Source organism: Pseudonocardia phyllosphaerae (assembly GCF_046546475.1).
GTDB classification, from domain to species: Bacteria; Actinomycetota; Actinomycetes; order Mycobacteriales; family Pseudonocardiaceae; genus Pseudonocardia; species Pseudonocardia phyllosphaerae.
Map to the genome: position 1 here is coordinate 1 of NZ_JBKGXS010000002.1, position 57,671 is coordinate 57,671.

Here is a 57,671-nt window from a genome sequence, read left to right on the forward strand (position 1 = left end):
CCCCCCCCCCCCCCCCCCCCCCCCCCCCCCCGCGCCCCCCCCCCCGCTGCCGAGGAGAGTGGGTCTCAGGCGGAGACGAGAGTCCCCACCGGCTCCCCCGCGAGCGCCTTCGGCAGGTTCCCGCGCACGGTCCCGTCGATCACCCGGAACGACCGGACGTGCTTGGCGCGCTGCAGGATCCGCAGCGCCTCGCGGTCCACCGGCGGCACGGCGGACTCGTCGTCGAGCAGCTCGGACGCGGTCACCGACCCGTCCGGGGTGTCGGCACCGTGCACGAAGGTCAGTGACGCGGCACCCCAGGCGTCGGCGAGCAGCAGCGACCCGGCGTCGGTGCGGTGCGGCGGCAGCTTGCCGACCTCGGCGGGGAACTCGTGCACGCCGAAGGGCGGGAAACCGTTGGTCACCGCGGCGTTCGACGCGGCCAGGTGCACCGGCAGCTGGTGCGCGGCGGTGTCGTGGCCGAGGTACGCGACACCTTCCTGGGCGAGCAGCGCGGCGACGAGGTGCCCGTTCTGCTCGGCCTCGCGGCCGGCGAGCTCGGCCAGCGCTCCGGTCGGAAGCCCCAGGTCGAGCGCGACGCCGATCGCGTGCCGGGCCCGGATTCCGGCCCCGGTGCAGATCAGCAGCGGGTCCCCGGCGAGTTCGGCGCGCAGCTCGTCGACCAGCGGCAGCAGCACGTCGCGACCCTTGTCGATCACCGAGCGGCCGCCGAGTACGACCACCCGCAGCGTCGGCAGCATCCGGATCACCGGTTGCTGCTGGTCGACCGGGCGGACCTGCTCGCGGTCGAGCAGGGTCTGACGGGCCAGGGCGGACTCGACGTCCTTGCTGTACGTGGTGCTCACTGCTGCTCACCTGCGGAGATGATCGTGCCGACGTGCTCGCCGGCGAGGGCGCGGGTCAGGTTGCCGGGCTTGAGCCCGTTGACGATCTGGACGCTGCGGACGTGCTGGGCCCGCTTCATCAGCTCCAGCACCGGGCGCTCGATGACGAGGTCGGGCAGGTCGCGCTCGATCAGCTCGTCGACGGTGATCTCCGGGATCAGTGTGGCCGACGGGTCGTTCTTGGGGTTCGCGGTGTAGAGGCCGTCCTCGTCCTTGACGAAGATCATGTTCTGGCAGCCGTAGGTCTCGGCGACCAGGTAGCAGCCCGCGTCGGTCCGGTAGGGCGGGATGACGCCCTCGGCCGGGGAGGGCTGCCACATCGCGTACGGCGGCATGCCGGCGAACACCGCGGCACGGACCTCGGAGAGCTGCAGCGGCAGCGCCTCGAACCCGCCGCCTGCGACGACCGGAATGCCGTGCCGGGCCAGCAGGTAGCCGAGCATGGTGGCGTTCTGCCCGGCGACGGCGCTGCCGAACGAGCTGAGCACACCGGTGGGCATGCCGAGCTCCGCGGCCAGGGAGTACGCGTGCCGGGCGCGGGTGCCACCGCCGGTGCCGATCAGCAGCCGGTGCGACCGCCGGGCCTCGAGCAGCTCGTCGACCAGCGGGAACACGGCCTCGCGGCCACGGTCGAGGAAGCTCTGGCCCCCGACCTTCACGACCGACACGTCCGGCAGGATCCGGGTGTCGGGGGTGTGCTCGGTGGCCGCGGCGAGCTCCGGGTCGCCGAGCGACCGGGACATCAGCAGCGACTCGAGCTCGGCCGCACTCGCGGCGTCGGGCATCTCGGTCTCCTGGGATCGGGTGGGTGCGCGAGGCGTCCGCGCTCGCCGTCGAACCTAGTGACTGCGGTACCGGCCCCGTCGCCGCTCGCGGACGGTGCCGGACACGGGGATGCGGGACGACGACCGCGCCTGGCACCGTGGCCGCGTCGCCACCCGCGCACCGGCACCGCAACCGCCGACCGCTGGTCCGATCAGGTGAACCTCAGAGGGCACGCAGCCGGAACGTGCCGACGGCCGGGTCGAACTCCAGCTCCGGGGTGTCGAAGGCGGCCCCGATCGCGCCGCGCGCGGCCAGCTCGTCCGGGGTCCCGGTGACGAACCCGCCGGAGCCGTCGAGCAGCCAGGCCGCGTCGGCGAGGCGCAGCGCGAGCTCCAGGTCGTGGGTGGACAGCAGCACGCACAACCCCTGCTCCCGGGCGAGGCGGCGCAGCAGCCCGAGCAGCGCGACCCGGGCGGCGACGTCGAGGAACGCGCTCGGCTCGTCGAGCAGCAGCAGCGACGGTCGCTGCGCCAGCGCACGGGCGACCATCAGGCGCTGCCGTTCGCCGTCGGACAGCTCCCCGACCCGGCGCTCGGCCAGCGGGGTCGCGCGGACGGCATCGATCGCGGCGTCGACGGCGTCGAGGTCGTCCGGGCCGAGCGCGCCGGAGGCGCCGGTGTGCGGCAGCCGCCCCAGCTCGACGACGTCGCGCCCGGTCAGCAGCCCCGGGTCGGCCCGGTCGGTGAGCACGACCCCGACCCGCCGCGCCCGCTCGGTCGCGGGCAGCGCGAGCAGGTCGTCCCCGTCGAGGGACGCGGTTCCGGACAACGCCGGGGCCAGCCCGGCCAGCGTCCGCAGCAGCGTCGACTTCCCGGCACCGTTCGGGCCGAGCAGCACCGTCAGCTCCCCGCGGCCGGCGACGGCGTCCACACCGGACAACACGGTCGTCGTGACCCGGCGGTGCCGGTGCCCGACCGCGAGGTCCCGCAGCGCGAGCCCGGTCACCAGGCCGACCCCAGCTTGCGGGACCGCAGCAGCACCGCGATCACCACCGGCGCTCCGACCAGCGAGGTCACGACGTTGAGCGGCAGCACCGTCTCCACCCCCGGCGGATGCCCGACTACCGCACACCCGAGCCCGACGACCGCGCCGGTCAGCGCGGTCGCGGACACCAGCACCCGGTGCCGCGACGTCCCGACCGAGATCCGGGCCAGGTGCGGTACGGCGATCCCGAGGAACCCGATCGGCCCGCAGAACGCGGTCACCACCCCGGCCAGCACCGCCGCGACCAGCAGCACCACCAACCGCACCCGGGCGACGTCGACACCGGCGGTGCGGGCGTAGTCGTCGCCCAGCAGCAGCCCGTCGAGCGGTTTGGCCAGCAGCGCCACCGCCACCAGGCCGACCGCGACGACCCCGCCGAACACCGGCAGCTCTCCGAGCGCGACGCCGTCGACGCTGCCCAGCCCCCAGGCCAGGAACTGCTGCGCCTGCCGCGGGTCGGTCCACACCAGCAACAGGCTGACCACGGCGGTCACCACCGACCCGAGCATGACGCCGACGACCAGCAGTGCCGTCGTCGAGCGGGCCGCGCGGGACAGCAGCAGCACCAGCGCGAGCACCGCGGCAGCGCCGGTGGCCGCGGCGAGCACCGTCCCGAGCCGGCTGCCCGCGCTCGGCAGCACGCCGAGCCCGCCTGCGGTGAACGCCGCTCCGGTGGCCCCCGCGGTCACGACCAGGGCGACACCCAGCGACGCCCCGGCGCTGACGCCGAGGACGTAGGGCTCGGCGAGCGGGTTGCGGAACAGCGTCTGGGTGAGCAGCCCTGCCGCACCGAGCGCGGCCCCGGCCAGCGCCGCGGTAGCGGCGCGCGGGACCCGGATGCCGGTCACCAGCACGTCCAGGCGCGGGTCGCCGGAGCCGAGCCCCAGCAGTGCGGTGACCGTGCGCAGCGGCGGGATCGGCACCGAGCCGGTGGCGACGGCGAGCGCGAACAACACGCACCCGGCGAGACCGAGCGCCACCAGGGCGAGCGGGGCGCGCCGTCCGGACCGTTGCGCCGCCCGCTCGGCGCCGCCGGTGCGCCGGTCCGGGCGGACGGCGGTCATCCGGTGGGGACCCGCTGGTAGTAGACCTGCTGGTGGCCGGGCATGAGCGCAGGATGCAGGATCGAGACGACGTCGGCGAGGATCTCGTCGGGGTGGGCGACGCCGCGTTCGTAGATCTGGTTACCGCCGGTGGGTCCGGTGAGCTTGTCGCGGGTCCACAGCTGCCCGCCCGGCTTCACCGCGGCGAACGCGCTGAGCCGCGGGTCGGACTTCGCGACGTCGGCGGTCGTGCGGAACGGGCCGTCGGTGAGCCAGAACTTCGCGCCCCCGTCGGCGGCGAGCACGTTCTCCAAGGTCGAGGGCACCGACCCGGACTGCTTCTTCGCCTTCCCCGACCAGGTCGCGCCGGCGTCGGCGAACAGCGCCCCCGCGGTCGAGCCGCCGGCCGGAACGTTCCACGATCCCTGGTAGGGCTGGCCCAGCGTCACCGGGACCGGCTTCTGCCCGCGGGCCTTCGCCGCGACGGCGGCGTAGCGCTGCTCGATGCCGCGGTAGGCCGCATCGGCCTCGGCGTCGCGGCCGGTCAGCGCCCCCATCACCTTGATCCACTCGGCCTGGCCGAGCGGGCTGGAGTCCAGGTAGTCGGCCCAGCCGAGCACCGGGATCCGGGCCTGGCGCAGCGCCGGGAACGCCGGGTCCTCGGTACCGCCGCTCAGCACCACCGACGGCCCGGCGGCGATCACCTTCTCGGCGTCGATCGCGCCGGACGGGGCGAACTGGGTGGCCGCGCCGGACTCGACGCGGGCCCGGGCGGCGCCGTCGCTGATGTAGTCCAGCGACGCGACGCCGGTGAGGTCGTCGAGGGCGTGCAGCTCGCCGAGGAACGGCAGCTGCGTCGTCGAGCCGGAGTAGATCGAGGTCACCGGGGTCCGGACGACCGGCGCCCCCGCCAGCTGCGGCGGCAGCGCCGGATCGGGCGTCCCGCAGCCGACGAGCACGACCGACTGCGGCGCCCCGCCCGGATACGGCTGCTTGAACGTCAGGACGCGGTAACCGTCGGCGCCGGTGATCGACACGTTGCGGGCGTGGTCGAAGGTGACCGTCCCGGTCGGCGACGGCGGCGCGTCGGGCGCGCACCCGGCGCGCGTCGCGTCCTGCTCCGGGGCGACGGCCGGGGCCGAACACCCCGCCACCAGCAGCAATAGCAGGAGACCGAGCACCCGTAACCGCGTCACCTGAACAGTTTCACATACGTCGTGCCGGTGGCCTCACACAGCGACGAACGCGCTCAGCGCTGTGACACGAACGCGCTCAGCGCTGTGACACGAACGCGCTCAGCGCTGTGACACGAACGCGCTCAGCGCGGGCGACACGAACGCGCTCAGCGCTCCGACACGAACGCGCTCAGCGCGGTGAGCAGCCGGTCGACGTCGGCGTCGTCGGTGTAGCAGGACAACCCGATCCGCAGCGAGCCCGTGTCCCCGAGCCCCAGGTGCCGCGACGCCTCGACCGCGTAGAACGACGCCGCGGGCGCCGCGATCCGCCGCTCGGCCAGGAACCGGTACGCCTGCGCCGGGTCCCGGTCGTCGAAGGTGACCAGCAGGGTCGGGGTGCGCTGCGCGGCCCGCGACCGCACGGTCACCCCGGGCAGGTCGCGCACGTGCGCCTCGATCCGCTCGCGCAGCGGCAGCTCGTGCGCGGCGACGGCGGTCATCGACGCGACCAGCCGGGCCCGCCGGTCACCGGTCGCGTCGCCGTCCAGCGCGGCCAGGAACTCCACGGCCGCGGTGGTCCCGGCCAGCAGCTCGTAGGGCAGGGTGCCCAGCTCGAAGCGCTCCGGCACGGCGTCGGAGGAGGGCAGCAGCTTCGCCGGGCGCAGCGTCTCCAGCAGCGCCGGGTCCGCGGCGAGCACCCCGCAGTGCGGTCCGAGGAACTTGTACGGCGAGCAGAGGTAGAAGTCCGCGCCGAGCGCGGTGACGTCGACCGGTTCGTGCGCGGTCAGGTGCACCCCGTCGACGACGAGCAGCGCCCCGGCCGCGTGCACGGCCTCGGCGATCGCGGGGACGTCCGGCCGGGTCCCGACCAGGTTCGACGCGCCGGTGACCGCGACCAGCCGGGTCCGCCCGGACAGCAGCGGGGTCACGTCGTCGAGCTCGGTGGTCTCCGGGTCGAAGCCGAGCCACCGCACGGTGACGCCGGCGGCCTCCGCGGCGAGCACCCACGGGCGGATGTTCGCGTCGTGGTCGAGCCGGGTCACGACGACCTCGTCCCCGGGCTCCCAGGTCGCGGCCAGCGTGCGGGCGAGGTCGAAGGTGAGCGCGGTCGCGCTGCGCCCGAACACGATCCCGCGCGGGTCGGCGCCGAGCAGGTCGGCCATCGCCGCCCGCGCCCCGGTGACGACCGCGTCCGCCGCCCGCTCCCCCGGGGTGACCGTGCCCCGGTTGGCCAGCGGCGAGGTCAGTGCGCCCGCGACCGCCCCGGCCACGGAGTCGGGTACCTGCGAGCCGCCCGGCCCGTCGAAGTGCGCGATCCCGGCCCGCAGTGCCGGGAACCGGCTCCGGATGGCCGCGACGTCGTATGCCATGGGTGCTCCTCAGGTTCCGCTCCGCCCGGTGTTGCGCCGAGCGTCGCACTTCGACTGGTCCATAAGCAGCAGGAGTGACACCGCCGAACAGGGCCGTGTCGCGTACGCCGAGTGGGTGATCTCGGTGCGATCATGTGTCACATGAGCCGGTTCCGGAACAGCACCCGTGTGCCCGGCCGGCGCCGTTCCGTGCACCGCCGCAGCGCCGGCGTACTGGTCACGGCCGTGGCCGCCGTCGCCGCGCTGGCCGGCGGGACGACCGCCGCGGTCGCCTCCGGTGGCCTGAACGGCGTCGCGGGCGGCATCGGCACGCTCGGCTCCGGGGTCGCCGGGGCCACCGGGGGCCTCACCGAGCAGCTGACCGGCGCGCTCGCGCGAGCGACGGCACCGGCCGCCCCCGCCGAGGCCGCCGCACCGACGGTCTCCCCCGCCGACGGCACGACCGATGTCGCGCCGCGCACCCCGGTCCGGGTCTCGGTCGGGTCCGGCCGGCTGCACGCGGTCGCCCTGACCCCGGACGCCCCCACCGGAAATGCCCCCGCTGGAAAGGCCCTCGCTGGAAAGGCCCCCGCTGGAAAGGCCGTGGCCGGGACGCTCGCGAAGGACGGCCGGTCCTGGACCGCGACCGGCCCGTTGGCCTTCGGCACCGGCTACCACCTGAGCGGCACCTGGACCCGCGACGACGGCACGGTCGTCCCGGTCGGCGGCCGGTTCGGCACGCTCGCCCCGGAGAACAAGGTCACCGCGGGCGTCAACATCGCCGACGGCGCCACCGTCGGCGTCGGCGCGCCGGTGATCCTGCAGTTCGACCGGAACCTCTCCGACGATGCGAAGGCCCGCGTCGAACGCGCGCTCACGGTGAAGACCTCGAAGAAGGCCGAGGGCGCCTGGGCGTGGCTGCCCGACGCGCAGGAGGGCTCGCGGGTGCACTACCGCACGAAGAGCTACTGGCCCGCGCACTCCACGGTGTCGGTGACCGCGCCGCTGCGCGGCCTCGACCTCGGCGACGGCAGCTGGGCCACCGACGACGTGTCGACCTCGTTCACGGTGGGGCGCAGCCAGATCGTGAAGGCCGACACGAACAGCCACGGGATGGTCGTCGTCCGGGACGGGAAGCGGTCGGCGAGCTACAACGCCTCCTACGGCAAGGAGTCCGACCCGAACCGGGTCACCCGCAGCGGCACCCACGTGGTCATGAGCAAGCAGCAGAAGGTGCTCATGAGCAACCCCGCCTACGGCTACGTCAACCAGCCCGAGTTCTGGGCGGTGCGGATGTCGAACAACGGCGAGTTCATCCACGCCAACCCGGCATCGGCCGCCGCACAGGGCAGCTCCAACGTCACGCACGGCTGCATCAACCTCTCCGTCGACGACGCCCGGGCGTACTTCTCGACCGCGCTGTTCGGCGACCCCGTCGAGGTCACCGGCAGCTCGGTCGCGCTGTCGGCCGCCGACGGCGACATCTACGACTGGGCAATCCCCTGGAACGAGTGGCGGTCGATGTCGGCACTGGCGAAGCGCTGAGCCGACCCGTCCGGCACTCAGCGGCCGGCTCCGCGGCGTCGGACGCGGCTCAGTTCCCGGTCCACCGCGGCTCCCGCTTCTCCAGGAACGCGGCGACGCCCTCGGCCGCGTCGGCGGAACGCGCCACCGCCGACGACGCGACGTCGGTGGCGTGCCAGCCGCGGTCGTCGGCCTCGGCGACGGTGCGCTCCAGCGCCCGCAGCGACAGCGACACCGCCAGCGGCGAGTTCCGGGCGACCTGCTCCGCCAGCGCGACCGCGGCGGCCTCGGCGCCGCCGGGCTCGGTGAGCTCGTTGACCAGCCCCAGCACGTACGCGCGCTCGGCACCGAGCGGGCGCCCGGTGACCAGCAGCTCCTTGGCCACGTTCAGCGGCAGCGGGCGCGGCGTGCGGAACAGCGCGCCGCAGTTGGCGACGAGCCCGCGGGCCACCTCGGGCAGCGCGAAGCGCGCGTCCCGCCCCGCGACGACGAGGTCGCAGGCCAGCACGATCTCGAACCCGCCGCCGTAGGCGACGCCCTCGACGGCGGCGATCAGCGGGGTGCGCCGGTCGCGGCGGCAGACGCCGTAGTTCCCGCCGCGCGGGGTGGGATCGCCGGCGCCGTCGGCCAGGTCGGTCCCGGCGCTGAACGCCGTCGCGTCGCCGGCCAGCACGCCGCACCACAGGTCCGGGTCGTCGTCGAGCAGGTTCAGGGCCTCGTCGAGGGCCGCGGTCATGGCCGCGTCGACGGCGTTGCGCTTGTCCGGGCGCCGCATCCGTACGACCAGCACGTGGCCCCGGCGCTCGGTCTCGACCCGTCCCGCTATCGCATCCGTCACGATCGACCAGCGTAGGTGGGGCGGGCGGGCCCGTGTTCGTACCGTGGAGATCGTGACCCGTCGCCTGCGTCCGTCCCGCCTCGCCGCCGCGGCCGCGCTCGTCCTGTCCGCCGGTGCCGCCGGGCTGGGTCTGTACGTGCGCCGGGAGATGGGCGCCTCGCGCGCCGAACTCGCCCGGATCGCGGCGGGGTCGCCGCACGCCCGCGACGGGGCGTTCGCGAACCTCGAGCCCGCCTCCCGCGACGCCGGGGTCGTGCTGCGGATGGTCGCGAACATGCTGCGCGGCACGCCCGCGGTGAGCGCGCCGCCGGAGTGGATCCCGCTGTCTCCGCTGGTCGTGCCGCCGTGTCCGTCCGCGCTGGCCGCGACGTGGCTGGGGCACGCCTGCGTGCTGCTGGAGGTCGACGGACGGCGGGTGCTCACCGACCCGGTGTGGTCGCGCTGCGCCTCGCCGGTGCCGTTCGCCGGGCCGAAACGGCTCCACCCGGTGGTCGCGCCGCTCGACGCGCTGCCCCCGTGCGAGGTCGTGCTGCTCTCCCACGACCACTACGACCATCTCGACCGGCGCACGGTGCTCGCGCTGGCCCGCACCACCGACGCCGTGTTCGTCGCGCCGCTCGGTGTCGGCGCGCACCTGCGGTCCTGGGGTGTGCCCGCCGAGCGGGTGGTCGAGCGCGACCACGACGGCGTCGCCGAGGTCGCCGGGCTCACGCTGACCTGCCTGCCCGCGCGGCACTTCTCCGGGCGCGGGCTACGCCCGGACACCACCCAGTGGGCGGCGTGGAAGGTCGCCGGGGGCGAGCACACGGTCTACGTCGGCGGCGACTCCGGGCCGTCGCGGGTGCACGCGGCGACCGGGGCCGCGCACGGCCCGTTCGACCTGACCGTGCTCCCGATCGGCGCCTACGACGAGGGCTGGGCCGGCCTGCACCTCGACCCGGAGCAGGCGGTGGCCGCGCACCGGGCGCTGCGCGGCCGGCTGATGCTGCCGATGCACTGGGCGACGTTCAACCTCGGTTTCCACCCGTGGGACGAGCCGGCCGAGCGCGCCCGCAAGGCCGCGGCCGCCGACGACGTGACGCTGCTGCTCCCCCGCCCCGGCGAGCGGGTCGACGCGACCGGCCCCGGCCCGTTCCCGGCCGAGCCGTGGTGGCCCGCACCGCGCTGAGCCCGCCCCGTCCTGCACCCCGCCGTCCCACCCCGGCCGCCGCTCGCTCCCGAGCGGCGACACGCTGTCGCATCCCGGATTGTCCTGCGCCTTTTCAGCGGATTCCGTCGTCGGCCGGACGCCGTATCCCGCCGGTGACTCCGCGTACCGGCCCGGACCGGGACCGTCGCCGTCACGGAGTCGGCACCGAGTCGGCACCGAGTCGGCACCGAGTCGTCGTCACAGAACTGTGTCCGGGAATGTCACCGCTGGGGTTCGACAGGACACATCGGGGTGCCCTATTCTTCCGGTCAATCGATTCGCTGCACGGTTCGCCCACGTCTTCCCCGCCGGTCCACGCCTGGTCCCGGCGCGTGCGCATACGGCTCCGCGGAGCGGTCGCTCGCCCTTTTCCATCCGTTCGGATGGTGCGATTCTTCGCGGAAGGAATGACGACGTGGCGCAGCAGACGACGATCACGCTGGTCGACGACCTGGACGGCGGCGAGGCCGACGAGCAGATCGAGTTCACCGTCGACGGCCGCGCCTACGAGATCGACCTGTCCACCGAGAATGCCGAGCGGCTGCGGGAATCGCTGGCGCCCTACATCTCCGCGGCCCGGCGGGCGGCGAGCACCTACCGCGCCGCCGGATCCGGCGCCGCCTCGTCGTCGAACGGATCGAGTGCCTCGGATCGCGCCGCGAACCGCGCGGTACGGGAATGGGCGATCGCCCAGGGCATGAAGATCTCCGAGCGCGGCCGGATCCCCACCTCGGTTCTCGAGGCGTACCAGAACGCTCACTGACGTCCCTCCGCGGACGTTCCCGGCCACGATTCCGGGCGGGACGCGCAGCGGGAACGGCAGGGTCGGCGGCGGCGCCGGAGTGCGCGAGCTGGTCGAGCGGGAGCTGCGGGACCGCTACGCCTGAGCCAGGCGCCTCGACCCGGTATCGACAACTGTTATCATCAAGCAATGGTCGACCGTCGTGTTCCCGTCACGATCCTGTCCGGGTTGGCGGGGTCGGCGACCACCGCACTGCTCGCCCGCCTGCTCGCGAACACCGACGGCCGGCGGATCGCCGCCGTGGTGCCGGGTGCCGGCCCGCCCGGCGCGGCTGCAGCACCCGGCTGCCTGTGCTGCGCCCACCGCGCGGACGTCCTCGCCGCCGTCGGCGAGCTGGCGGCGACCGGGCGCTACGACCACGTCGTCGTCGAGGCCGGGGCGACGACGGAGCCGGTGGCCGTCGCGGCGATGTTCGACTGGGCCGGCCCGCAGCACGACGTCGGGCCCGGCGCCAGGGCCCGCCTGGACGCGATGGTCACCGTCGTGGACGCGACGACCTTCGAGACCGACCTGACCAGCGCCGACACCCTGGCCGAGCGCGGCCTCGCCGGTGGCTCCGGCGCGCGCGGCCCCGTCGGCGGAGCCACCGAGGACGACCGGACCGTCGCGGACCTGCTCGCCGAGCAGGTCGAGTTCGCCGACGTCGTGGTCCTCGCCCGGACCGCCGACGTGCCCCCGACCCGGCCCGCGCGGCTCGAGGCGCTGCTGCGACGGCTGAACCCGCGCGCCCGGCTGCACCGCGACGACGCCCCGCTCACCGCGCTGCTCGACACCCCGGCACCGCAGCCGGTCCCGGCGGTTCCGGAGACCACGGAGCACGGCATCAGCAGCGTGACCTGGCGGGCACGGCGCCCGTTCCACCCGGCGCGCCTGCTCGCCGCCCTCGACGACTGGCCGGGCCTGCTCCGCAGCCGCGGCTACTGCTGGATCGCCTCGCGGCCGGAGCTCGCCGGACTCTGGTCGCAGACCGGGCCGCACATGGCACTCGATCCGATGACGGCGTGGTCGGCCTGGGACGGCCCCCGCGGCCACGAGATCGTCTTCATCGGGCTCGGGCTCACCCGCGACGGCGTCACCCGGAGGCTCGACCCGGCCCTGCTCACCGACGACGAGCTGCTCGCCGGACCGGACGCGTGGCGGTGCCTGCCCGACCCCCTGCCGTCGTGGGACCCGGGGCCGGACTCCCTGCCGCGCAGGGCCGCCCGGGACGTGGCCTGAGACCGGTATCGCTCACCTGATCGTGGATCCTCGGCACATGTGAGGCTAGCCTCGCCTCTGCCGGGCGCCGCACCGTGCGGGCCGGCGGAGAGGACGTACCGACATGCCCCGATCCCTGCTACGCACGCTGACCGCGTGCGTGGTCCTGCTCCTCGCGACGGCGGGCTGCTCCTCCGGTGGTGAGCAGTCCGGCGGGGCGGCGGCCCCGCCCGACGGCGCCTTCCCGGTGACCCTGAACCACGCGTTCGGGCAGACCACGATCCCCAAGCGCCCCGAGCGCGTCGTCGCGCTGGGCTACAACGAGGCCGACTTCGTCGAGGCCCTCGGCGTGCAGCCGATCGCCGAGCGCCAGGTCCTCGGCAAGTACCCGTTCCAGCAGCGGCCGTGGCAGCCGAACCCGCCGCTCGGCCCGGCGCCGCAGGTCCTCGGCGGCTCGACCGTGCCCGTCGAGCAGATCGCCGCGCTCAAGCCCGACCTGATCCTCGGCGTCTACTCCTACCTGGACAAGGGCACCTACGACCAGCTCGCGAAGATCGCCCCGACGGTCGCCCAGGGCACCCCGGACGGCAGCAACGCCGCCCGGTGGGACGAGCAGACCCGGATCACCGGCAAGGCGCTCGGCCTGGAGCAGAAGGCCGACGAGGTGATCGCGCAGACACAGAAGAAGTTCGACGAGGCCAAGGCCGCGCACCCCGGCTTCGCCGGCAAGGGCCTGTCGATGGACTTCGTGATCAGCGGCAAGCCGTACAACTTCGGCACCGACGACCTGCGCGCACAGATCTTCGCCGGGCTCGGGTTCAAGGTCCGCCCGAAGACCCAGAACCTGTCGCTGGAGCAGCAGGGCCAGCTCGACAACGACGTGCTCGTCGTCCTCGGCCGCAGCAAGGCCGAGGCGATGAAGGACCCGGTGTTCGCCGCGATCCCCGCGGTCAAGGCCGGCCGGGTCGCCTACCTGGGCCCGTTCGACACCGAGTTCGCCGCGGCGCTGGGCTACTCCAGCCCGCTGTCGCTGCCGTACCTGATCGACAAGGTCTCCCCGGTGCTCGACGCCGCGCAGAAGGGGCAGGCGCCCGAGCTGAAGTGACCCGAGCTGAAGTGACCCGGGCTGACATGACCCCGGGCTGACCGGTGCCGCGTCCTGTCCGGTGAAACGCTGGGCGGGACGCGGCACGCCCCGTAGCGTCTCCCCCGTGCGGGCGACCATTGTCGGGGCGGGCATCGGTGGACTCGCCGCTGCGGCGGGGCTGCACGCGGCGGGCTGGACGGTGACCGTCCGCGAACGCGCACCCGGACCGGCGACCGACGGGACGGCGCTGGGCATGTGGCCGGCCGCGGTGCGGGCCCTCGACGGGCTGGGGCTCGGCGACGGCCTGCGGGCGGTGTCCTGCCCACAGACCACCGGCACCCTGCGCCGCCCGGACGGCCGCGTTCTCGCCACGATCGACACCCGCCGGGCCGGCGAGGTCCACCTGGTCGCCCGGCCCGACCTGCGGGCCCTGCTCGGCTCGCGGCTGCCCGAGGGCACGATCCGCTACGCCGAGCCCGTCGCCACCGAGGAGCTGCCCACCCTGCGCGCGGGGTCCGACCTGCTCGTCGGTGCCGACGGTCTGCACGGCGCGTGCCGCACCCTGCTGCCCGGCGGGGACCGCGTCCGGATCCGGGAGACCGGCACCGTCGCCTACCGCGGAGTCGCCTCCGTCCGGGTCGACGCCGGCAGCGAGACCTGGGGCCGCGGCGCCCGGTTCGGCGTGCTCCCGCACGGCCCCGGCGCGGACCGGGCCAACTGGTACGCCGTGCTCCCGGTGGCAGACGTCCCCGCCCGGCGCGACCCCGCCGCGGATCTCGCCCTGCTGCGCAGACGCTTCGGTGACTGGCACGACCCGGTTCCCCGGGTCCTCGACCGGATCGACGACGACGGCTACCTGCGCCACCGGCTCGCCGACCTCACTCCACCCCTGCCGGCCTGGACCGACGGCCGGGCGGTGGCGGTGCTCGGCGACGCCGCGCACGCGATGACACCGGATCTCGGGCAGGGCGCGTGCCAGGCCCTGCTCGACGGCGTCGCACTGGCCGAGGCCCTCGGCGGTGCCGCGCCTGCCGAGTCCCTCGGCGAAGGCCGGGCGGAGCTGGAGCAGGCGCTGCGCCGCTGGGACCGGGAACGCCGTCCGTACGCACACCGGCTGGTCCGGGTGGCCCGCACCGTGCACCGGGTGGCGCAGGCCCGCCGCGGCACCCGGCTCCGTGACGCCCTGATGTCGGCGCTCCCGCTCTGAGCCGTCCCGGCGGCACCGCGCGACCCCTCCGGCCTGCGACGACACACCGCACCCGGACCGGTACGCCCGTCCCACCTGTGAACGCTCTGTTGCCGCCCGCCCGGCACCCTTGCCCGCGGCCCCGTCACGGACGAAAGTCTGCCTCCTCCGGGTGAAGAGGGGGCCGGCATGCGGGGCTGGACGGTGGTGCACGGGGGGAAGACGCCCCCGCCCGGTGAGGTCGTCGCACCGGACGAGCGGCTGTCCTGGCCGCGGACGATCGGGCTCGGCGGCCAGCACGTCATCGCCATGTTCGGGGCGACGTTCGTCTTCCCGGTGATCATGGGGCTGAACCCGAACATCGCGATCCTCGCCTCCGGCGTCGCGACGGCGATCTTCCTGCTGATGACCCGCGGCCGGGTGCCCAGCTACCTGGGGACCTCGGCGTCGTTCGTCGGCGGGGTCGCGGCGATCCGTGCGCAGGGCGGCGACTCCGCGGCGGTGACCGGCGCGATCTGCGTCGCCGGGCTGGTGCTGCTGGTCGTCGGGCTGGTCGTGCACAAGGTCGGCGCGCACGTGGTCAACACGCTGCTGCCCCCGGTGGTGACCGGTGCGGTCGTCATGCTGATCGGGTTCAACCTCGCCACGGTCGCGGCCACGGTGTACTGGCCGCAGGACCAGTGGTCCGGGCTGGTCACGATGGTCGCGGTGATCGCGGCCGCGGTGCTGCTGCCCGGCTTCTGGGGCCGGATCGGCATCCTGATCGGGCTGCTCACGGGCTTCGTCGTGTCCTGGCTGTTCGACGTCGTCGGCGGCCCCATCACCGCCCCCGACGCCAACGGCGCCGTCTCCACCCACCCGCGCGTCGACCTGTCCGGGCTGGAGTCCGCGAGCTGGGTCGGGTTGCCACCGGCGACCCAGACCGGCCCGGACGGCATGGAGATCACCGGCTGGCACCTGCCGACGTTCTCGTTCGCGTTCGTGTTGCTCGTGCTGCCCTCGGTGATCGCGCTGGTCGCGGAGAACACCGGGCACGTCAAGGCGGTGCAGGGCATGACCCGCACCGACCTCGACCCCTACCTCGGCCGCGCGCTCGCCGGTGACGGCGTCGGCACCGCGCTGGCCGGGTTCGTCGGCGGCTCTCCCACCACGACCTACGCCGAGAACATCGGCGTCATGGCCGCCACCCGCGTCTACTCGACGGCGGCGTACTGGGTGGCCGCGCTCGTCGCCGTCCTGCTGGGGTTCTGCCCGAAGTTCGGCGCGCTGATCGTCGCCGTGCCCGGCGGGGTGCTCGGCGGCCTGACCGTCGTGCTCTACGGGATGGTCGGCCTCCTCGGCGCCAAGATCTGGGTGGAGAACCAGGTCGACCTCGGCCACCCCGGCAACCTCGTGCCGCTGGCCTCCGGGCTGATCATCGGCATCGGCGGGGTCAGCCTCACGATCGGCAGCTTCGAGCTGTCGGGCATCGCGTTCGGGACGATCGTCGTCGTCCTCGGCTACCACCTGCTGCGGGCCGCGCTGCCCGCGCACCGCAGACCCCCGGTCGACGTGGCGGCGACGGAGCCGCCCGCCCCGGGCTCCCCGGCCGTGACGGACACCCCGCCGGTCGGGACCGCGAAGGAGGGATCGGCATGAGCAGCACGGTGCGCGCGGCGATCGTGCAGGCCAAGTGGACCGGCGACACCGCGTCCATGATCGAGGTGCACGAGGCGTGGGCCCGGACCGCCGCCGAGCAGGGCGCGCAGGTCATGGGCTTCCAGGAGGTGTTCAACGCCCCGTACTTCTGCCAGGTGCAGGAGCCCGAGCACTACGCCTGGGCCGAGCCGCTCGACGGCCCGACCGTCACCCGGATGCAGGCGCTGGCCCGCGAGACCGGGATGGTGCTCGTCGTCCCGGTCTTCGAGCGGGAGAGCGCAGGCAACTTCTACAACACCGCCGTGGTCATCGAGCGCGACGGCGAGGTGCTCGGCAGCTACCGCAAGCACCACATCCCGCAGGTCAAGGGGTTCTGGGAGAAGTTCTACTTCCGGCCCGGCAACCTCGGCTGGCCGGTGTTCGAGACCTCGGCCGGACGGATCGGCGTCTACATCTGCTACGACCGGCACTTCCCCGAGGGCTGGCGCGCGCTCGGCCTCGCGGGTGCGCAGATCGTGTTCAACCCGAGCGCCACCAGCCGCGGCCTGTCGGCGTACCTGTGGAAGCTCGAGCAGCCGGCCGCCGCCGTCGCCAACGAGTACTTCGTCGCCGCGATCAACCGGATCGGCGTCGAGGAATACGGCGACAACGACTTCTACGGCACGTCCTACTTCGTCGACCCGCGCGGGCAGTTCGTCGGCGACGTCGGCTCCGACACCGACGAGGAGCTGCTGGTCCGCGACCTGGACCTCGGCCTGATCGACGAGGTCCGCGAGCAGTGGGCCTTCTACCGGGACCGCCGCCCCGACGCCTACGGATCGCTGGTGACGCCATGACCCGCACCCTGATCACCGGCGGGACCGTCGTCACCGCCGCGGACGAGATCGACGCCGACGTGCTGATCGACGGTGAGCAGGTCGTCGCCGTCGCCGCACCGGGCTCGGTGCCGTTCACCGCCGACACCACGATCGACGCGACCGGCTGCCTGGTGATCCCGGGCGGCGTCGACGGGCACACCCACATGGAGATGCCCTTCGGCGGCACGTTCGCCTCGGACACCTTCGAGACCGGTACCCGCGCCGCGGCCTGGGGCGGGACGACGACGATCGTCGACTTCGCCATCCAGTCCCAAGGCGGGTCGCTGCGCGAGGGCCTCGACACCTGGCACGGCAAGGCCGACGGCAACTGCGCGGTCGACTACGCGTTCCACATGATCCTCTCCGACGTGAACGACCAGTCGCTCAAGGAGATGGAGTCCCTCGTCGGTGAGGGCGTGAGCAGCTTCAAGCTGTTCATGGCCTATCCGGGCGTCTTCTACTCCGACGACGGCCAGATCCTGCGCGCCATGCAGCGCGCCGGGGACACCGGCGGCCTGATCATGGTGCACGCGGAGAACGGGATCGCGATCGACGTGCTCGTCGAGCAGGCGCTCGCGCAGGGCCGCACCGACCCGCGCTGGCACGGCGAGGTCCGCCGGGAGCTGCTGGAGGCCGAGGCCACGCACCGCGCGATCCAGCTGGCCCGCGTCGCCGGGGCGCCGCTCTACATCGTGCACCTGTCGGCGTCCGAGGCGCTGGCGGAGGTGGCGAAGGCCCGTGAGATGGGCGTCAACGCCTTCGCCGAGACCTGCCCGCAGTACCTGTTCCTCGACGTCGGCGAGCTGGCCCGGCCGGGGTTCGAGGGAGCCAAGTACGTGTGCTCGACGCCGCTGCGCCCGGCCGAGCACCAGCAGGCGCTGTGGCGCGGCATCCGCAACGACGACGTGTCGGTGGTGTCCACCGACCACTGCCCGTTCTGCTTCGACGGGCAGAAGTCGCTCGGGCTCGGGGACTTCTCGAAGATCCCGAACGGGATGCCCGGGGTCGAGACGCGGATGGACCTGCTGCACCAGGCCGTCGTCGACGGGCACATCTCGCGCCGCCGCTGGATCGAGATCGCCTGCGCGACACCGGCCCGGATGTTCGGGCTCTACCCGCGCAAGGGCACGATCGCGCCCGGATCGGACGCCGACGTCGTCGTCTACGACCCGGCGGCCACCCAGGTCCACTCGGCGGCGACGCACCACATGAACGTCGACTACTCCCCCTACGAGGGCCGCACGACGACCGGGAAGGTCCGCACCGTGCTCTCCCGCGGCCGGGTCGTGCTCGACGACGGCGAGTACCTCGGCGAGGCCGGGCACGGGAAGTTCCTGGTCCGCGACACCTGCCAGTACCTGCGGTGACCGGCATGGACCTGGGGCTGGTGCTGCAGACCGACCCGCCCTCGCAGCTGCTGGTCGACCGGCTGGTCCGGGCCGAGGGACAGGGGTTCACCCACGGCTGGACGTTCGACTCGCACCTGCTGTGGCAGGAGCCGTTCGTGCTCTACGGCTCGGTGCTCGAACGCACCGAGCACCTCACGGTCGGGCCGCTGGTCACCAACCCGGCGACCCGCGACCCGTCGGTGCTGGCGTCGATGTTCGCCACGCTCGACGAGCGGTTCGGGCCGCGCACGGTGTGCGCGATCGGGCGCGGTGACTCGGCGCTGCGCACCCAGGGCCGCCCGCCGACGACGCTGGCCCGGCTGGAGGACGCCACCACGCTGATCCGCACGCTGACCGGCGGCGGCACGCTGGACACCGGCGACGGCTCCGGCCCCGGATCCGACGACAGCGACAGCACCGTGCTGCGGCTGCCATGGGTCGCGCCCGGGACTCCGCCGGTGCCGGTGTGGGTGGCCGGCTACGGCCCGAAGGCGCTGGCGATGGCCAGCCGGATCGCCGACGGGTTCGTGCTGCAGCTGGCCGACCCGTACCTGGTCCGCTGGACCCTCGACGCCGTCCGGCAGGCCGCACGCGACGCCGGCCGGGACCCGGCGGAGATCACCATGTGCGTCGCGGCCCCCGGCTACGTGACCGACGGCTCCGCGACCGGGCTGGCCCACGCCCGCGAGCAGTGCCGGTGGTTCGGCGGGATGGTCGGCAACCACGTCGCCGACCTCGTCGAGCGCTACGGCCCGGGCGGCGCGGTGCCTGCCGAGCTGAGCGACTACATCGCGGCGCGGCAGGGCTACGACTACCGCCACCACGGCCGCGCCGGGAACGCGAGCACCGCGTTCGTGCCCGACGCGATCGTCGACCGGTTCTGCCTGCTCGGACCGGAAGCGGCACACCGGGAACGGCTGGCCGAGCTGGCCGAGCTCGGCGTCGACCAGTTCGCGCTCTACGCCATGCACGACGCCATCGACGCCACCACGGAGAGCTACGGCCGGGCCGTCGCCGGCGGCTGACACACCCGCGGGCACCTGCACAGATCTCCGGCAGCGGTGGCGGGGACGGCGCGGGCTGCCTACGGTCTGTGCGTTTGTTTTTCGCACCGTTCGACCGAACACCACTTCGCTCCCCCCACTCCAGGAGGTCCATACACGATGGGTGACAGTCCTGCTGCCGGGCCGGCCACCGCGCCCGACGGCGATCCGGCGGGCGCACGGCGCCCGGGCACCGGGCGCACCGACGGCTACCGGACCGGCAACGCCGGTCCCGACACCGGCGGTTACCGCGTCCCGGCCGTCGGCGCCACCGGCGACGGCCTCGCCACCAACAACGGACGGGGCCCGGCCGGCCCGAACTCCGACGGCCCGTCCGTCCGCCTCGAGAAGCCGGTGTTCTACGGCTCCGCGATCGGCGTCGTCGCGATCGCGCTGTGGGCGCTGCTGCTGCCGGACAACGCGGCGGCGGTGATCGGCTCGGTCGTGGAGTGGATCTCCACGAGCTTCGGCTGGTTCTACATCCTCGTCGCCACCGCAGTACTGGTGTTCGTGCTGTTCCTGGCCTTGTCGAAGTACGGGTCGGTGAAGCTGGGCCCGGACCACTCGCAGCCGGACTTCCCGGCGCTGTCCTGGGCGGCGATGCTGTTCGCCGCGGGCATCGGCACCGACCTGATGTTCTTCTCGGTCGCCGAGCCGCTCTCCCAGTACGCCACGCCGCCGACCGGACAGGGCATGACCGCCGGCGCCGCCGAGCAGGGCACGATCTGGACGCTGTTCCACTACGGGCTCACCGGCTGGGGCATGTACGCCCTGATGGGCATCGCACTGGCCTACTTCGCCTACCGCCGTGAGCTCCCGCTGTCCATCCGCTCCGCGCTGTACCCGCTGATCGGGCGCCGGGTGTTCGGCCGGGTCGGGCACGGCATCGACCTCGCCGCCGTCCTCGGGACGATCTTCGGCATCGCGACGTCGCTGGGCATCGCGGTCGTGCTGCTCAACGTCGGCCTGAACCTGATGTTCGGCATCCCGGTGGGGCTGGCCGCACAGACCGGCCTGGTCGTCGTCTCGGTGGTCATCGCGACCGTGTCCGCGGTGTCCGGCGTCGACAAGGGCATCAAGCGGCTCTCCGAGCTCAACGTCGCCGCCGCGCTGGTCCTGGCCCTGTTCGTGCTGGTCACCGGGGACACGCCGTTCCTGCTGAACGCGCTGGTCTCCGACATCGGCCGGTACCTGGCGAGCTTCCCGTCGCTGACGATGGAGACCTTCGCGTTCGACCGCGGCCCGGCGGTCGACGCGTGGCTGAACAAGTGGACGCTGTTCTTCTGGGCCTGGTGGATCGCCTGGGCCTCGTTCGTCGGCATGTTCCTGGCCCGGATCTCCCGAGGGCGCACCATCCGCCAGTTCGTGCTCGGGACGCTGATCATCCCGTTCCTCTACGTCGCGTTCTGGATCTCGATCTTCGGCAACGCGGCGCTGCAGGCCGTGCTCAACGGTGACGCCGCGCTGCTGTCCCAGGCCGACGCGCGGCCCGAGTCCGCGTTCTTCACCCTGCTCGACCACTACCCGTGGGCCGGGTTCCTGGTCGGGCTCGCCACCGTCACCGGCCTGCTGTTCTACGTGACCTCCGCCGACTCCGGCGCGCTGGTCATGGCGAACCTGACGTCGTGGCGGCGCACCGCCCGTGACGACGCCGCCCCGTTCAACCGGATCTTCTGGGCGGCGGCGACCGGGCTGCTCACCCTGGCCATGCTGTTCGTCGGCGGGGTCACGACCCTGCAGAACGCCACGGTGATCATGGGGTTGCCGTTCGGCTTCGTGATCGTGCTGGTGATGATCGGGTTGTACAAGGCACTGCGGGTGGAGCGGCACCGCGCGCTGAGCAAGCGTTCCACGCTGCCCGGGCTGCTGTCCGGGCGCAGCGCAGGCGGCAACGACGCACCCGGCCAGAACTGGCGGGAGCGGCTGCGCCGCACCATGAGCCACGCCGACTCCCAGGGCGCCGCACGGTTCCTGTCCGGTACCGCGACCGCGGTGCTGGAGGACGTCGCCGCCGAGCTGCGCTCCGAGGGCGTGCCCACCCGGGTGCAGCGCTGCAACGAGCACGAGGCCCCCGAGATCGAGCCCGGCGAGGACCGCCCGGACGGGATCGAGCCGCTGGAGCTGGTCGCGGACATCAGCGAGACGCTGCCGTTCGTGTACCGGCTGGTCCCGCGGATCGTGGGGCTGCCGCGGTTCGGCGACAACGGCTCCGACGACAACGGTTCCGACGACGGCTCGGGTGGCGACGGCTCGGCCGGCAGCGCATCGGGTGGCTCGGTGGCCGTCGACGCCACGACCCCGGACGACGACGGGACCCGCCCGGCGCCGGGGGCCGACAGCACCGCCGAGACCGTCACCGGCTCCGCGGGCAGCTACCTGCCGGCCGCGGCCGGCATCGAGACCGTCGAGATGCCGGCGTGGACCGACCACCACCGCGTCGAGGTCCACCTGCAGGGCGGCGGGCAGGGCTACAACGTCATGGGCTACAGCTACGGCGCGCTCGTCGACGACCTGCTCGACCAGTACGAGCAGCACCTGGAGCTGCTGCGCCTGGAGCGCGAGGCCTCCGGCTGAGCGCCCCGCCCGGTCGGCGGTGAACGCACCTCGGGTGACCGCACCGTGACCCGCGGCGAGCGGTCCCGCCGCTTCGATCATCGCCGACCGGTAAGGCTACCCTGACCTGCATGACGGCTTCCCCCGCTCGACCACCGACCGGGCGCTCGGTGCTCCGCGGTTCGCTCGCCGCCTTCCGCGGCAGGCTGACCGCGGCCTCCGCGCTGTTCTGCGGCCACCAGGCCGGGGAGGCGCTGGTCCCGGTCCTGGTCGGTGTGGTGATCGACCGGGCCGTCGGCACCGGCGACCCGATGGCGCTGCTGTTCTGGCTGGTCGTGCTGGGGCTGGACTTCCTGTTCCTGTCCACCTGCTACCGCTTCGGCGCCCGCAACGCCTGGTTCGCCGACGTCAGCGCGGACGCCCGGCTGCGGCTGCAGGTCGCGTCCCGGCTGCTCGACCCGCGCGGCGGCGCCGAGACCGGCCGGCTGCCCGGGGAGCTGTCCAACATCGCCGTCGGCGACGCCAAGCGCGTCGCGATCGTCAGCTTCATGCTGCCGCTGGGGCTCGCCGCCGTCGTCGCCGTACTGGTGTCGGCGGTCGCACTGCTCACCATCTCGCTGCCGCTGGGCCTGCTGATCCTGCTGGGCACCCCTCCCCTGCTGTGGCTGGTGCAGCGCATCGGCAAGCCGCTGGAGCGGCGCAGCGGCGCCGAGCAGGAGCGCGCCGCGCAGGCGTCCGGGCTGGCCGCCGACCTCGTCGGCGGGATCCGGGTCCTCAAGGGGCTCGGTGCGGAGCGGGCCGCGGTGCGCCGCTACACCGGTGTCAGCGGGACCGCGCTCGGCGCGACGCTGCGCGCCACCCGCGCCGAGGCCGGCGTGCTCGGCTCGGTCCGGCTCGCGAACGGGCTGTTCCTGGCGCTGATCGCGCTGGTCGGAGGCCGTCTCGCCGCCGGGGGCGACCTGTCGGTGGGTGGCCTGGTCGCCGCCGTCGGGCTGGCGCAGTTCCTGCTCGGGCCGCTGGAGATGTTCGGTGCGGTCAGCGCACAGCTCGCGCAGGGCCGGGCGTCCGCGGCGCGGATCGCGGAGGTGCTCGGGACGCCGTACGCGGTCGGAGCGGGCCGCACCGGCCCCGAGAACACCAGCCTCGAGAACTCCGGCCCCGAGAACTCCGGATCCGGGGACGGCGCGCTGCCCGAGCGGCCCGGCCCGCTGGTGCTGCGCGACGTGCACGCCGACGGCCTCCACGGCGTCGACCTGGAGGTCCCGGCCGGTCAGCTGGTCGGCGTCGTCGCCGACGACCCGCTGGCCGCCCGCGGCCTGCTCCGGGTGCTCGCCCGCGACACCGACCCGTCGTCCGGGGACGTGTCGCTGGCCGGCATCGGGCTCACCGACGTCTCCCCCGACGACGCCCGCGCCGCGATGCTCGTCGCCGCGCACGACGCGCACCTGTTCGCCGGGTCGCTGCGCGACAACGTCCTCGCCGGTGCCCCGGCGGGGCGCGACCCCGAGCCGGCGATGGCCGCGTCGCAGGCGGTCGAGGTGAGCGAGGCGCTGCCCGACGGCGACGACACCGCCGTCGCCGCCCGGGGCAGCTCGCTGTCCGGCGGGCAGCGGCAGCGGGTCGCGCTGGCCCGCGCGCTGGCCGCCGAACCGCCGGTACTCGTGCTGCACGACCCGACGACGGCCGTCGACGCCGTCACCGAGAGCCGCATCGCCGAGGGCCTGCGCGACCGCCGCACCGGGCGGACGACCGTCGTCGTCACGACCAGCCCGGCGCTGCTCGCGGTGACCGACCGCGCCGTCGTCCTGCGCGACGGGCGGATCACCGCCGACGCCACGCACGCCGAGCTCCTCGGCGACCCCGACTACCGGACCCTGGTGACCGGATGAGCGCCCCCGCACAGACCCACCTGCTCACGACGGCCCACCTGCTCCCGACGGCGACGACCGCGCGGGTCCGCGCCGTCCTCGGCGAGACGCTGCGCCCGCAGCGCGGCACCGCCGTGCTCGGCCTGCTCGCGCTGGTCGCCGCGTCCGCGGTCAGCCTGCTCACCGCGCCGCTGCTGGGCCGCATCGTCGACGTCGTCGCCGAGCAGCGCGGCGCCGACGCCGTCACCGGGCCCGTCATCGGGCTGGTCGCCGTCGCCATCGGGCAGGGCGTGCTCGCCGTGCTCGGCATCGCGCTCGTCGCGAAGGTCGGCGAGACGCTGCTGGCGCGGTTGCGCGAGCGGTTCGTCGAGCGTGCCCTGGACCTGCGCCTGGAGCGCCTGGAACGAGCCGGGGCGGGCGACCTGACCGCGCGGATCACCGACGACGTCTCGGTCGTCGCCGAGGCCGTCCGCGAGGCGCTGCCGGAGTTCGCGCGCGCCGCGCTGCTCGTCGCGCTGACCCTGGTCGGGCTGGCCGCGCTGGACTGGCGATTCCTGGTCGGTGCACTGCTCGCCGTCCCGATCCAGGCGTGGACGGCGCGCTGGTACCTCACGCGCTCCGGCCCGATCTACGGCGACCTGCGCGTCGCCTACGGCACCCAGCAGCAGCAACTGCTCGACACCGCATCCGGCGTCGCGACCGTGCGTGCGTTCCGGCTACAGGACGAGCACGCCACCACCGTGCGGGAGCGGGCGCAGGACGTCGTCCGGCTCTCGCTGCGGGTGATCCGGCTGCAGACCCGCTTCTTCGGCCGGCTCAACGGCGCCGAGTTCGTCGGTGTCGCAGGCGTCCTGCTGGCGGGGTTCTGGCTGGTCGGCTCCGGTGGAGCGACGATCGGTACGGCCAGTGCCGCGGCGCTGTACTTCATCAACCTGTTCACCCCGATCAACGTGCTGCTCTTCCAGCTCGACGCCGCCCAGTCCGCGACCGCGGGCCTGCGCCGGATCGTCGGGGTGGCGGATCTGCCCCCCGAACCGGTACCCGAGGACCCGGCGCACCCGGCGGACTCCCGGGTCGTCACGTCCGGGCTGGGGCACTCCTACGTCGCCGACCACCCGGCGCTGAGCGACGTCGACCTCGACGTCGCCCCGGGTACCCGGGTCGCGCTCGTCGGCGCCAGCGGGGCCGGGAAGACGACGCTCGCCAAGCTCGTCGCGGGGCTGCACGAGCCGTCGGCCGGCCGGGTCGAGATCGGCGGCGCCGGGCTCGCAGAGCAGGGACCGGAGGTGGTCCGGGAGAACGTCGCCCTGGTCACCCAGGAGGTCCACGTGTTCTCCGGGACCCTCGCCGACGACCTGCGCCTCGCCGCCCCGGACGCCGACGACGACGCGCTGCGCGCCGCCCTGGAGACCGTCGGTGCCCGCGAGTGGGCCGACGCGCTGCCCGACGGGCTCGGCACCGTCGTCGGCGAGGGTGCGCACGAGCTGTCGGTGGTGCAGTCCCAGCAGCTCGCGCTGGCCCGCCTCGTGCTGGCCGACCGGCCCGTGGTGATCCTCGACGAGGCGACCGCCGAGGCCGGCAGCGCCGGCGCCCGGGTCCTGGAGGACGCGGCGGAGGCGGCGCTGCGCGGCCGGACCTCGCTGGTCGTCGCGCACCGGCTCACCCAGGCCTCGACCGCGGACCGGATCGTCGTGCTCGACGGCGGCCGCATCGTCGAGCAGGGCACCCACGACGAGCTGGTCGCCGCCGGCGGCACCTACGCCCGCCTCTGGGCCGCCTGGTCCGGCCTGCGGACACCGACCACCTGACCCCGCTCCGCCACCCGTGATCGGCGTTCTGCCGGTGTCCCGTGCCGGATACGGCACCGGACACCGGCGAACCGCCGATCACGGTCGCGCGGCAGGCAGACGAGTGCCCCGCCCGGACGATCCGGACGGGGCACTCGGGAACGGAGACGGACCTCAGCCGAGGTAGTCCCCCATGCGCCGGAAGTAGTCACCGGCGACGTGCTCGACGCCCTGGTCGTCGAGCACCCGCTGCAGCACCAGGCCGTGCTGCCCGCCACGCCAGGCGTCCGGCCCGGCGACGACGATCACGCCGGTGCCCTCGCGGGCGAACACCCGGCCGTTCGTGCCGCCGGCCCGCTCCCGGGACACGCTCGCCTCCAGCACGCGCAGGCGTCGTCCCTCGTGCTCGCACCAGGCGTTCGGGTACGGCCCGGTCTGCGCACGCACCAGGTTGACCAGGTCCCGCGCCTCCCGGTCCCAGTGGATCCGGTTGTCCGGGTCGGCCCGCTTGTGGAAGAACGACGCGTGCGCCGGGTCCTGCTCCAGCCAGTCGTGCGGCCCGTACTCGACGCGGTCGAACGCCTCGACCGCGAGCGAGCCGAACAGCACGACGGTGCGCTGGAACAGGTCCTCGGTGGTGTCGGTCGGGGTGACCGGCACCGTGCGCTGGCAGATGATCGGCCCGCGGTCGAGGTCGGCGTCCATCCAGTGCGCGGTGATCCCGACCTGCGACTCGCCGTTGATCAGCGCCCAGTTCAGCGGGGAGAACCCGGCGTACTTCGGCAGCAGCGAGTCGTGGGTGTTCACCGTGCCGCGGGTGGGCGCGGAGAACACGTCCGGGGAGATCCAGGTGCGCCAGTTGCAGGCGATCCCGATCTCGGCGCCGGCCTCCTTGATCGCCCGGACCAGGTCGTCGTCGACGGCCTTCTCCCGGTAGAGCACCGGGATGCCGTGCTCGCGGGCGAGGTCACCCATCGACTCCTGGAAGATGACGGGTGACCACTCGCCCTCCTCCGGGTGGCTGACCACGAGCACCACCTCGTGGCGCGACTCGAGGAGGTCGGCCAGCAGCCGCGCTCCCCATTTCTGGTAGCCGAACAGGACGACACGCACTCTCGACGAACTCCTAGACCTGGGCACGCGGGGTCACCGCGCACCGGTGAATCGGTGGATGGGGTAGGGGACCTACTTGGCGATGCCGGGCCTGGCCTTGCGGACGGCCGCAGCGAGGTTGCGGACCTCCTCGACCGAGCCCTGGTAGCTGAACCGGGGCTCGCCGTTCCAGCCGCCGAGCTGGCCGGCCTTCACCGCGGGCAGCGCCGCGAACGTGGGGAACTGCTTGATCATCTGCTGCTGGGGCAGCGAGAACGTGCGGATGTCGGTGAGGATCAGGTCCGACGGGTACTTGCCGACCTGCTCCCAGGACAGCTGCTCCAGGAAGTCCGCGGACAGCGGGGCCCCGGCGCGGGCCGAGGTCAGGCCGAGCGTGGTGTACCAGTTGATGTTCGGGTAGAAGGTCGGGCTGGCGACGTAGAAGCCGTCGGTGTCGCCGTAGACGAACTCGGCGCGCAGGCCCTTCTTCTCCGCGACCGCGGCCTTGAGCTCGTCGCCTGCCTTGGTGAACGCGTCGCGCGCCGTGGCGATGCCCGGCTCGTTGACGTCGGCGCCGAGCCGCTCGGCGAGGGTCTGATAGCCGCCGATGATCTCCGGGATCGGCTTGCCGAACTCACGGATCGAGTAGACCGGGCAGATCTTCTCGATCTGGGCGAGGTCGTCCTTGATGACCCAGCGGCTGTCGGGGGTCTCCCCCGCCAGGCTCGCGATCATCAGGTCCGGGTTCAGCGCGGCGAGCTTCTCCAGGTTGACGCCGTTGTAGTCCTCGCCGCCGATCGACTGGACCTGGCCGAGGTCCATGTTCCCGGCCTGCAGGTTCGGCTTGCCGTCGCTGTCGCGCGACGGGCCGTAGAGCCCGGCCGGGCGGACGCCGAAGTCCCACAGCGCGGCGGCGCCGTTGACGTAGGCGACAATCTTCTGCGGCCGCTGCGGCAGCGAGATCTTCTTGCCGAGGTCGTCGGTGTACTCCCACGGCCCACCGGCCGCGCCCGCACCGCCGCCGGCTCCCCCCTGCTCGTTCCCGCCCCCGCCGCCGCACGCGGTGAGCGCGGCCAGGGCGGCGGCCCCGCCGGCCAGGGAGAAGAACGAGCGCCTGCTGACGTTCTGCATGTCTACCTTTCTGGAGATGTGGAGAGCCTGACCTTGCATGCCGGACGAACCGGTCACAAGATCTGCTCTCCCCGGTGGTCAGGTACGGCCGCTGAGCTGCGCCGGCTGCCCCGGAGCGGGCACGGCGGGGTCGGCGCCGATCTCGACGGTGCGGTTGTGCTCGTCGACGTGGACGACGGTCGGCGTGTGCCCGGCGATCTCGGCGGGCTCCAGCGCGGCGTAGGACATGATGATCACCAGGTCGCCCGGGTGGACCAGGTGCGCCGCCGCACCGTTGATCCCGATGACGCCCGAGCCCCGCTCGCCGGTGATCGCGTAGGTCTCGAGGCGGGCGCCGTTGTCGATGTCGACGACGTGCACCTGCTCGCCCTCGACGATCCCGGACGCGTCGAGCAGGTCCGCGTCGATCGTCAGCGAGCCGACGTAGTGCAGGTCGGCCTGGGTGACGGTCGCCCGGTGGATCTTGGCGTTGAGCAGCGTGCGGTACATCAGGACTCCTCCAGGAACCCGGCCAGGTCCGCCGGGGTCGGGTAGGTGAACAGGTCGGCGATGGCGACCTCGACGCCGAGCCCGGCGCGGATGGTCTCCCGCAGCCGGACCAGCAGCATCGAGTGACCGCCCAGGTCGAACAGGTCGTCGTCGGCGCCCACGGTCTCGCGCTCCAGCACCTCGGCGAACGCCGCGCACAGTGCCGTCTCGGTCGGCCCCTGCGGGGCGCGGCCCGCGGGTGCGGGATCCGGGGCGGGCAGCGCGGCGGTGTCGAGCTTGCCGTTGGCCGTCACCGGGAAACCGGTGACCTCGACGTACGCCGAGGGGACCATGTACTCGGGCAGCGTCCGGGCCGCGTGGGACCGCAGCGTCGCCCGGTCCGGGAGCGCACGACCGTCGGCGGCCACCAGGTACGCGACGAGGCGACGGTCACCGGGCCGGTCCTCGCGGACCGTCACGACCGCGCGGGCGACGGCATCGTGCCCGGCGAGCACCGCCGAGATCTCCCCCGGCTCGACCCGGAACCCGCGGATCTTGACCTGGTCGTCGGCGCGGCCGAGGTACTCCAGCCGCCCGCGGGCGTCGCGGCGCGCGAGGTCGCCGGTGCGGTACATCCGGGTGCCGGGCGGACCCCACGGGTCGGCGACGAACCGGTCCGCGGTCAGCCCGAGCCGGCCCAGGTAGCCGTGCGCGAGCCCCGCGCCCGCCAGGTACAGCTCCCCGGCGACGCCCGGCGGCACCGGGCGCAGCGCGGCGTCGAGGACGTGGGCACGGGCCCCGGCGACCGGGCGCCCGACCACCGGCGACGGCGAGTCGGCGACCCGGGCGACCAGCGCGTCGACCGTCGCCTCGGTGGGGCCGTAGAGGTTGTACACCTCGGTGCCGGGCAGCGCCCGCAGCCGCTGCCACTGGTCCGGCGCGACGCCCTCGCCGCCGATGCCCACCACCGGCAGCACGCAGCTCTCCGTCCCGTCGGGGCCGGTGCGGAACACCCCGGACTCGCCGACCTGCGCGAGGTAGGACGGAGTGAGCTCCAGGAAGTCCAGCTCCCGCTCGATCACCCGGGCGGCGAGCCGGTCCGGGTCGCGGCGGGTGTCGTCGTCGATGACGTGGACCTCGTGCCCGTCGAGCATCCACAGCTGCGGCTGCCAGGACGCGTCGAAGGAGAACGGCCAGGCGTGCCCGGCGCGCAGCGCCCTGCCCCCCGCCCGCTCGACGGCCGGGCGGTGCAGCGTCTCCCGGTGCCCGGCGAACAGGTTCACCAGCGCCCGGTGCGGCACGACGACGCCCTTGGGCCGCCCGGTCGATCCGGACGTGTAGATCACGTGCGCCGCGTGCTCGGGCCGTGGCGGCACCACCGTGGCGGTCTCGCCGTGCGGGTCGTCGAGCAGCACCCGCGCCACCCCGTGGGTGTCGTGATGCGTATCGGTGAGCACGGCAATCGGTGCGGCGTCGGCGAGCAGCTCCGCGATCCGGGCCGGGGGCTGCTCCGGGTCCAGCGGCAGGTACGCCGCGCCGGAGGCCAGCACCGACCAGATCGCCTCCAGGTACCCGGCCCCGCGCGGGAGCAGGATCGCCACGATCCGGCCCGGTGCGGCGCCTGCCGCGGACAGCCGCGCGGCGCGGTGCCGGACCCGCTCGTCCAGCTCGCCGAACGTCCAGGAGCCGTCCGCATCGGACAGTGCGACGGCGTCCGGGGTGCGCGACGCCTGCGCGGCGAGCAGTTCCGGCATCGTCGCCGCGCCGGGGTCCGGGGCGACGGGGCCGGTGGCCCACTCCCCCAGCAGCCGGTCCCGCTCGGCGGTCTCCAGGATCTCCAGGTCGCCGATCGGGGCGTCCGGGTCCGCGGCGACCGCGTCGAGCAGCCGGGCGAACCGGGCCGCGACGGTCGACACGGTCGGCTCGTCGAACAGGTCGCGGCTGTACTCCAGCTCCCCGGCGATCCCCGACGGCGACTCGACCAGGTCGAAGGACAGGTCGAACTTCGCCGTGGCCAGGCCGGCGTCGAGGAACTCGGCGGGGTTGCCGAGCACGGTCTCCCGCTCGCCGGAGGACCGGTAGACCGCGAGCATCACCTGGAACAGCGGGTGCCGCGACAGCGACCGCGGCGGGTTCAGCACCTCCACCAGACGCTCGAACGGCAGCTCCTGGTGGGCGTAGGCGGCCAGGTCGGTCTCCCGCGCCCGCCCGAGCAGCTCGGTGAACGTCGGGTCCCCGGAGGTGTCGGTGCGCAGCACCAGGGTGTTGACGAAGAATCCGGCGAGGTCGTCGAGCGCGTGGTCGGTGCGCCCGGCGATCGGGGTGCCCAGTGGCACGTCGGTGCCGCCGCCGAGCCGGGTCAGCAGCGCCGCCAGCGCCGCGTGCAGCACCATGAACGTGCTGGCCCCGGACCGGTCGGCCAGCGCCCGCAGCGCCGCGTGCGTCTCGGCACCGACGGCGAAGCGGACCTTCCCACCGCGGCCGGAGGACCGCGCGGGACGCGGCCGGTCGACCGGCAGGGTCAGCTCGTCGGGCATCCCCGCCAGCTGCTCGCGCCAGTAGCCGGCCTGCTCGTCGAGCAGCGGCCCGTCGAGCAGGGCGCGCTGCCAGAGCGCGTAGTCGCCGTACTGCACCGGCAGCGGCGCGAACGCGGGCGCCGCACCGTGGGTGCGGGCGGCGTAAGCGGCGTCGAGGTCACGGCGCAGCGGCGGCAGCGACCAGCCGTCGCCGGCGATGTGGTGCACCAGCAGCAGGAACAGGTACTCCGCGTCCGAGACCCGCACCAGGGTGGCACGCACCGGCAGCTCACCGGCCAGGTCGAACACGTGCGCGGCGGCACGGGTCAGCTCGGCCGGCCCGCCGTCGACGACCTCGAACACCGGGCGGGCGTCCGCGGCCGAGAGCACCTCCTGGTACGGCACGCCGTCGTGATCGCGGTAGACGGTGCGCAGCACCTCGTGCCGGGCGACGACGTCGCCCAGCGCGGCCTGCAGCGCCGCCGCGTCGACCGGTCCGGAGATCCGCCACGCCCACGGGATGTTGTACGACGTGGCGCCCGCGTCCGAACCGGTCGGGTCGGTGTGCGCGAGCCGGTCGAGGAACCACAGGCGGGCCTGGGCGAACGACAGCGGCAACGGCTCCGGGCGCGGCGTCACCGGCACCAGCGCGGGGCGGGCACCGGCGGCGCCGTCGAGCGCGGCCGCGAGCCGGCGCGGGGTGGGTGCGTCGAACACCGCCCGCAGCGGCACCTCCACGCCAAGCTCGGCGCGGATCCGGCTGACCAGCCTCGTCGCGAGCAGCGAGTGCCCGCCGAGGGCGAAGAACCCGTCCTCGGGGCCGACCTCGCCGAGCTCCAGCAGCTCCGCGTAGAGCCCGCACAGCGCCTTCTCCCGCGGGGTACGCGGGGTCGGGTCACCGGCCGGGGTCCGCTCCGCGCGCGGGTCCGGCAACGCCGCGGTGTCGATCTTGCCGCTGGTGTTGAGCGGCAGCTCGTCGAGCGCGACGACCGCCCACGGCACCTGGTGCGCGGGCAGCCGCGACGCGGCCAGCTCCCGCACCGCCGTGGTGTCGAGCCCGGCGGTGCCGGTGGGGGTGCCGCCGGAACCGAGCGCGCCGGTGACATAGCCGACCAGCCCGTCCCCGCGGGCGACGACGACGGCGCGACGCACGTCCGGGTGCTCACCGAGCACCGCGGCGACCTCGGCGGGCTCCACCCGGAACCCGCGGATCTTGACCTGGTCGTCGGCGCGGCCGCGGTACTCCAGCTCGCCGCCTGCGGTGCGGCGCACCAGGTCCCCGGTGCGGTACATCCGCTCCCCCGGCCCGGCGAACGGGTCGGGCACGAAGCGTTCCGCGGTCAGCGCGGCGCGGCCGTGATAGCCGCGGGCCAGCCCCGTGCCGGACAGGTACAGCTCCCCGGTGACACCGGTCGGGACCGGGCGCAGGTCGGCGTCGAGGACGTAGGCGCCGGTGCCCGGCAGCGGCGACCCGATCCGGATCGGCCCACCGTCGACCTCGGCGCACAGGCTGTCGCCCGCGGCCTCGGAGCAGCCGTAGAGGTTGCGCAGCCGGGCGCCGGGCAGCCGGGACCGGAACGCCGCGGCGAGCGCCGCGGGCAGCGCCTCACCGGAGGTGACCCAGTCCCGCACACCGCGGACGTCCTCGGGTGCGGTCTCCAGCAGCGTCGCGAGCAGGCTCGGGACGACGGTCAGGGTGTCCGCGCCGCTGTCGCGCACCAGCGCGGCGAGCGCCACCGGATCGGCGGCGACGGCGTCGCCGGCGAGGACGACGGTGTCGCCGTTCACCAGGCCGCCGAGCAGCTCGGTGGTGCCGTCGATGAACGACAGCGCGCTCTTCGCCACCCGGACGCCCGGGGTGCCGGTGCGGGCCCACGCCAGCCGGTTGGCCAGCGCGCGACGGGTCCCGGCGACGCCCTTGGGACGCCCGGTCGAGCCGGAGGTGAAGATCAGGTAGGCGAGCTGCTCCGGGTCGCGCACACCGGGTTCCGGTGCGGGCCCGGTCCCGGTGAGGGTCGCCGGGTCGAGCCACCGCTCGTCGGTACCGGCGGTGCCCAGCACGACCGCGGGGCGGCCGTCGTCGAGCATCAGCGCGACCCGCTCGGCGGGCAGCGCCGGGTCGACCGGCAGGTACCCGGCGCCGAGCCGCAGCACGGCCAGCAGCGACGCGACCAGGTCCACCGACCGCGGCAGCGCGACCGCGACGACGTCGTCGGCACCGACGCCGCGCGCGGCCAGTGCGGCGGCGATCGCGCCGGCGCGGGCGTCCAGCTCGGCCGCGGTGGTCCGTTGCCCGCCGGAGACGACCGCGGCGGTGTCCGGGAGCCGGTCCAGCAGTGTCTCCAGCGACTCCGGCTCCGGGTCGGGGCGCGCGGTGAGCGCCGCCCGCTCGGCGTCGTCGAGCAGGTCGATGCCGGTCAGCGGGCGGTCCGGGTCGGCCAGGGCCGCGGTGAGCAGCCGCCGCCAGCGGTCCACGATGCCGTGCACGGTGGCCGCGTCGAACACCTCGGTGTTGAACTCGACGTGCCCGCCGAGACCGTGGCCGGTGTTGTCCGGGCCGGTGTCGTCCGGTCCGGTGTCGCCGACGAACAGCACCAGGTCCGCCCGGGACGTGCCGGTGCGGATCGGCTCCTCGGCGACGGTGAGCCCGGGCAGCCGCACCTGGGCGACCTCGTTGTTCTGCCAGGCCAGCATGACCTGGAACAGCGGGTGGTGGGCCAGCGACCGGGACGGGTTGAGCGCCTCGACCAGGCGCTCGAACGGGACGTCGGCGTGGTCGTAGGCGTCCAGGTCGACGCGGCGCACCCGCTCCACCAGCTCGCGCAGCGACGGCGAGCCGGAGGTGTCGGTGCGCAGCACCAGGGTGTTGACGAAGAACCCGACGAGGTCGTCCAGCGCGGAGTCGGTGCGCCCGGCGATGGAGCTGCCGATCGGCACGTCGGTCCCGGCGCCGAGCCGGGTGAGCAGGGCGGCGAGCGCGGCGTGCGCGACCATGAACACCGAGGCGTTCTCGGCGCGGGCGAACGCGCTGAGCTGCTCGGACACCGAGGCGTCCCACCGGAACCGGAACGAGTCGCCCCGGTAGGCCGACACCGCCGGGTGCGGCCGGTCGAGCGGCAGCTCGGTGCGCTCGGGCAGCCCGTCGAGGACCTCCCGCCAGTGCGCGAGCTGGGACTCCACGACCGGCCCGAGGTGCTCGCGCTGCCAGAGCGCGTAGTCGACGTACTGCACCGGCAGCGGTGTCCACCGTGGCGCATGCCCGGCACGGCGGGCGGTGTAGGCGGTGGCGAGGTCACGCCACAGCGGCGCCATCGACCAGCCGTCGGAGGCGATGTGGTGCATGACCAGCACCAGCACGTGCTCGGTCGCGTCCAGGCGCAGCAGCCGGGCCCGGACCGGGATCTCCCGGTCCAGCTCGAACGCGTACCCGGCGGCCTCGGTGACGTCCCCGGCCAGCGCCTCCGGCGTCGTCGGGACGACCGGGAGCGTGACCTCCGGGTCGTCGAGGACGAGCTGGTGCGGGGCACCGTCGGCGTCCGGGAACACGGTGCGCAGCGACTCGTGCCGGTCGACGACGTCGGCCAGCGCGGCCTGCAGCGCCGGCACGTCGAGGTCGCCGGTCAGCCGCATCGCGATCGGCATGTCGTAGGTCGCCGACGGCCCCTCGAGGCGGTACAGGAACCACAGCCGGGCCTGGGCGAACGACAGCGGCACCGGCTCGGGCCGCGGTTCCACCCGCTCCAGGGCGGGCCGGGCCGGGGCGGTCCCGGCGCCGTCGAGCTTCCCGGCCAGCTCACCAGGGGTGGGTGCGGCGAAGACCGTGCGGATGTCGAGCTCGGCACCGGCGACGGCGCGGACCCGGGCGACCAGCTTCGTCGCCAGCAGCGAGTGGCCGCCGAGGTCGAAGAAGCCGTCGTCGGGGCCGACGGTGCCGGCGGGCACGCCGAGAACCTCGGCGAACAGCCCGCACAGCAGCTCCTCCCCGGGAGTCTCCGGGCCGCGCCCGGTGCCGCGGCGCGGCGCCGGGTCCGGCAGCGCCCCGCGGTTGACCTTGCCGCTGGGCAGCAGCGGCAGCGCGTCGAGCACGACGACGTCGGAGGGCACCATGTACTCCGGCAGCCGCTCCGCCGCCCGGGCCCGCAGCGCCTCGGCCAGCGCGGCGCGCTCGCGGTGCGCGGCCGGCCGGTTGGCGTAGGCCTGTGGCGGGTTGCCCACCCGGGTACGGGCGTAGGCGGCGGGCACCGCGTCCGGGTCCGCCTCGGCCCCGTGTATACCTGCGGCGCCGTGTGTGCCTGCAGCGCCGTGTGTGTCTGCGGCGCCGACGACCAGGTCCAGCTCACCGGTGGGTGAGCCGGCGGTCCAGGTCAGCGCGTACGGCCGCCCGGTCGCCTCGGCGACCGCGGCGAGGTCCTCGGGGTCGGGCACGGACGTGGTCTCGTCGAGTACCGCGCGTGCGCCCTCCGGGTCGGTCGGCAGCAGCGCGACGGCGTCGTTCTCCCCGGCCAGGCGGGCGTTCGGGATGCCGGTGACGCGCACCCGCCCGGGCCGCTCGGCCAGCGCCGCGGCGAGGTCACCGGCGGCGTCGGCCCCGGCTGCGTTGTCGTCCCCGGCAGTGTCGTCCCCGGCTGCGTCGGCGTCCCCGGCTGCGTCGGCCCCGGTGAGGTCGTCCCAGTTCAGCGTCGTCTCCGCGGGCGCCGGTGCCGGTTCCCCGGTCTCCAGGACGACGTCGTAGCGGTGCCGGGTCAGCTCGTTGTGGAAGCGGCCGCGCTTGACCCGGATCTGCGCCGACGTGATCCCCGGCAGCGCGAGGAAGAAGTCCGGGTCGAGCACCAGCTCGCCCTCCCGGTCGACGGCGAGGTCGACCGACGCAGGGGTGACGGTCTCCCCGTCGCGCTCGCGGATCAGCTCGACGGCGGTGCGCAGCCGGCGCAGCGTGCGCAGGTTGCGGATGTCGCCGAGGAACAGCCGCCCGCCCGGAGCGAGATGGCGGCGCGCGGTGTCGAGGACCTCGACCAGGTAGTCCGCGCTCGGGAAGTACTGGGCCACCGAGTTGACGATCACCAGGTCGACGTCGGAGGCACCGAGGCCGTCGAGGTCGTGCGCCGGGCGCGCAGCCAGATGCACCCGTCCGGCGAGCTCGGGGTCGCCGGCGGCGAGACCGCGCTGCAGGTTCGCGACGGCCTCGGCGGACAGGTCGATGCCCCAGTACTGCTCGGTGTCCGGCGCGATCCGGGACACGATCAGCCCGGAGCCGACACCGATCTCCAGCACGCGGCGCGGGCGCAGCGCGGCGATCCGCTCGATCGTCGCGGCGTGCCACTCGCGCATCTGCTCGTCGGGGATCTGCGTGCCGTCGTAGCTGGACTGCCAGCCGACGAAGTTCTCCTCGTACCCGGCCTCGACGGCGTCGCCGTCGGAGAAGACGGCCTGGTGCAGCTCCTCCCAGGCGTCGACGTGCTCGTGCTCGGAGGCGGTGTCGCGCTCCCCGCGCGGCACCACGTAGGCGGCGATCCGGTCGCCGCGCACGGCGGCGACGGCGGCGGACACGCCCTCGTCGGAGGCGAGGACGTTCTCGATCTCGCCCAGCTCGATCCGGTAGCCGCGGACCTTGACCTGGTCGTCGGCGCGGCCGTGGAAGACCATGCGGCCGTCGTCGGTCCAGCGCACCAGGTCGCCGGTGCGGTAGAGCCGCTCACCGGGGGTGAACGGGTCGGCGACGAAGCGCTCCGCGGTCAGCGCTGCGCGCCCGAGGTAGCCGCGGGCCAGGCCGGAGCCGCCCAGGTACAGCTCCCCGACGACGCCGGGCGGCACCGGGGCAAGCCCGGAGTCCAGCACGTAGGCGCGGGTGCCCGGGTCGGCGACGCCGATCGGGACCTGCGCGGCACCGGCTAGCTCGGCCGGGTCGGACAGGCCGAGCGTGGAGTTCACGGTGGCCTCGGTGGGGCCGTAGGCGTTGAACAGCCGCCGCCCCGGCGCCCACCGCTCCACGAGCTGCGGCGAGACCCGCTCGGTGCCGGCGAGCAGCACCGAGTCCGTGGGCAGCGTGCACTCCGGCGGCAGCGCCTCCAGCAGCGCAGGCGGCAGGATCAGCATCGTGACCCGGTGCTCGTGGATGTAGTCGGTCAGCGCCGGGCCCGCGACGCGGCGGTCGTCGGGCACGACGACCAGGCGGCCGCCGGTGAGCAGCGCCAGGCACAGCTCGAAGAACGCGACGTCGAAGCTGGGCGAGGCGAACTGCAGCACCCGCTCGACGACGCGGTCGCCGAACCGCTCGTGCTGGGTGGCGATCAGCCCGGTCACCCCGGAGTGGGTGACGACGACGCCCTTGGGCCGCCCGGTGGAGCCGGAGGTGTAGATGACGTAGGCGGCGCCGTCGGGGTCGATCTCCGGCAGCACCGGTGTGTCGGTGGGTTCGCCGATCTCCGACATCAGCACCCGCGGGACGTTCGGGAGCTCCGGGCCGTCGGCGGTGGTGAGCACGCAGACCGGAGCCGCGTCGTCGACCATGTAGCCGAGCCGGTCGGCGGGCAGGTTCGGGTCCAGCGGCAGGTACGCGGCGCCGGTCTTCATCGTCGCGACCTGGGCGACGATCGTGTCCACCGACCGCGGCACGGCCAGCCCGACGACGGTCTCCGGGCCTGCGCCGTGGCGCTGCAGCGCGGCGGCGACGGCGTCGGAGCGCGCGTCGAGCTCGGCGTAGGTGAGTTCGGTGCCCTCCAGCACGACGGCGACCGCCGCCGGGTTCTCGGCGACGCGCTCGGCGAAGATCGCCGGGAACGTGCTGCGGGACAGCCGGTACCCGGCGCCGCTCCAGTCGTCGAGCAGGGTGTCGCGCTCCCCCGCGGCGAGCAGGTCGGCGCCCCCGATCCGGCGCTGCGGGTCCGCGACGACGGCGCGCAGGAAGCGCTGCAGCCGCGCCACGACGCCCTCGACCGTCGGGCGGTCGAAGACCTCGGTGTTGTACTCGACGACGGTGTCGATCCCCCCGGTGCCGATCCCCCCGGTGCCGGTCCCCTGGGTATCCACATCGGACCCGGTACCGCGCTCGGTCAGCGACAGCGACAGGTCGAAGCGGCTCCTCCCGGTGGTCACCGGCAGCGGCTCGGCCGTCAGGCCGGGCAGGTCGACCTCGGCGACCCGGTTGTTCTGCCCGGCGATCATCACCTGGAACAGCGGGTGGTGCGACAGCGACCGGGACGGGTTCAGCTCCTCGACCAGGCGCTCGAACGGCAGGTCCTGGTGGGCGTAGGCGTCCAGGTCCAGCTCGCGGACCCGGTCGAGAAGCTCGGCGAACGTCGGGTCGCCGGAGGTGTCGGTGCGCAGCACCAGGGTGTTGACGAAGAACCCGACGAGGTCGTCCAGCGCCGGGTCGGTGCGCCCGGCGATCGGGCTGCCCAGCGGCACGTCGGTGCCCGCGCCCATCCGGGTCAGCAGCGCGGCGAACGCGGCGTGCACGACCATGAACACGGTCGCGTGGTGCCTGCGGGCCAGCTCGGCCAGGCCGTGGTGCAGCTCCGCGTCCCAGGTGACGGTGAACAGCTCACCGGTGAACCCGGCGACCGGCGGGTGCGGGCGGTCGGTGGGCAGCTCGATCCGGGCGGGCAGCCCGGCGAGGCGCTCCCGCCAGTGCTCCAGCTGCCGGTGCCCCTCGGCGGCGGGGTCGGCGAGGTCGCCGAGCAGGTCCTGCTGCCAGAGGGCGTAGTCGGCGTACTGCACCGGCAGCGGCGCCCACTGCGGTGCGTGCCCGGCGCGGCGGGCGGCGTAGGCGGTGGCGACGTCGCGCCACAGCGGTTCCATCGACCAGCCGTCGGAGACGATGTGGTGGAACACCAGGGCGAGCACGTGCTCGCGCTCGCCCGTGGTGAACAGCCGGACCCGCATCGGGATGCGCCCGGCCAGGTCGAACCCGGTGCGCACGGCGTCGGTGAGTGCCTCGTCCAGCGCGCCCGCCGCCGCACCGGTGAGGTCGACGCGCTCCAGGGTCACGCCGGCGTCGGCGGGGTCGAGGACGTGCTGGTAGGGCTCGCCGTCGTGCTCGGCGAACACGGTGCGCAGCACCTCGTGCCGGGCGACGACGTCGGCGAGCGCGGCTTCCAGGGCGTCGGCGTCCAGGTCGCCGCGCAGCCGCAGCACCAGCGGCACGTTGTAGGTCGCGACTGCGCCCTCGAGGCGGTCGAGGAACCAGAGGCGGCGCTGCGCGAACGCCGGCGGCACCCGGTCCGGGCGCGGGCCGGCGACCAGTGCGGGCCGCTCCGGTCCCGCCGCCCCGGTGTCGTCGGTGTCCTGCTCGACGACCGCGGCCAGCCCGGCCACGGTCGGTGCCTCGAACACGGTGCGGACCTGCAGCGGCACGCCGAGGTCCGCCCGCACCCGGGAGACGAGGCGGGTGGCGAGCAGCGAGTGCCCGCCGAGGGCGAAGAAGTCGTCATCGGCCCCGGCGGGCTCGGCACCGGTGAGGCCCAGGATCTCGGCGAACAGGGTGGCGATCCGCTGCTCGGCTGCGGTGCGCGGGGCACGGCCGCCACCGGTGGCGACGGGCTCGGGTGCGGGCAGCGCACGGCGGTCGAGCTTGCCGTTGACCGACAGCGGCAGCGCGTCGAGCACGACGTACGCGGTCGGCACCATGTAGTCGGGCAGCTCGCGCCGGGCGGCGTCGCGGGCCCGCGCGATCAGCGCGGTGTGCGCCCGGTGCCGGGTCGGGTCGCTGGTCGACGGCCCGGTCGTCGCGGCCGGGCGGTACGCGCCCGGTGCCGCCGCGTCCGCGTCCCCGGGCTGCACGAAGAGCACGTCGAGTGCGCCGGGGACCCGGCCGGACCAGGTCACGACGGCGTGCAGCCCGTGCCGGGCCGCCAGCTGCTCCAGCTCGGCGGGGGTGGCACCGGTGCGGTCGGCGAGGTGGTCGAGCACGGCGCCGGTGGACGCGTCACCGGCGTCGAGGGCGTCGAGCGCGGTGGCGACACCGGCGCCGCGGGCGTGCGGGACGACGTCGACCCGGGCCGGGCCGTCGAGGCGCGCGTCGAGGTCGTCGAGCGAGGTCCACGCGAGCTCCTGCAGTGCTGTCTGCGCTGTCTGCGCCGTCTGCGCTGTCTGCGCTGCCGGAGCGGCGGCGCCGGGGCGCAGGACGACGTCGTAGCGGTAGGTGGACAGCTCGTTGTCGTAGTCGGCGTCCTTCACCCGGATCTCGACACCAGCACCGGTGTCCCCGGCGAGCGCGGTGAACAGCTCCGGCGCGACGAGCAGCTCCTTGTCCCCGTCGGCGGCGCGGTCGACCGCGGCCGCCAGCTCGGCGGGCGTCTCGGTGCCGGTGGCCCGGCCGAGCACCACCGACGCGTGGAACGCGCGCAGCTGGCGCAGGTCACGGACGTCACCGACGAACAGCGCCCCGCCCGGGGCGAGCAGCTCCAGCGCGCCGCGCAGCACCCGGTCCAGGTACCCGGCGTCCGGGAAGTACTGCACCACCGAGTTGATCACGACGGCGTCGAAGTGCCCGCGCGGCAGACCGTCCAGCTCGTCGGCGGCGCGGACCTCCAGGTGTGCCGAGGCGGGGGCGTCGGCCCGCAGCGCCTCGATCACGGCCGCGGAGAAGTCGGTGCCGACGTACTCGGTGACCTCGCCGGCCAGCTCGCGCAGCAGCAGCCCGGTGCCGACACCGAGCTCCAGCACCCGCTGCGGGGCCAGGGCGCGGATCCGGTCGACGGTCTCGTCGCGCCAGGCCCGCATCTCCTCCCGCGGGATCGGAGATCCGTCCACACTGGAGTTCCAGCCGACGAACACGTCGGAGGTCTCCCCCGCCGCGGCGTCGGTGGCGTAGAGGGTGTCGTAGAGCTCGCGCCACTCGTCGACGCGCTCCGCGTCGAGGCCGGCACCGGAGGCGGAGCCGGTGTCGGCGTCGGTCTCCGCCGCACCACCGGGCACGAGGTAGCCGACGAGCCGGTCCCCGTCGCCGACCACGGCCGCCTGCGCGACCCCGGGCGTCGCCGAGAGCACCGCGGCGACCTCGCCGGGCTCGATGCGCAGGCCGCGGATCTTGACCTGCTCGTCGGTGCGGCCGAGGAACTCCAGCGCGCCGTCGCGGCGGCGCCGGGCCAGGTCCCCGGTGCGGTACATGCGGGCGCCGGGCCCGCCGAACGGGTCGGCGACGAAACGGTCCGCGGTCAGGCCCGGACGGGCGTGGTAGCCACGGGCCAGCTGCACCCCGGCCAGGTACAGCTCGCCGGGGACACCGGCCGGCACCGGGCGCAGCCGGTCGTCGAGCACGTACAGATCGGTGTTCCAGACCGCGTGCCCGATCGGGACGGTGCCGGCGGTCTCGATCGCGGCCGGGTCGGCGCCCAGCGCCCATGCGGTGACGTCGACGGCGGCCTCGGTCGGCCCGTAGAGGTTGTGCACGACGGGACCGAGCAGCCGGGTGGCGCGGGCGCCGACCTCGGCGGACAGCGCCTCGCCGGAGCAGATCACCCGGCACAGCACCCCGGCGGTGCCCGCGGCGGCGGGCTCGGCGAGGAACACCTCCAGCATCGACGGGACGAAGTGGACGGTGGTGACGCCCTCGTCGCGGATCAGCCCGGCGAGGTAGGCCGGGTCACGGTGCCCGTCCGGGGCGGCGACGACCTCGGTGGCACCGGTGATCAGCGGCCAGAGGAACTCCCACACCGACACGTCGAAGCTCGACGGCGTCTTCTGCAGGACGCGGTCGGTGCCGTCGAGGCCGTAGGTGTCCTGCATCCAGAGCAGCCGGTTGACGATGGCGCGGTGCGGTACGGCGACGCCCTTCGGGCGGCCGGTGGAGCCGGAGGTGTAGATGACGTACGCGGGGTGCGCGGGGTCGAGCGGCGCGGTGCGGTCGTCGTCGGACAGCGGGGCGTCGTCGAACCCGGCGGCCGGGTCGGCGCTGCCGGGGGCGTCGGGCCGGCCGAGCAGCACGGTGTCGGGGTGCTCGACCAGCGCGGACGTCGCGGTGGTGGCGAGCAGGACGGCCGGGCGGGCGTCGTCGACCATGTGGGCGAGCCGGTCGGCGGGGTGGTCGGGGTCCAGCGGCAGGTAGGCGGCACCGGCGCGCAGCGTCGCCAGGATCGCGACGACCAGCTCCGCCGAGCGCGGCAGCGCCAGCGCGACGACCTGCTCCGGTCCGGCGCCGCGGGCGACGAGGAACCGGGCGAGCCGGTTGGTCCACGCGGTCAGCTCGGCGTAGCTCAGCCGGGTCCCGCCGACGACGAGCGCGGTGGCGTCCGGGGTGCGCGCGGCCTGCGCGTCGAGCAGCGCGGGCAGGGTGGTGTCCGGCAGCGCGCGGGTCTCGCCGGTCTCGATCGACGCGCCGGCGCGCTCACCGGGCAGCAGCAGCGGCAGGTCCCCGAGGTGGGCGGCCGGTTCGTCGAGGGCGGCGGAGAGCAACAGCTCGAAGCGGTGCAGCAGCTCGACGACGGTGCGCTCGTCGAACAGGTCGCTGTTGTACTCGACGATCCCGTCGATCGCACCGGAGTCCGGGCGCTCCTTCAGCGACACCCACAGGTCGAACTTGGCGGTGCCGGTGCCCGGCATCCGCTCCGACGCGGCCAGCCCGGGCAGCTCGACGCCCGCGGTGGGCGTGTTCTGCCAGGCCAGCATCACCTGGAACAGCGGGTGGTGGGCCAGCGACCGGGTGGGGTTCAGCTCCTCGACGAGGCGCTCGAACGGGACGTCCTGGTGGGCGTAGGCGTCGAGGCTGCGCTCGCGGACCCGGGCCAGGAGCTCGTCGAACGTGGGGTCGCCGGAGGTGTCGACGCGCAGCACCAGGGTGTTGACGAAGAACCCGACGAGCTCGTCGAGCGCCGGGTCGAGGCGACCGGCGACCGGCGTACCGAGCGGGATGTCGGTACCCGACCCGGTACGGGTGAGCAGTGCCGCCAGGGCAGCGTTGACGACCATGAACACGCTGACGCCCGCGGCGCGGGCGCGCTCGTCGAGGCGGGCGTGCAGGTCGGCGTCCCAGGTGAAGGTGAAGTGGCCGCCGGCGTAGCTCGCGACGGCGGGGGCGGGCCGGTCGGTGGGCAGCGCGATCCGCTCGGGCAGCCCGGCGAGGGTCTCGCGCCAGTGCGCGAGCTGGTCGTCGACGACGGCGTCGAGGGTGTCGCGCTGCCAGAGGGTGTAGTCGGCGTACTGCACCGGCAGCGGCGCCCAGCCGGGGGCGTGCCCGGCGCGGCGGGCTGCGTAGGCGGTGGCGACGTCGCGCCACAGCGGGGCCAGCGACCAGCCGTCGGCGGCGATGTGGTGCAGCACCAGCACGAGGACGTGGTGGTCGGGGGCGGTGCGCAGCAGCGTCGCCCGGACCGGGGCCCCGGCGGCGAGGTCGAAGCCGCGGCGGACCTCGGCGTCGACGCGGGTGTCGAGGTCGGCGGCCCGGACCTGCTCGGCCCCGCCGGTGAGCGGGCCGGGGCCACCGGCGTCGAGAACGTGCTGGTAGGGGGTGCCGTCGTGCTCGGCGAACACGGTGCGCAGCACCTCGTGCCGGTCGACGACGTCGGCCAGCGCGGCGCGCAGTGCGGCACCGTCGAGCTCCCCGGTCAGCTCGACGACGAGCGGCACGTTGTAGGTCGCCGCATCGGTGGCGTTCCCGGGGGTGCTCGTCCCGGAGCTCGTCCCGGAGCCGCCCTCGAGGCGGTGCAGGAACCACAGTCGCGCCTGGGCGTGGGACAGCGGGACGAGCTCGGGGCGCGGGCGGGCGGTCAGCTCGGGCCGGGCGGGTCCGGCCGGGTCGACGCCGGCGCCGCCGACGAGCGCGGCGAGCGCCTCCACGGTGGGCGCCTCGAACACGCTGCGGACGCTGAGGTCGGCACCGGTGGCGCGGCGGATCCGCAGGATCAGGCGGGTGGCGAGCAGCGAGTGCCCGCCGAGGGCGAAGAAGTCGTCGTCGAGGCCGACGCGGGGCAGGCCGAGCACCTCGGCGACCAGCTCGGCGACGACCTGCTCGGTGGCGGTGCGCGGCTCGCGGTCGCCGACGGCGGCCGAGGGGTCCGGCGCGGGCAGCGCGCGACGGTCGAGCTTGCCGCTGGCCAGCAGCGGCAACCGGTCCATCCGGACGAATCCGGACGGCACCATGTAGTCGGGCAGCCGGTCGGCGGCGTACTCGCGCAGCTCGCCGGCCAGCGTGCGGTCCTCGCGGCGCCCGGCCGGCTCGTTGCCGTAGCCGGTGAGGTCGGCGCGCAGCGGGCGGACGGCGCGGTACGCCCCGGCCCCGTGCTCGCCGCCCTGCTCGCCGGTCCGTTCACCGGCCTGCTCGGAAGCGGTGAAGACCGCGTCGAGGGCTCCGTCGTCGGATCCGCCGTCCCAGGTCAGGCGCAGGACCCGCCCGTGCCGCTCGGCGAGGGCGCGCAGCTCCGGCTCGCCGGGGACTCCGGTGGTGTCCGGGGCGGGCTCGCCCTCGATCCGGGCGACGGCGGCGTGCTCGTCGTCGAGGCGGCCGTTGGGGATGCCGGTGACCCGGACCCGGCCGTCCCCGAGTGCGGCCTCCACATCGGACAGCGTGCTGACGTCGTCGCCCCAGGTCAGTACGGTCTCGACCGGCTCCGGGGCGGGGGTGCCGCCGACGGTGAGCACGACGTCGTAGCGGTGCCGGGTCAGCTCGTTACCGGTGTCGCCGTCCTTGACCAGTAGCTCCACCCCGGTGATCGCGGGGACGCGGGCGGCCAGCGCCGGGAACAGGTCGGGGTCGAGCAGCAGCTCGGGCTCGCGGGCGATGGCGTCGTCGACGGCGCGGCGGCGCTCGTCGCGCTCGGCGTCGGTGCTGCCGGGGCGGCCGTGGCGGACCTCCTCGATCGCGGCGCGGAACGCGCGCAGCGTGCGCAGGTTCCGGACGTCGCCGACGACGATCCGCCCGCCCGGAACCATCCGGCCGGTGAGGCGTTCGAGCAGGTCGGCGAGGTAGCCGACGCCCGGGAAGTACTGCGCCACCGAGTTGATGACGACGACGTCGAAGTACTCGTCGGGCAGCCCCGACAGGTCGTGCGCGGGGCGGGCGTCGAGGGTGACCTTCCCGGCCAGCGCGGGATCGGCGGCCACGGCGGCGCGGGCGTGCTCGACGGCCTGCGGGGACAGGTCGATCCCGACGTAGTGCTCGGCGCCGGGGGCGATGCGGGACAGGATCAGCCCGCTGCCGATACCCAGCTCCAGGACCTTGCGCGGGTGCAGCGCGGCGATCCGCTCGATCGTCGCGGCGTGCCACTCGCGCATCTGCGCACGCGGGATGGGCTCGCCGTCGTAGCTGGAGTTCCAGCCGACGAAGTTCTCCTCGATCCCGTCGGTACCCGGGTCGGCGAAGATCGACTCGTGCAGCTCGCGCCACTCGCCGACGTGCTCGTCCTCACCGGCGGCGTCGCGGTCGCGGTGCGGGACGACGTAGGCGGCGAGGCGCCGGTCCCCCGGCCCGTCCTCGCGGGCGACGACGGCGACCTGCCCGACCGACGGGTGGCGGGACAGCACGGACTCGATCTCGCCGAGCTCGATGCGGTACCCGCGGATCTTGACCTGGTCGTCGACCCGGTCGAGGAAGTCCAGCCGGCCGTCGGGGAGACGTCGCACCAGGTCACCGGTGCGGTAGAGCCGCTCCCCCGGCGCACCGAACGGGTCGGCGACGAACCGCTCCGCGGTCAGCTCCGGCCGGCCCAGGTAGCCGCGGGCCAGGCCGTCGCCGCCCAGGTACAGCTCGCCCTCGGCGCCATCGGGGACCTCGCGCAGGCCTGCGTCGAGGACGTGCGCGCGGGTGCCGGGGTCGGCGATGCCGATCGGGACCGACTCGTCGTCGGCGATGCCCGGGTCGCACAGCCCGAGCGTGGAGTTCACGGTCGCCTCGGTGGGGCCGTAGGCGTTGAACATCTCCCGGCCCGGAGCCCAGCGGTGCACCAGCGACGAGGAGATCCGCTCGGTGCCCGCCAGCAGCGTCGCGCCCTGCGGCAGCGTCACCCCGGGCGGCATCGCGGCCAGCAGCGCCGGCGGCAGGATCATGAACGTGACGGCGTGGGCGTGCGCGTAGTCGGCGAGGCCGCGGTCGGCGACGCGCAGCTCCGCCGGGACGACGACGAGCGTGCCGCCGGTGCCGTAGGCCAGCACCAGGTCCCAGAACGCGACGTCGAAGCTGGGCGAGGCGAACTGCAGGATCCGGCTGTGCGCGCCGACGCCGAGCCGCTCGGTCTGGGTCGCGATCAGCTTGGCGACGCCGCGGTGGGCCAGCACCACGCCCTTGGGGTGGCCGGTCGATCCGGAGGTGTAGATGACGTACGCCGCCGAGTCCGGCCCGATCGCGACGTCGGGCGCGGTGTCCGGCTGCGCGGCCAGCTCGGCGCCGACGGCGGCGTCGTCGAGCCGTACCACCGCGGGCCGGTACGCCCCGTCGCCCTGGTCGAGGGCCTGCTCGACGCCCGCCCGCGCCGTGGTCACCAGCACCGCGGGCCGGGCGTCGGCGACCATGTAGCGGATCCGGTCGGCGGGCAGGTTCTCGTCGATCGGCAGGTACGCGGCCCCGGCGACCATGACCGCCAGCTCGGTCACGATCGTCTCCACCGACCGCGGCACCGCCACCGCGACGACGTCCTCCGGCCCGACCCCGCGCGCCGCCAGCACCCGGGCGAGCCGGTGCATCCGGGCGCCCAGCTCGGCGTAGTCCAGCCGGACGTCCCCGCACACCAGCGCCTCGGCTCCCGGGCGGTCGGCGACGTGCCGGGCGAACACCTCGGGGACCGTCGTCAGGGGTCCGGGGGCGTCCGCCCGGGTCGGGGTCGCGACGTCACGGGGGCCGTTGTTCGGCACGGGGGTGCGGTCCTCTCGCAGGATCTGGCGGTGGTTCGGCCGGCGGTACCGGCGGAGTCAGGAGCCGGCGAGCTCAGGGCCGGCGGGGTCAGGAGCCGGCGGGCTCGGGCCGGGCGGCTCAGGGCCGGGCGGCTCAGGGGCGGGCGTCGCTCAGCGGGCCTCGGACATGCGGCGCTGCAGGCTGCGCGGGCGCAGGTCGGTCCAGTGCTCCTCGACGTGGGCCAAGCACGCCTCGCGGGTGTCCGGGCCGAAGGTGCGGTCCCAGCCGGCGGGGAAGTCGATGCGCTCGGGCCACAGGCTGTGCTGGCCCTCGTCGTTGACCAGCACCAGGAAGGTGCCGTCGGCGTCGTCGAACGGGTTGGTCACGGTGCTCTCCTGGGTTTCGGGATACCGCAGCTCAGGGCTGCGACGGGGCTCAGGGCTGCGAGGTGGCGACGCGGCCGGCCTCGGAGCCGGCCGGGCGGCCCGCGTCGGAGGCGGCGCCTGCGATGATCGACGACACGACCTCGCCGGAGCGGACGGCGATGTTGGACAGCAGCGTCGAGGTGATGCCGTGCGTGTGCTCGGTCGGCCCCTGGACGTAGAGCCCGGCGGTCACCGGGGTGCCGTCGGCCATCGCGGTGGTGCCGATCCGGTAGTCGCGGCGGATGTCGAGACGGCCCTCGGAGTCGCGGCCGCACGCCTCGGGCAGCCCGCCGCCGAGCAGCGACAGCGGGTCCTTGGGGTGGTAGCCGGTCGCGTAGACGACGGCGTCGGCGGTGATCACCTCACGGGACCCGTCGATCAGCGACTCCACGGCCAGCTCCACCCGGTCCCCGACGTCGACGACGTCGGCCACCCGGGACACGTTGCGGAACTTCAGCCGCTCGGTCCCGGCGACCCGCTCGTGGTAGTGCTGCCGGTAGAGGCCCTCGATCAGCTCCGGGTCGACCACCGAGTAGTTCGTGTTCGCGTGGTAGCCGAGGATCATCTCCTTGGTCCCGTCCGGGGCGTCGTAGAAGTCGTCGACGGCCGACGGGTCGAAGATCCGGTTCGCGAACGAGCTGTCATCGGCGGGGCTGTAGCCGTAGCGCGCGAACACCGCGTGCACCTCGGCCTCGGGGAACGTGCGGTGCAGGTGCTCGACGGTCTCGGCCGCACTCTGCCCCGCGCCGACCACCGCGAACCGCGCCGGGGACGTCCCGGCCAGCTCGCCGGTGCGGAACAGCAGATCGCGGTTGTGCCAGATCCGCCCGCCCATCGTGATGCCGCGCGGCATCGCCGGGGTCATCCCGCAGGACAGGACGACGTTGCGGGCCCGCAGCCGCTCCGTCTCCTCGCCGCGGCGGACCAGCACGTCGACCGCGCCGACCTCTCCCCCGTCCTCGTCGTACACCGGGACGATGTCGACCACCTCGGTGCCGTAGCCGACACCGATCTGGCCGCCAGCGGCGGCGCCGACCGTCTCGACCTTCTGCGCGGTCCACTCGAGGTAGTCGTGGAACTCGCGCCGGGTCGGGAAGCTGCTGCCGTAGTTGATGAAGTCCGCGAGCCGGTCCCGGTCGTGCAGGTAGGACAGGAACGAGAAGCCGCTACTGGGGTTACGCAGCGTGACGAGGTCCTTGAGGTACGACACCTGCATGGTGGCGTCCTCGAGGAGCATCCCGCGGTGCCAGCCGAACTCCTCCTGGCGCTCGACGAAGCGCGCGGAGAGCCGTCGCGACGCCGGAACCGACGCGTTGTGCTCCAGCAGGGCGATCGCGATGCCCACGTTGGACGGACCGAACCCGACGCCCACGACGTCGAGCACCTCCTGCTCGTGCGGTGGGCCTGCGTTCGCCGGTGTCGCCATCACTGTCCTCTCGTGTACATCGCCATGCCTGAAGTAAGGCCAGGCTAACGACAGCACGAGAGCGGCCCCGCCGCCTAGGGGGTGATCTTCACAGTGGGCCGTAACACGACTGTCATCGCTGCTCAGCGCGATCACGCGAGCCGTCTCTCACCCGTTCGGCGGCGCGCATGCAGGTCGCGCGATACGACGGACGAGCGTGGCGTGAATCGCGTTCGCGGATGACGTCACACCGCGACCGGATCTCGACAGGGAATCGCCTACGGCCCGGGCGCCCGGAAAGGGCATCTCCTACGGGACCGTCGGCACCACGGGGCCGGTGGCCACGAACGGCGGGGGGCCGCCGGCTTCCCTCGGCAATGACCCCGGCCGCGGCCACGTCGACGGGGCGCGCGCCGGGCACTGCCTGGTCACGAGTGGCGGCCGACGCCGGCGCGGTCAGCCGACCGGCCTCGCGCATCAGCGCGATCTCGCGAGAGGTCTTCAGTTCGGTCCTTGCAGCACCACCGACACCGGGATGGCCGTACCGGCATTGCCATCACGGTCATGGCGCGACTGCCGCCGCGTATGCGGCGTCACAGGGATGGTTCACCACTGCCAGTTGCGCACGATGCCCTCCGTTCACCTGCGTCACGTGCACTGTCTGCACTCTTCTGAGCTCCGTCACCACTGCCAGTTGCACATCAGGACACCCCACTCCCTGTCGAGCTCCGCTACACCACGTCCGTGTCGTCACGTCGGCACCGCCACCAGAAGTTACCGACCGTGTGTGATCGGGCACCGCCGGTGATGTCACCCGAGAGAGTAGAAGTCCGATGGTCGGACGTCACCGCCTGTCGGACACGAAGATCGATTGCGGTTCTCACATTGCGTTCGCCCGATCGCTGTGAGTGACCCTCACGCCGACGACAACGTCCTCGTGAGCACCAGGTGCGTCACCCTGTCCTTAAGGTGTAGCTGAGACGTTCGTCCGCACGCAGCGGCCGTTCGGCGCATCTCCGCGGGTGGCAGCGAGATCACATCCCGAGCACCGGACTACCGCCGGTAATCTCCTGGGGCTGTCGCCGACGCCCCCGGGAGACTCGTGACGTCCGATCAGCCCGTCGCGACGACCACCTCGTCATCGCGCACCTGGCCGATCCTGGCGCTCCCGCGACCCGCGCTGACTCTGTTGACAGTAGTGGAGCTGCTCGCCGGCACCCTGCTCGTCGGTGGCGTGCTCGGCCTGGTGCGGACCCCGCCGCCCCAGGGCGTACTGCTGCTGACGGTGCTGCTGACCTCCGTGGCCGTCGCGCACATCGAGCTCTCGGTCCGTGCCGAACGCATGCGCAGGCGGATCGCCGAGACCCGCTACGTCGACATGACCTCGGTCTGGACCCTGACCGGCGCGGTGCTGCTCCCTGCCACGCTCGCCTGCGCCGTGGTCGTCACCAGCTTCGGCTACTCGTGGTGGCGGGTGTCGCGGCCCGCGGGGACACCGGCGCACCGTCAGCTCTACAGCGTCACCACGGTGGTGCTGGCGATCCACGCCGTGGCCGCCCTGCATGCGCTCACCGGCACCGGGACGCAGTGGACGTTCCGCGAGCCGGTCGACGTCGCCATGCTGGTGGCGGCGATCCTGGTCTACGCGGCGACGAACATCCTGCTGGTCGCGGGCATCGTCCGCCTCGCCCGTCCGGGGACGCGCTTCCTCGCCGTCCTGCTGGGCGGCGACATCTGGCTGGAGCTCTCGACGCTGTCCCTCGGCGCCCTGGTGTCGGTCGTGCTCGACATGACGACGCCCTGGATGCTGCTGCTCGCGATGGCTCCGCTGCTGGCGCTCGAACAGACCACACTGGTCCGCCAGCTGGAGGAGCGCGCCGACACCGACGCCAAGACCGGGCTGCTCAACCCGGCCGCCTGGCGGCTGCGCGCCGAGCAGCTGCTCGAGCGGAGCCGGGCGACCGGGCGGGCCGCGGCGGTGCTCATCCTCGACCTCGACCACTTCAAGGCGCTCAACGACCGGTACGGCCACCTCGCCGGGGACGACGCCCTGGCCGCCGTCGCCGAGGTCGTCCGGCGGGAGGTCCGCGAGCAGGACCACGCGGGCCGGTTCGGCGGGGAGGAGTTCGTCGTCGCCCTCGGCGGGCTGCGCCACGGCGCCGACGACGCCCGCGACGTCGCGGAACGGATCCGCGCCGGCGTCGCCGCGCTGGCCGTGGACTCCGGGCACACGGCGACCCCGCTGACCGGGCTGTCGGTGTCGGCGGGAATCGCGTCCGCGCACCGCGGTTCGACGCTGGACACGCTGCTGGGCGCCGCCGACGCCGCGCTCTACGTGGCCAAGGGCGCCGGCCGCAACCAGGTGCGGGCCAGCGGTGAGTTCGTCGCGCCGCCGTGCCGGTTCAGGACGCCGGCGAATCCTCGGCCAGTAGTACGCGGGTGAGGTCCTTCCACTGCGCGACCATCGCGTCCTCGGCCGGGTCCCGCGGGTCGAACGTGTAGGTCAGCGCCGTACCGCGCATCGAGGTGAGCAGCAGGTCACGCAGCTGCTTGAACCGCGGCCGCGACGCCAGCTCGTCGCCGAACATCCGGGCCATCGACGCCCGGATCGCGGCGCCGAGCCGCTTCTCCTCCGGGCGCAACGCGTCGGCGATCTCGGCGTTGGCCCGGGCCGCGGTCCACAGCTCGATCGAGGCCCAGAAGTGCGGCTCGGAGAAGCTCTCCCACAGCAGCTCGATCACCAGGTCCGCGCGGCCGAACGTACCGACCGGCCGGGCCTCGAGGACCAGGTTGATCCGGGCCTCGGTGTCGGCGACCCGCTTGACGGCCAGGTGCTGCGCGGCCGCGACGAGCAGCCGGTCCCGGGACGGGAAGTGGTGCAGCAGCCGGCCGCGCGACACCCCGGCCTCGGACTGGATGGTCAGGGTGGTCGCGCCGGAGTAGCCACCGTCGATCAGGCTCACGACGGCGGCGTCGAGGATCCGGGCACGGCTGTCCTCGGACCGCTGTGCCCGGGTCCTCGACTCGGGAGTGCGTTCGGTGGTCATGCGCCGACGACCGCGGGTCCCCTGGCTCGTCCTAGAGCCCGAGTCCGCGGCCGATGACCTCCTTCATGATCTCGGTGGTCCCACCGTAGATCCTGGTGATCCGGGCGTCGGCGTACGCCTTCGCGATCGGGTACTCGTTCATGTACCCGTAGCCGCCGTGCAGCTGCAGGCACTTGTCGACGACCCGGCCCTGCAGCTCGGTGCACCAGTACTTCGCCTTCGACGCGTCGACCGCGGTCAGCTCGCCCGCGTTGAGCGCGCGGACGCAGTCGTCGACGTAGTGCTCGGCGAAGTCGATCTCGGTGTCGAGCTCGGCGAGCACGAACTTCGAATTCTGGAACGAGCCGATCGGCGAGCCGAACGCCTTGCGCTCCTTGACGTACTCCAGGGTCTGGGTCAGCGCGGTGCGCGCGGCGGCGACCGCGGCGACCGCGATCGACAGCCGCTCCTGGGGCAGGTTCGCGACCAGCTGCAGGAAGCCCTGGCCCTCGTCGTCGCCGAGCAGGTTCTCCACCGGCACGCGCACGTCGGTGAACGACAGCTCCGCGGTGTCCTGGGCGTGCTGGCCCAGCTTGTCCAGGTTGCGGCCGCGCTCGAAGCCCTCCATCCCGCGCTCGAGCACGAGCAGGCTCATGCCCTTGTGCTTCTGCGACGGGTCGGTCTTCACCGCGACGACGACGAGGTCGGCGTTGATCCCGTTGGTGATGAAGGTCTTGGCGCCGTTGACGACGTAGTGCTCGCCCTGCTCGTCGGTGCCCCGGATCGCGGTGGTCGACATCGACGCGAGGTCCGAGCCGATGCCCGGCTCGGTCATGGCGATCGCGAGGATCTTCTCCCCGCTGACCACGCCGGGCAGCCACCGCTGCTTCTGCTCCTCGGTGCAGTACGCGAGCAGGTAGGGCAGCACGATGTCGTTGTGCAGGGTCAGGCCGAGCCCGGCCGCCGCCGCCCCGGAGCGCATGAGCTCCTCGGAGATCACCGCGTTGAACCGGAAGTCCGGCACCCCGCCGCCGCCGTACTGCTCGGGCACGTCGATGCCGAGGAACCCGTTCGCGCCCGCGGTGGTGAACAGGTCGCGGGCGACGACGCCGTCGTGCTCCCAGCCGGTCTCGTTCGGGACGATTTCCTTCTCGACGAACGACCGGAACGCCTGGCGGAAGTCCTCGTGGTCGGACTCGTAGAGCGTGCGCTTCACTGCGCCCACCCTCCTTCGCTGCTGTCTCGTGTGGTGGGGCCCGCGACTAGCGGGGCTGCATCCGGATGGCGCCGTCGAGCCGGATGGTCTCGCCGTTGAGCATCGGGTTCTCGACGATGTGGGCGACCAGGCGGCCGTACTCCGACGGCTGCCCCAGGCGCGCGGGGTGCGGTGCCTGCTTGCCGAGGGAGTCCTTGACGTCCTCGGGCAGCCCGGCGAGCAGCGGGGTCTCGAACAGGCCGGGCGCGATCGTGTTGACCCGGATGTTCAGCGTGGACAGGTCCCGGGCGATCGGCAGCGTCATGCCGACGATGCCGCCCTTGGACGCGGAGTACGCGGCCTGGCCGACCTGACCCTCGAACGCCGCCACCGAGGCGGTGTTGACGATGACGCCGCGGTCACCGTCGAGCGGCTCGGCCTTCGCGATGCGCTCCGCGGCGAGCCGGATCACGTTGAACGTGCCGACCAGGTTCACGTTGATGATCTTCGTGAAGTCGGCCAGCGGGAACGGGCCGGACTTGCCGTAGGTCTTGATGCCGTTGCCGATGCCGGCGCAGTTCACCGCGACGCGGACGGTGCCGAGCTCCTCGGCGACGTCGAGGGCGGCGGAGACCTCGGACTCGCTGGTGACGTCGGCGGCGGCGAAGCGCACGTTCTCGCCGAGCTTGTCCGCCACCGCCTCACCCTGCGACGACGGCAGGTCGATGATCACGACCTTCGCGCCCGCCTCGACGAGGCGCTCGGTCGTGGCGAGGCCGAGGCCCGAGGCGCCACCGGTGACGACGGCGACGGAGCCGTTGATGTCCATGTCCGGGTCAGTCCTTTCACACGCGGAACGAGGAGAGCCGGCGCGCTCGGGACGGCGCCGGTCGACGTCGGCGACGGTATCAGGGAAACAGTCAGAACTGACTGCCTACGGTCGTCGGACATCCGAGTGATTCACCGCACGCCGTCGAGCCCGGCTCGACGGCGGACCCGGCCGCCGAAGGCTGGAACACTCGGCCACGGCTCTGCTCACCACACCGGAGGCACAGTGTGACAACGGATCCGGCGCAGGAACTCGGAACGGGACCGGCTATCGACGGCGGTGCCACGGCCAGCGGTGACACGGCCGGGGAATGGGGCGTCACGGCGAGCGTCGGACTCACCGCCCTCCTCGTCGCGGCGGCCCGGGCGGTCGAGGCCGACCGGCCCGACGCGCTCGTCCGCGACGAGTTCGCCGCGGGCTTCGTGGCCCGGGCAGACGCCCCCGTCCCGATGCCGACGACCGTGCGCGAGCTCGGCACGTTCACCGCGGGCCAGGGCTGGCAGACGATGACGGCGATGATGGCGGTCCGCACCCGGGTCTTCGACGACCTGCTGCGCGACGCCGACGCGGCCGGGCTGCGGCAGGTGGTCGTCCTCGCGTCCGGGCTCGACACCCGCACCCACCGGCTCGACTGGGCGCCGGGGACGACCGTCTTCGAGATCGACCAGCCGGGCGTGCTGCGGTTCAAGCAGGAGGCCCTGGACGCGACGGGCGCGCCGGCACGCGCCGCGCTGCGCCTCGTGCCGGCCGACCTGCGCCAGGACTGGCCCGCAGCGCTGCAGGAGGCGAGTCTCGACACCGCGGCGCCGACGTCGTGGCTGGTCGAGGGCCTGCTCCCGTACCTGCCGCCGGACGCCGAGGCCGACCTGTTCGACCGGATCACCGCCCTGTCCGCGCCGGGCAGCCGGATCGCGGTCGAGGCGATCGACCACTCGGACGCCGACGCCCTCGCGACCCGGCCCGAGATCGAGGACCTGGGCCGGTCGGTCGGGTTCGACTGGGCCACCCTGTTCGACGCCCGGTCCCGCCCGCCGGTGACCGAGACCCTGCAGCGCCTCGGCTGGACGACGCGGGCGCGCCGGCTGGGCGAGCTGGCCGCCGGGTACGGGCGCCCGTTCGCCGGGCCCGCGACGGCGATGCCTGCCGCGAACCTGATCGTCGACGCCCACCTCTGACGCCCGCGGTCTCTGACGCCCGCGGTCGCCGTGGCCCGCGGGCTCTGTCGCCCGCGATCCCGCCGGGTGCTCAGGCCGGGACGGCGCCCGACCCGGCGGCGGCGTGCGGGCGCTCGGGACCGGAGCGGTCCAGCAGCCCCTCCTGGGCGGCGACGACGGTGGGCACGGTGATCTGGCCTGCGACGTTGGTCGCGGTCCGCATCATGTCCATGACCGGGTCGATGCCGTAGACCACGGCGATGCCCAGCGCGATCACCTCCGGCGGCATGCCGATCGCGCCCAGGGTCAGCGTCAGCATGGTGAACCAGCCGGTCGTCCCGGCGGTGGCCAGCGCGCCGAACACCGCGACGGCGACGATCACGACGTACTGCCAGACCGCGAGCTGGATCCCGGAGACGTTCGCGATGAAGATCGTCGCGAGGGCCGGGTAGACCGCGGCACAGCCGTCCATCTTCGTCGTCGAGGCCAGCGGGACGGCGAACCCCGCGTAGCCCTTGTCCACGCCGAGGTCGATCGCGGCCTGGCGGGACTGCGGCAGCGACGCCCCGGACGAGCGGGAGACGAACGCGAACTGCAGCACCGGCCAGGTGGTGCCGAAGAACCGGCGCGGGCTCACCCCCGCGACGAAGCGCAGCAGCAGCGGGTAGACGCCGAACAGCACGAGCAGACAGCCACCGTAGACCGCGGCGACCAGCCCGAACAGCGACCCGACGACACCGCTGCCGTAGGTGGCGAACGCGTGGCCGATCAGGCCGAAGACGCCGATCGGGGCGAGCGCCACGATCCAGCCGATGATCTTCAGGATGATCTCGAAGACCGAGTTGACCAGCCCGACGACGGGCTGGGCCTTCTCCCCCAGCGCGTAGGCGGCCGCACCGACGAGCAGCGCCAGCAGCACCACCTGCAGGATCTCGCCCTCGGCGAAGGCGGCGAAGAAGTTCTCGGGCACGAGCCCGGTGAGCAACGCCTGCCAGGAGCCGGGGCTCTTCTTCTGCACGGCGGCCAGCGACGCCGGGTCCGCGGCGAGCTGCGCGCCCGCCCCGGGCCGGAAGACCAGCCCGATCACGATGCCGATCAGCACCGCGACCAACGACGTGCCTGCGAACCACGCCACCGTGCGGCCACCGAGGCGGGCAGCGGTCCGGCCGCCGCCGAGGTGCCGCAGGCTCGTGATGCCGACGACGATCGCACTGAACACGAGCGGTACGACCGTCAGCTCCAGCAATCGGGTGAACAGCGACCCGATCGTGTCGAGCAGATCTGTCAACCAGTCCGTCCCGGTGACTCTCGCCACCAGACCCGTTGCAATTCCGACCGCAAGACCAACTATCGTCAGCAATGCGAAGGTACGGGGACGACGCCAGGAGCGCGCAACGCGAACGAGAAGTGACACCTAGGGTTCAACCCGCCACACGGCGGATCTGTTCCCGACCGTCACATGGCTTTTCTTCCCAGATGTCCAGTTTGTCCGAGAGCTTCGGTCACGCTCAGCACCCCGTCCGTTTACCTGCGCGCCACATCGCCGTGGCTCCACCGACCTACTGTTTTCGGCCGTCGGCCCCACCACCGGCATCTGCCCTCATGCCGCTCTCGGGAGAGACATGGACCTGTCCGTCATCGTCGTAGTGGTCATCGTGACCGCTCTGTTGTTCGACTTCACCAACGGTTTCCACGACACCGCGAATGCGATGGCCACCTCCATCGCGACCGGTGCGTTGCCGCCCAAGGTCGCCGTCGCCATTGCCGGTGCGCTCAATCTCGTGGGCGCCTTCCTGTCGGTGGAGGTCGCCAAGACGATTTCCAGCGGGCTGGTCGACGAAACCCGCATCGGCCCGACCGTGATCTTCGCCGGGCTGATCGGCGCGATCATGTGGAACCTGCTCACCTGGCTGATCGGCCTGCCGTCGAGCTCCTCGCACGCCCTGTTCGGTGGCCTGATCGGCGCCTCGATCGTCGCCGCGGGCACCGACGCCGTCCAGTTCGGCGCCCTGCTCACCAAGGTCGTGCTCCCCGCGGTGATCTCGCCGATCCTGGCGGGCATCATCACGATGATCTGCACGATCATCGCCTACCGCAGCACCGCCCGTGCCGACGACGGCACCATCAAGAAGGGGTTCAAGGCCGGGCAGATCGTGTCCGCCTCGATGGTCGCCCTGGCCCACGGCACGAGCGACGCGCAGAAGACCATGGGTGTCATCACCCTGACCCTGATCACCGCCGGTGCGCTGCCCGCCAACGCCTCCCCGCCGTTCTGGGTCATCCTGTCGGCCGGTCTGGCCATCGCGCTGGGCACCTACACCGGCGGCTGGCGCATCATCCGGACCCTCGGCAAGCGGGTCAGCGAGATCGAGACCCCGCAGGGCTTCGCCGCCGAGACCAGCACCGCCGCGGTCATCCTGGCCTCCTCGCACCTGGGCTTCGCGCTGTCGACCACCCAGGTCGCCACCGGCGCGATCTTCGGTGCCGGCGCGGGCCGCAAGGCCGCGAACGTGCAGTGGAGCGTCGCAGGCCAGATGGTCGTCGCCTGGGTGCTGACCCTGCCGGCCGCAGGCGCGGTCGGTGCGGTCGCCGCGTACGTCGCGGGCACCGGCACGCTGGGCACCGTGATCGTCGCCCTGGTCGGGGTCGCGATCGGTGGCGGTATCTACGCCGCCTCGCGCCGTCGCCCGGTCGACGCCAAGAACGTCAACGACGTCCCGAGCGCCAGCGACACGCCCGTCGCCGCCGCGGTCTGAGCCGGAGGTTCCGCACATGGGTATCAAGTGGGAGTCCCTGGGCCTGGTCAGCGTCGTGTCGCTGGGCGTGTCCGTCGCCGTCGTCGCGCTGGTGTCCTTCGCGCTGGTCGGGCTGAGCGCCCGGGCGTCCGCGAAGGCCGCCGCCGCGAACCCGGGCGGCCCGCACGACGGCGCCGCTCCGCCGCTCAACGCCAACGTGGGCACCGCCATCGCGGGTGTCTGCCTCCTCGCCGTGCTCGCGATCGTCGGGTACGGGCTGTACACGATCGTCGCCTGAGCCTGCACCGAGCAGCTCCACGACACGAGGCCCCCGTCGCGCTCCTTGCGCGGCGGGGGCCTCGTGCTGTCGCTGTCCTGTCGCGGTCCTTACTTACTTACTTACTTACTTACGCCCGGGTGACCGGCGTCATCGTGGTGCTCACCGTGTTCCGGCAGTGGCCAGGTCGGCGCCCCGGGTCTCCGGCAGCAGCAGCACCGTGACCCCGGAGACCAGAAGCAGCACCGTGGTGTACCCGAGGAACCAGCCCGGGTGCCCGAGGCCGGCGAACAGCTCCTGCAGGTAGGGCGCCGTCCCGCCGAACAGCGCCACCGACAGCGAGTAGGGCACGCCGAGCCCGGCGGCGCGGATGCCGGTCGGGAACAGCTCGGCGTAGAGCGCGGGCCCGACGGCCGACCCGGCCGAGATCAGCGCCAGCGCGAT

General features: G+C 74.0%; 35 protein-coding genes (1 of these 35 running past the window's edge). 17 read left to right on the top strand and 18 right to left on the bottom strand.

Going from position 1 to position 57,671, the window contains the following annotated elements:
- Positions 1-65 precede the first annotated feature (65 nt).
- The 6 genes from ACLE50_RS05395 to ACLE50_RS05420 all read right to left on the bottom strand — a co-directional run bounded on the left by ACLE50_RS05395 (position 66) and on the right by ACLE50_RS05420 (position 6,281).
- Positions 66-845 carry an amino acid kinase family protein gene (locus ACLE50_RS05395; RefSeq protein ID WP_410942277.1) on the bottom strand — a complete coding sequence of 260 codons (780 nt, stop codon included), beginning with the start codon at positions 843-845 and terminating at the stop codon, positions 66-68.
- Positions 842-1,669 (bottom strand): amino acid kinase family protein, encoded by an 828-nt coding sequence (locus ACLE50_RS05400; protein ID WP_410942278.1) that lies wholly within the window; start codon positions 1,667-1,669, stop codon positions 842-844. The genes ACLE50_RS05395 and ACLE50_RS05400 overlap by 4 nt, the downstream gene beginning before the upstream one ends.
- A 202-nt stretch (positions 1,670-1,871) precedes the next feature.
- Positions 1,872-2,654, bottom strand: coding sequence for an ABC transporter ATP-binding protein (locus ACLE50_RS05405; RefSeq protein ID WP_410942279.1), 783 nt, complete (start codon positions 2,652-2,654; stop codon positions 1,872-1,874).
- Complete coding sequence (locus ACLE50_RS05410; RefSeq protein ID WP_410942280.1) at positions 2,651-3,757, bottom strand: iron chelate uptake ABC transporter family permease subunit; 1,107 nt, start codon at positions 3,755-3,757, stop codon at positions 2,651-2,653. The genes ACLE50_RS05405 and ACLE50_RS05410 overlap by 4 nt, the downstream gene beginning before the upstream one ends.
- Positions 3,754-4,932, bottom strand: a complete 1,179-nt coding sequence (locus ACLE50_RS05415) for an ABC transporter substrate-binding protein (RefSeq protein WP_410942281.1) — start codon at positions 4,930-4,932, stop codon at positions 3,754-3,756. The genes ACLE50_RS05410 and ACLE50_RS05415 overlap by 4 nt, the downstream gene beginning before the upstream one ends.
- 146 nt (positions 4,933-5,078) lie before the next feature.
- A complete protein-coding gene (locus ACLE50_RS05420; protein ID WP_410942282.1) occupies positions 5,079-6,281 on the bottom strand; it encodes a cysteine desulfurase-like protein in 1,203 nt (400 codons plus the stop codon).
- Between the two features lie 141 nt (positions 6,282-6,422).
- Between ACLE50_RS05420 and ACLE50_RS05425 the strand changes: the two genes are divergently transcribed.
- Positions 6,423-7,805: a L,D-transpeptidase gene (locus ACLE50_RS05425; protein WP_410942283.1), complete on the top strand. Its 1,383-nt coding sequence runs from the start codon at positions 6,423-6,425 to the stop codon at positions 7,803-7,805.
- A gap of 49 nt (positions 7,806-7,854) precedes the next feature.
- Here ACLE50_RS05425 and ACLE50_RS05430 read toward each other — a convergent pair whose 3' ends face one another.
- Positions 7,855-8,622: an enoyl-CoA hydratase-related protein gene (locus ACLE50_RS05430; RefSeq protein ID WP_410942284.1), complete on the bottom strand. Its 768-nt coding sequence runs from the start codon at positions 8,620-8,622 to the stop codon at positions 7,855-7,857.
- A gap of 52 nt (positions 8,623-8,674) precedes the next feature.
- Here ACLE50_RS05430 and ACLE50_RS05435 point away from each other — a divergent pair, with 52 nt between their 5' ends.
- The 12 genes from ACLE50_RS05435 (at position 8,675) to ACLE50_RS05490 (ending at position 25,238) form a co-directional block, all read left to right on the top strand.
- A complete protein-coding gene (locus tag ACLE50_RS05435) occupies positions 8,675-9,790 on the top strand; it encodes an MBL fold metallo-hydrolase (protein WP_410942285.1) in 1,116 nt (371 codons plus the stop codon).
- Between the two features lie 436 nt (positions 9,791-10,226).
- Positions 10,227-10,574, top strand: a complete 348-nt coding sequence (locus ACLE50_RS05440; RefSeq protein ID WP_410942286.1) for a histone-like nucleoid-structuring protein Lsr2 — start codon at positions 10,227-10,229, stop codon at positions 10,572-10,574.
- A 168-nt stretch (positions 10,575-10,742) separates the two neighbouring features.
- Positions 10,743-11,831, top strand: coding sequence for a CobW family GTP-binding protein (locus ACLE50_RS05445; protein WP_410942287.1), 1,089 nt, complete (start codon positions 10,743-10,745; stop codon positions 11,829-11,831).
- A 103-nt stretch (positions 11,832-11,934) separates the two neighbouring features.
- Positions 11,935-12,915 (top strand): ABC transporter substrate-binding protein, encoded by a 981-nt coding sequence (locus ACLE50_RS05450; RefSeq protein ID WP_410942288.1) that lies wholly within the window; start codon positions 11,935-11,937, stop codon positions 12,913-12,915.
- 106 nt (positions 12,916-13,021) lie between these two features.
- The gene (locus ACLE50_RS05455; RefSeq protein WP_410942289.1) at positions 13,022-14,104 is read left to right on the top strand and encodes an FAD-dependent monooxygenase; all 1,083 of its coding nucleotides are present in this window, start codon (positions 13,022-13,024) and stop codon (positions 14,102-14,104) included.
- Between the two features lie 168 nt (positions 14,105-14,272).
- Positions 14,273-15,721 carry a uracil-xanthine permease family protein gene (locus ACLE50_RS05460; protein ID WP_410942290.1) on the top strand — a complete coding sequence of 483 codons (1,449 nt, stop codon included), beginning with the start codon at positions 14,273-14,275 and terminating at the stop codon, positions 15,719-15,721.
- On the top strand, positions 15,718-16,557 hold the full coding sequence (locus ACLE50_RS05465; protein ID WP_410942291.1) for a nitrilase-related carbon-nitrogen hydrolase: 840 nt from the start codon (positions 15,718-15,720) through the stop codon (positions 16,555-16,557). Before ACLE50_RS05460 ends, ACLE50_RS05465 begins: the two co-directional genes overlap by 4 nt.
- Positions 16,554-17,945 carry a dihydropyrimidinase gene (gene hydA / locus ACLE50_RS05470; protein WP_410942292.1) on the top strand — a complete coding sequence of 464 codons (1,392 nt, stop codon included), beginning with the start codon at positions 16,554-16,556 and terminating at the stop codon, positions 17,943-17,945. The genes ACLE50_RS05465 and hydA overlap by 4 nt, the downstream gene beginning before the upstream one ends.
- A gap of 5 nt (positions 17,946-17,950) precedes the next feature.
- Positions 17,951-18,991, top strand: coding sequence for a TIGR03842 family LLM class F420-dependent oxidoreductase (locus ACLE50_RS05475; protein WP_410942844.1), 1,041 nt, complete (start codon positions 17,951-17,953; stop codon positions 18,989-18,991).
- Positions 18,992-19,129: 138 nt separating this feature from the next.
- A complete protein-coding gene (gene betT / locus ACLE50_RS05480; protein WP_410942293.1) occupies positions 19,130-21,583 on the top strand; it encodes a choline BCCT transporter BetT in 2,454 nt (817 codons plus the stop codon).
- 110 nt (positions 21,584-21,693) lie between these two features.
- On the top strand, positions 21,694-23,451 hold the full coding sequence (locus ACLE50_RS05485) for an ABC transporter transmembrane domain-containing protein (protein WP_410942294.1): 1,758 nt from the start codon (positions 21,694-21,696) through the stop codon (positions 23,449-23,451).
- A complete protein-coding gene (locus tag ACLE50_RS05490; RefSeq protein WP_410942295.1) occupies positions 23,448-25,238 on the top strand; it encodes an ABC transporter ATP-binding protein in 1,791 nt (596 codons plus the stop codon). The genes ACLE50_RS05485 and ACLE50_RS05490 overlap by 4 nt, the downstream gene beginning before the upstream one ends.
- 153 nt (positions 25,239-25,391) lie before the next feature.
- Here ACLE50_RS05490 and ACLE50_RS05495 read toward each other — a convergent pair whose 3' ends face one another.
- The 6 genes from ACLE50_RS05495 to ACLE50_RS05520 form a co-directional block, all read right to left on the bottom strand.
- Positions 25,392-26,330, bottom strand: coding sequence for a methionyl-tRNA formyltransferase (locus tag ACLE50_RS05495; protein WP_410942296.1), 939 nt, complete (start codon positions 26,328-26,330; stop codon positions 25,392-25,394).
- Positions 26,331-26,402: 72 nt separating this feature from the next.
- A complete protein-coding gene (locus ACLE50_RS05500) occupies positions 26,403-27,440 on the bottom strand; it encodes an ABC transporter substrate-binding protein (RefSeq protein WP_410942297.1) in 1,038 nt (345 codons plus the stop codon).
- 78 nt (positions 27,441-27,518) lie between these two features.
- Positions 27,519-27,929 carry an aspartate 1-decarboxylase gene (gene panD, locus ACLE50_RS05505; protein WP_410942298.1) on the bottom strand — a complete coding sequence of 137 codons (411 nt, stop codon included), beginning with the start codon at positions 27,927-27,929 and terminating at the stop codon, positions 27,519-27,521.
- Positions 27,929-46,201 (bottom strand): amino acid adenylation domain-containing protein, encoded by an 18,273-nt coding sequence (locus ACLE50_RS05510; protein WP_410942299.1) that lies wholly within the window; start codon positions 46,199-46,201, stop codon positions 27,929-27,931. The genes panD and ACLE50_RS05510 overlap by 1 nt, the downstream gene beginning before the upstream one ends.
- Before the next feature lie 150 nt (positions 46,202-46,351).
- On the bottom strand, positions 46,352-46,567 hold the full coding sequence (locus ACLE50_RS05515) for an MbtH family protein (protein WP_410942300.1): 216 nt from the start codon (positions 46,565-46,567) through the stop codon (positions 46,352-46,354).
- 49 nt (positions 46,568-46,616) lie between these two features.
- Entirely contained in the window at positions 46,617-48,032 is a 1,416-nt protein-coding gene (locus ACLE50_RS05520; RefSeq protein WP_410942301.1) for a lysine N(6)-hydroxylase/L-ornithine N(5)-oxygenase family protein, read from the bottom strand.
- A 1,081-nt stretch (positions 48,033-49,113) separates the two neighbouring features.
- Here ACLE50_RS05520 and ACLE50_RS05525 point away from each other — a divergent pair.
- Entirely contained in the window at positions 49,114-50,454 is a 1,341-nt protein-coding gene (locus ACLE50_RS05525) for a GGDEF domain-containing protein (protein WP_410942302.1), read from the top strand.
- Here the strand turns inward: ACLE50_RS05525 and ACLE50_RS05530 are convergent.
- Genes ACLE50_RS05530 through ACLE50_RS05540 form a run of 3 tightly spaced genes read right to left on the bottom strand, consistent with a single transcriptional unit; the run spans position 50,414 to position 53,061 of the window.
- The gene (locus tag ACLE50_RS05530) at positions 50,414-51,058 is read right to left on the bottom strand and encodes a TetR/AcrR family transcriptional regulator (protein ID WP_410942303.1); all 645 of its coding nucleotides are present in this window, start codon (positions 51,056-51,058) and stop codon (positions 50,414-50,416) included. The two genes, ACLE50_RS05525 and ACLE50_RS05530, sit on opposite strands and share 41 nt — an antisense overlap.
- Positions 51,059-51,089: 31 nt before the next feature.
- On the bottom strand, positions 51,090-52,253 hold the full coding sequence (locus ACLE50_RS05535; protein WP_410942304.1) for an acyl-CoA dehydrogenase family protein: 1,164 nt from the start codon (positions 52,251-52,253) through the stop codon (positions 51,090-51,092).
- 46 nt (positions 52,254-52,299) lie between these two features.
- Positions 52,300-53,061 (bottom strand): 3-hydroxyacyl-CoA dehydrogenase, encoded by a 762-nt coding sequence (locus ACLE50_RS05540; protein ID WP_410942305.1) that lies wholly within the window; start codon positions 53,059-53,061, stop codon positions 52,300-52,302.
- A 227-nt stretch (positions 53,062-53,288) separates the two neighbouring features.
- Between ACLE50_RS05540 and ACLE50_RS05545 the strand changes: the two genes are divergently transcribed.
- Positions 53,289-54,236 carry an SAM-dependent methyltransferase gene (locus ACLE50_RS05545; protein ID WP_410942306.1) on the top strand — a complete coding sequence of 316 codons (948 nt, stop codon included), beginning with the start codon at positions 53,289-53,291 and terminating at the stop codon, positions 54,234-54,236.
- Positions 54,237-54,306: 70 nt separating this feature from the next.
- Here ACLE50_RS05545 and ACLE50_RS05550 read toward each other — a convergent pair whose 3' ends face one another.
- Positions 54,307-55,629 carry a dicarboxylate/amino acid:cation symporter gene (locus ACLE50_RS05550; RefSeq protein ID WP_410942307.1) on the bottom strand — a complete coding sequence of 441 codons (1,323 nt, stop codon included), beginning with the start codon at positions 55,627-55,629 and terminating at the stop codon, positions 54,307-54,309.
- A gap of 208 nt (positions 55,630-55,837) precedes the next feature.
- Here ACLE50_RS05550 and ACLE50_RS05555 point away from each other — a divergent pair, with 208 nt between their 5' ends.
- Together ACLE50_RS05555 and ACLE50_RS05560 are read left to right on the top strand one after the other, a co-directional pair.
- Entirely contained in the window at positions 55,838-56,971 is a 1,134-nt protein-coding gene (locus ACLE50_RS05555; protein ID WP_410942308.1) for an inorganic phosphate transporter, read from the top strand.
- Between the two features lie 16 nt (positions 56,972-56,987).
- Entirely contained in the window at positions 56,988-57,248 is a 261-nt protein-coding gene (locus ACLE50_RS05560) for a hypothetical protein (protein WP_410942309.1), read from the top strand.
- A gap of 141 nt (positions 57,249-57,389) precedes the next feature.
- Here the strand turns inward: ACLE50_RS05560 and ACLE50_RS05565 are convergent, their stop codons facing one another.
- Positions 57,390-57,671, bottom strand: partial view of an MFS transporter gene (locus ACLE50_RS05565; protein WP_410942310.1) — the final stretch only. Its footprint extends 1,038 nt past the window's final position; the window shows 282 of its 1,320 coding nt (coding positions 1,039-1,320); the start codon falls outside the window, past its right edge — the gene reads right to left on this strand; the stop codon is at positions 57,390-57,392.

Excerpts from the sequence above, each read along its gene's own strand:
- ACLE50_RS05450 (WP_410942288.1), top strand. The coding sequence starts at position 11,935 with ATGCCCCGATCCCTGCTACGCACGCTGACCGCGTGCGTGGTCCTGCTC.
- ACLE50_RS05420 (WP_410942282.1), bottom strand. The coding sequence starts at position 6,281 with ATGGCATACGACGTCGCGGCCATCCGGAGCCGGTTCCCGGCACTGCGG.
- ACLE50_RS05530 (WP_410942303.1), bottom strand. The coding sequence starts at position 51,058 with ATGACCACCGAACGCACTCCCGAGTCGAGGACCCGGGCACAGCGGTCC.
- ACLE50_RS05475 (WP_410942844.1), top strand. The coding sequence starts at position 17,951 with ATGGACCTGGGGCTGGTGCTGCAGACCGACCCGCCCTCGCAGCTGCTG.
- ACLE50_RS05485 (WP_410942294.1), top strand. The coding sequence starts at position 21,694 with ATGACGGCTTCCCCCGCTCGACCACCGACCGGGCGCTCGGTGCTCCGC.
- betT (WP_410942293.1), top strand. The coding sequence starts at position 19,130 with ATGGGTGACAGTCCTGCTGCCGGGCCGGCCACCGCGCCCGACGGCGAT.
- panD (WP_410942298.1), bottom strand. The coding sequence starts at position 27,929 with ATGTACCGCACGCTGCTCAACGCCAAGATCCACCGGGCGACCGTCACC.
- ACLE50_RS05500 (WP_410942297.1), bottom strand. The coding sequence starts at position 27,440 with ATGCAGAACGTCAGCAGGCGCTCGTTCTTCTCCCTGGCCGGCGGGGCC.
- ACLE50_RS05560 (WP_410942309.1), top strand. The coding sequence starts at position 56,988 with ATGGGTATCAAGTGGGAGTCCCTGGGCCTGGTCAGCGTCGTGTCGCTG.
- ACLE50_RS05555 (WP_410942308.1), top strand. The coding sequence starts at position 55,838 with ATGGACCTGTCCGTCATCGTCGTAGTGGTCATCGTGACCGCTCTGTTG.
- ACLE50_RS05410 (WP_410942280.1), bottom strand. The coding sequence starts at position 3,757 with ATGACCGCCGTCCGCCCGGACCGGCGCACCGGCGGCGCCGAGCGGGCG.
- ACLE50_RS05425 (WP_410942283.1), top strand. The coding sequence starts at position 6,423 with ATGAGCCGGTTCCGGAACAGCACCCGTGTGCCCGGCCGGCGCCGTTCC.
- ACLE50_RS05490 (WP_410942295.1), top strand. The coding sequence starts at position 23,448 with ATGAGCGCCCCCGCACAGACCCACCTGCTCACGACGGCCCACCTGCTC.
- ACLE50_RS05445 (WP_410942287.1), top strand. The coding sequence starts at position 10,743 with ATGGTCGACCGTCGTGTTCCCGTCACGATCCTGTCCGGGTTGGCGGGG.
- ACLE50_RS05540 (WP_410942305.1), bottom strand. The coding sequence starts at position 53,061 with ATGGACATCAACGGCTCCGTCGCCGTCGTCACCGGTGGCGCCTCGGGC.
- ACLE50_RS05465 (WP_410942291.1), top strand. The coding sequence starts at position 15,718 with ATGAGCAGCACGGTGCGCGCGGCGATCGTGCAGGCCAAGTGGACCGGC.
- hydA (WP_410942292.1), top strand. The coding sequence starts at position 16,554 with ATGACCCGCACCCTGATCACCGGCGGGACCGTCGTCACCGCCGCGGAC.
- ACLE50_RS05400 (WP_410942278.1), bottom strand. The coding sequence starts at position 1,669 with ATGCCCGACGCCGCGAGTGCGGCCGAGCTCGAGTCGCTGCTGATGTCC.
- ACLE50_RS05520 (WP_410942301.1), bottom strand. The coding sequence starts at position 48,032 with ATGGCGACACCGGCGAACGCAGGCCCACCGCACGAGCAGGAGGTGCTC.
- ACLE50_RS05460 (WP_410942290.1), top strand. The coding sequence starts at position 14,273 with ATGCGGGGCTGGACGGTGGTGCACGGGGGGAAGACGCCCCCGCCCGGT.